General features: G+C 70.0%; 58 protein-coding genes (2 of these 58 running past the window's edge). 18 read left to right on the top strand and 40 right to left on the bottom strand.

Features of this window, described 5'->3' with window-relative positions:
* From mshC to OHA77_RS37510, 5 genes are all read right to left on the bottom strand, one after another.
* On the bottom strand, positions 1 to 557 hold the 5' portion of the coding sequence (gene mshC / locus OHA77_RS37530; RefSeq protein ID WP_326823461.1) for a cysteine--1-D-myo-inosityl 2-amino-2-deoxy-alpha-D-glucopyranoside ligase. 670 nt of this gene lie to the left of the window's left edge; the window shows 557 of its 1227 coding nt (coding positions 1-557); it begins with the start codon at positions 555 to 557; its stop codon lies beyond the left edge, outside the window.
* Between the two features lie 91 nt (positions 558 to 648).
* Positions 649 to 1365, bottom strand: coding sequence for an NRDE family protein (locus OHA77_RS37525; RefSeq protein WP_406313917.1), 717 nt, complete (start codon positions 1363 to 1365; stop codon positions 649 to 651).
* A gap of 33 nt (positions 1366 to 1398) precedes the next feature.
* Positions 1399 to 2160, bottom strand: a complete 762-nt coding sequence (locus OHA77_RS37520) for an SCO1664 family protein (RefSeq protein WP_326823463.1) — start codon at positions 2158 to 2160, stop codon at positions 1399 to 1401.
* Positions 2157 to 2732, bottom strand: a complete 576-nt coding sequence (locus OHA77_RS37515) for a DUF3090 domain-containing protein (RefSeq protein ID WP_326823464.1) — start codon at positions 2730 to 2732, stop codon at positions 2157 to 2159. Before OHA77_RS37515 ends, OHA77_RS37520 begins: the two co-directional genes overlap by 4 nt.
* 9 nt (positions 2733 to 2741) lie before the next feature.
* Positions 2742 to 3440 carry a histidine phosphatase family protein gene (locus OHA77_RS37510; protein ID WP_406313916.1) on the bottom strand — a complete coding sequence of 233 codons (699 nt, stop codon included), beginning with the start codon at positions 3438 to 3440 and terminating at the stop codon, positions 2742 to 2744.
* A 65-nt stretch (positions 3441 to 3505) separates the two neighbouring features.
* On the opposite strand from OHA77_RS37510, the gene OHA77_RS37505 reads away from it, so the two are divergent.
* The gene (locus OHA77_RS37505; RefSeq protein ID WP_326823466.1) at positions 3506 to 4450 is read left to right on the top strand and encodes an aldo/keto reductase; all 945 of its coding nucleotides are present in this window, start codon (positions 3506 to 3508) and stop codon (positions 4448 to 4450) included.
* Positions 4451 to 4643: 193 nt separating this feature from the next.
* The gene (locus OHA77_RS37500; RefSeq protein ID WP_406313915.1) at positions 4644 to 5546 is read left to right on the top strand and encodes a hypothetical protein; all 903 of its coding nucleotides are present in this window, start codon (positions 4644 to 4646) and stop codon (positions 5544 to 5546) included.
* A gap of 17 nt (positions 5547 to 5563) precedes the next feature.
* On the opposite strand, the gene fabI is transcribed toward OHA77_RS37500, so the two are convergent.
* Together fabI and OHA77_RS37490 are read right to left on the bottom strand one after the other, a co-directional pair.
* Entirely contained in the window at positions 5564 to 6328 is a 765-nt protein-coding gene (gene fabI, locus OHA77_RS37495; RefSeq protein ID WP_406313914.1) for an enoyl-ACP reductase FabI, read from the bottom strand.
* Between the two features lies 1 nt (position 6329).
* Positions 6330 to 7034, bottom strand: a complete 705-nt coding sequence (locus tag OHA77_RS37490) for a beta-ketoacyl-ACP reductase (RefSeq protein ID WP_406313913.1) — start codon at positions 7032 to 7034, stop codon at positions 6330 to 6332.
* Positions 7035 to 7111: 77 nt separating this feature from the next.
* Between OHA77_RS37490 and OHA77_RS37485 the strand changes: the two genes are divergently transcribed.
* Complete coding sequence (locus OHA77_RS37485) at positions 7112 to 8611, top strand: TldD/PmbA family protein (protein WP_406313912.1); 1500 nt, start codon at positions 7112 to 7114, stop codon at positions 8609 to 8611.
* A 53-nt stretch (positions 8612 to 8664) separates the two neighbouring features.
* A complete protein-coding gene (locus OHA77_RS37480) occupies positions 8665 to 10032 on the top strand; it encodes a metallopeptidase TldD-related protein (RefSeq protein ID WP_406313911.1) in 1368 nt (455 codons plus the stop codon).
* Here OHA77_RS37480 and OHA77_RS37475 read toward each other — a convergent pair.
* Complete coding sequence (locus tag OHA77_RS37475; protein ID WP_406313910.1) at positions 10029 to 11060, bottom strand: carcinine hydrolase/isopenicillin-N N-acyltransferase family protein; 1032 nt, start codon at positions 11058 to 11060, stop codon at positions 10029 to 10031. The two genes, OHA77_RS37480 and OHA77_RS37475, sit on opposite strands and share 4 nt — an antisense overlap.
* Positions 11061 to 11111: 51 nt before the next feature.
* The gene (locus OHA77_RS37470; protein WP_406313909.1) at positions 11112 to 11324 is read right to left on the bottom strand and encodes a dodecin; all 213 of its coding nucleotides are present in this window, start codon (positions 11322 to 11324) and stop codon (positions 11112 to 11114) included.
* Positions 11325 to 11418: 94 nt separating this feature from the next.
* Here OHA77_RS37470 and OHA77_RS37465 point away from each other — a divergent pair, with 94 nt between their 5' ends.
* Positions 11419 to 11730, top strand: a complete 312-nt coding sequence (locus OHA77_RS37465) for a DUF3099 domain-containing protein (RefSeq protein WP_326823474.1) — start codon at positions 11419 to 11421, stop codon at positions 11728 to 11730.
* A 171-nt stretch (positions 11731 to 11901) separates the two neighbouring features.
* Here OHA77_RS37465 and OHA77_RS37460 read toward each other — a convergent pair whose 3' ends face one another.
* The 5 genes from OHA77_RS37460 to OHA77_RS37440 form a co-directional block, all read right to left on the bottom strand.
* On the bottom strand, positions 11902 to 12153 hold the full coding sequence (locus tag OHA77_RS37460; protein ID WP_406319940.1) for a DUF6457 domain-containing protein: 252 nt from the start codon (positions 12151 to 12153) through the stop codon (positions 11902 to 11904).
* 85 nt (positions 12154 to 12238) lie between these two features.
* Entirely contained in the window at positions 12239 to 12829 is a 591-nt protein-coding gene (locus OHA77_RS37455) for a molybdenum cofactor guanylyltransferase (RefSeq protein ID WP_406313908.1), read from the bottom strand.
* Positions 12826 to 13815: a GTP 3',8-cyclase MoaA gene (moaA, locus tag OHA77_RS37450; RefSeq protein WP_406313907.1), complete on the bottom strand. Its 990-nt coding sequence runs from the start codon at positions 13813 to 13815 to the stop codon at positions 12826 to 12828. Before moaA ends, OHA77_RS37455 begins: the two co-directional genes overlap by 4 nt.
* A 132-nt stretch (positions 13816 to 13947) precedes the next feature.
* Positions 13948 to 15135 (bottom strand): RtcB family protein, encoded by a 1188-nt coding sequence (locus tag OHA77_RS37445; RefSeq protein ID WP_406313906.1) that lies wholly within the window; start codon positions 15133 to 15135, stop codon positions 13948 to 13950.
* A 279-nt stretch (positions 15136 to 15414) separates the two neighbouring features.
* On the bottom strand, positions 15415 to 16302 hold the full coding sequence (locus OHA77_RS37440) for a UbiA family prenyltransferase (protein WP_406313905.1): 888 nt from the start codon (positions 16300 to 16302) through the stop codon (positions 15415 to 15417).
* 181 nt (positions 16303 to 16483) lie between these two features.
* Here OHA77_RS37440 and OHA77_RS37435 point away from each other — a divergent pair, with 181 nt between their 5' ends.
* From OHA77_RS37435 to OHA77_RS37425, 3 genes are read left to right on the top strand one after another with little or no spacing between them, the layout of a single operon-like run.
* Positions 16484 to 17542, top strand: a complete 1059-nt coding sequence (locus tag OHA77_RS37435; RefSeq protein WP_406313904.1) for a type III polyketide synthase — start codon at positions 16484 to 16486, stop codon at positions 17540 to 17542.
* 8 nt (positions 17543 to 17550) lie between these two features.
* A complete protein-coding gene (locus OHA77_RS37430) occupies positions 17551 to 18093 on the top strand; it encodes an isoprenylcysteine carboxyl methyltransferase family protein (RefSeq protein WP_406313903.1) in 543 nt (180 codons plus the stop codon).
* Positions 18090 to 19103, top strand: coding sequence for an NAD(P)/FAD-dependent oxidoreductase (locus tag OHA77_RS37425; RefSeq protein ID WP_406313902.1), 1014 nt, complete (start codon positions 18090 to 18092; stop codon positions 19101 to 19103). The genes OHA77_RS37430 and OHA77_RS37425 overlap by 4 nt, the downstream gene beginning before the upstream one ends.
* Before the next feature lie 113 nt (positions 19104 to 19216).
* Here the strand turns inward: OHA77_RS37425 and OHA77_RS37420 are convergent, their stop codons facing one another.
* The 3 genes from OHA77_RS37420 to OHA77_RS37410 all read right to left on the bottom strand — a co-directional run bounded on the left by OHA77_RS37420 (position 19217) and on the right by OHA77_RS37410 (position 22749).
* A complete protein-coding gene (locus OHA77_RS37420; protein ID WP_406313901.1) occupies positions 19217 to 19849 on the bottom strand; it encodes a LysE family translocator in 633 nt (210 codons plus the stop codon).
* A gap of 52 nt (positions 19850 to 19901) precedes the next feature.
* Positions 19902 to 20777, bottom strand: coding sequence for a hypothetical protein (locus OHA77_RS37415; RefSeq protein WP_406313900.1), 876 nt, complete (start codon positions 20775 to 20777; stop codon positions 19902 to 19904).
* Positions 20778 to 20913: 136 nt separating this feature from the next.
* Entirely contained in the window at positions 20914 to 22749 is a 1836-nt protein-coding gene (locus OHA77_RS37410; RefSeq protein ID WP_406313899.1) for an AMP-dependent synthetase/ligase, read from the bottom strand.
* Positions 22750 to 22928: 179 nt separating this feature from the next.
* Between OHA77_RS37410 and OHA77_RS37405 the strand changes: the two genes are divergently transcribed.
* Positions 22929 to 24437 (top strand): peptide MFS transporter, encoded by a 1509-nt coding sequence (locus tag OHA77_RS37405; RefSeq protein ID WP_406313898.1) that lies wholly within the window; start codon positions 22929 to 22931, stop codon positions 24435 to 24437.
* Positions 24438 to 24475: 38 nt separating this feature from the next.
* Entirely contained in the window at positions 24476 to 25087 is a 612-nt protein-coding gene (locus tag OHA77_RS37400; protein ID WP_326823486.1) for a trimeric intracellular cation channel family protein, read from the top strand.
* 42 nt (positions 25088 to 25129) lie between these two features.
* Here OHA77_RS37400 and OHA77_RS37395 read toward each other — a convergent pair whose 3' ends face one another.
* The 5 genes from OHA77_RS37395 to OHA77_RS37375 all read right to left on the bottom strand — a co-directional run bounded on the left by OHA77_RS37395 (position 25130) and on the right by OHA77_RS37375 (position 30004).
* Positions 25130 to 26563 (bottom strand): PLP-dependent aminotransferase family protein, encoded by a 1434-nt coding sequence (locus tag OHA77_RS37395; RefSeq protein ID WP_326823487.1) that lies wholly within the window; start codon positions 26561 to 26563, stop codon positions 25130 to 25132.
* 75 nt (positions 26564 to 26638) lie between these two features.
* Positions 26639 to 27424, bottom strand: coding sequence for an ABC transporter permease (locus OHA77_RS37390; protein WP_406313897.1), 786 nt, complete (start codon positions 27422 to 27424; stop codon positions 26639 to 26641).
* Positions 27421 to 28185, bottom strand: a complete 765-nt coding sequence (locus OHA77_RS37385; protein ID WP_406313896.1) for an ABC transporter permease — start codon at positions 28183 to 28185, stop codon at positions 27421 to 27423. The genes OHA77_RS37390 and OHA77_RS37385 overlap by 4 nt, the downstream gene beginning before the upstream one ends.
* Positions 28182 to 28952 carry an ABC transporter ATP-binding protein gene (locus tag OHA77_RS37380; protein ID WP_326823490.1) on the bottom strand — a complete coding sequence of 257 codons (771 nt, stop codon included), beginning with the start codon at positions 28950 to 28952 and terminating at the stop codon, positions 28182 to 28184. Before OHA77_RS37380 ends, OHA77_RS37385 begins: the two co-directional genes overlap by 4 nt.
* Positions 28949 to 30004, bottom strand: coding sequence for an ABC transporter substrate-binding protein (locus OHA77_RS37375; protein WP_326823491.1), 1056 nt, complete (start codon positions 30002 to 30004; stop codon positions 28949 to 28951). The genes OHA77_RS37380 and OHA77_RS37375 overlap by 4 nt, the downstream gene beginning before the upstream one ends.
* Positions 30005 to 30373: 369 nt before the next feature.
* Here OHA77_RS37375 and OHA77_RS37370 point away from each other — a divergent pair, with 369 nt between their 5' ends.
* Positions 30374 to 31501: an amidohydrolase family protein gene (locus OHA77_RS37370; RefSeq protein ID WP_406313895.1), complete on the top strand. Its 1128-nt coding sequence runs from the start codon at positions 30374 to 30376 to the stop codon at positions 31499 to 31501.
* On the opposite strand, the gene OHA77_RS37365 is transcribed toward OHA77_RS37370, so the two are convergent.
* On the bottom strand, positions 31466 to 32617 hold the full coding sequence (locus tag OHA77_RS37365; RefSeq protein WP_406313894.1) for a PucR family transcriptional regulator: 1152 nt from the start codon (positions 32615 to 32617) through the stop codon (positions 31466 to 31468). The two genes, OHA77_RS37370 and OHA77_RS37365, sit on opposite strands and share 36 nt — an antisense overlap.
* 109 nt (positions 32618 to 32726) lie before the next feature.
* On the opposite strand from OHA77_RS37365, the gene OHA77_RS37360 reads away from it, so the two are divergent.
* The 3 genes from OHA77_RS37360 to OHA77_RS37350 all read left to right on the top strand — a co-directional run bounded on the left by OHA77_RS37360 (position 32727) and on the right by OHA77_RS37350 (position 36138).
* On the top strand, positions 32727 to 33650 hold the full coding sequence (locus tag OHA77_RS37360) for an adenosine deaminase (protein WP_406313893.1): 924 nt from the start codon (positions 32727 to 32729) through the stop codon (positions 33648 to 33650).
* An 89-nt stretch (positions 33651 to 33739) separates the two neighbouring features.
* Positions 33740 to 34345, top strand: a complete 606-nt coding sequence (locus OHA77_RS37355) for a hypothetical protein (protein WP_326823495.1) — start codon at positions 33740 to 33742, stop codon at positions 34343 to 34345.
* A gap of 32 nt (positions 34346 to 34377) precedes the next feature.
* Positions 34378 to 36138, top strand: coding sequence for a glycoside hydrolase family 15 protein (locus OHA77_RS37350; protein ID WP_406313892.1), 1761 nt, complete (start codon positions 34378 to 34380; stop codon positions 36136 to 36138).
* A 25-nt stretch (positions 36139 to 36163) separates the two neighbouring features.
* Here OHA77_RS37350 and OHA77_RS37345 read toward each other — a convergent pair whose 3' ends face one another.
* The gene (locus tag OHA77_RS37345; RefSeq protein ID WP_406313891.1) at positions 36164 to 37120 is read right to left on the bottom strand and encodes a hypothetical protein; all 957 of its coding nucleotides are present in this window, start codon (positions 37118 to 37120) and stop codon (positions 36164 to 36166) included.
* A gap of 39 nt (positions 37121 to 37159) precedes the next feature.
* On the bottom strand, positions 37160 to 38107 hold the full coding sequence (locus tag OHA77_RS37340; protein ID WP_406313890.1) for an LD-carboxypeptidase: 948 nt from the start codon (positions 38105 to 38107) through the stop codon (positions 37160 to 37162).
* Positions 38108 to 38137: 30 nt separating this feature from the next.
* Here OHA77_RS37340 and OHA77_RS37335 point away from each other — a divergent pair, with 30 nt between their 5' ends.
* Positions 38138 to 39019, top strand: coding sequence for a sulfotransferase family protein (locus OHA77_RS37335; RefSeq protein ID WP_406313889.1), 882 nt, complete (start codon positions 38138 to 38140; stop codon positions 39017 to 39019).
* Between the two features lie 9 nt (positions 39020 to 39028).
* On the opposite strand, the gene OHA77_RS37330 is transcribed toward OHA77_RS37335, so the two are convergent.
* The 5 genes from OHA77_RS37330 to OHA77_RS37310 all read right to left on the bottom strand — a co-directional run bounded on the left by OHA77_RS37330 (position 39029) and on the right by OHA77_RS37310 (position 44652).
* Positions 39029 to 40900 carry an ABC transporter ATP-binding protein gene (locus OHA77_RS37330; protein WP_406313888.1) on the bottom strand — a complete coding sequence of 624 codons (1872 nt, stop codon included), beginning with the start codon at positions 40898 to 40900 and terminating at the stop codon, positions 39029 to 39031.
* A gap of 51 nt (positions 40901 to 40951) precedes the next feature.
* Positions 40952 to 41761, bottom strand: coding sequence for an enoyl-CoA hydratase/isomerase family protein (locus OHA77_RS37325; RefSeq protein WP_406313887.1), 810 nt, complete (start codon positions 41759 to 41761; stop codon positions 40952 to 40954).
* Between the two features lie 131 nt (positions 41762 to 41892).
* Positions 41893 to 42108 carry a helix-turn-helix domain-containing protein gene (locus tag OHA77_RS37320; RefSeq protein WP_012892441.1) on the bottom strand — a complete coding sequence of 72 codons (216 nt, stop codon included), beginning with the start codon at positions 42106 to 42108 and terminating at the stop codon, positions 41893 to 41895.
* 114 nt (positions 42109 to 42222) lie between these two features.
* Positions 42223 to 43821, bottom strand: a complete 1599-nt coding sequence (locus OHA77_RS37315) for an ABC-F family ATP-binding cassette domain-containing protein (RefSeq protein ID WP_326823502.1) — start codon at positions 43819 to 43821, stop codon at positions 42223 to 42225.
* A 174-nt stretch (positions 43822 to 43995) separates the two neighbouring features.
* Complete coding sequence (locus tag OHA77_RS37310; RefSeq protein WP_326823503.1) at positions 43996 to 44652, bottom strand: acVLRF1 family peptidyl-tRNA hydrolase; 657 nt, start codon at positions 44650 to 44652, stop codon at positions 43996 to 43998.
* A 270-nt stretch (positions 44653 to 44922) separates the two neighbouring features.
* Between OHA77_RS37310 and OHA77_RS37305 the strand changes: the two genes are divergently transcribed.
* The gene (locus OHA77_RS37305; protein ID WP_406313886.1) at positions 44923 to 45765 is read left to right on the top strand and encodes a siderophore-interacting protein; all 843 of its coding nucleotides are present in this window, start codon (positions 44923 to 44925) and stop codon (positions 45763 to 45765) included.
* Between the two features lie 37 nt (positions 45766 to 45802).
* Here OHA77_RS37305 and OHA77_RS37300 read toward each other — a convergent pair whose 3' ends face one another.
* The 3 genes from OHA77_RS37300 to OHA77_RS37290 all read right to left on the bottom strand — a co-directional run bounded on the left by OHA77_RS37300 (position 45803) and on the right by OHA77_RS37290 (position 46594).
* Positions 45803 to 45991, bottom strand: coding sequence for a hypothetical protein (locus OHA77_RS37300; protein ID WP_326823505.1), 189 nt, complete (start codon positions 45989 to 45991; stop codon positions 45803 to 45805).
* A gap of 62 nt (positions 45992 to 46053) precedes the next feature.
* A complete protein-coding gene (locus OHA77_RS37295; protein WP_326823506.1) occupies positions 46054 to 46389 on the bottom strand; it encodes a metalloregulator ArsR/SmtB family transcription factor in 336 nt (111 codons plus the stop codon).
* 1 nt (position 46390) lies between these two features.
* Complete coding sequence (locus tag OHA77_RS37290) at positions 46391 to 46594, bottom strand: hypothetical protein (RefSeq protein WP_326823507.1); 204 nt, start codon at positions 46592 to 46594, stop codon at positions 46391 to 46393.
* Between the two features lie 418 nt (positions 46595 to 47012).
* Here OHA77_RS37290 and OHA77_RS37285 point away from each other — a divergent pair, with 418 nt between their 5' ends.
* Positions 47013 to 47180 (top strand): DUF3073 family protein, encoded by a 168-nt coding sequence (locus tag OHA77_RS37285; RefSeq protein ID WP_326823508.1) that lies wholly within the window; start codon positions 47013 to 47015, stop codon positions 47178 to 47180.
* A gap of 40 nt (positions 47181 to 47220) precedes the next feature.
* Here OHA77_RS37285 and hisG read toward each other — a convergent pair whose 3' ends face one another.
* The 7 genes from hisG to OHA77_RS37250 form a co-directional block, all read right to left on the bottom strand.
* Positions 47221 to 48066: an ATP phosphoribosyltransferase gene (gene hisG, locus OHA77_RS37280; protein WP_326823509.1), complete on the bottom strand. Its 846-nt coding sequence runs from the start codon at positions 48064 to 48066 to the stop codon at positions 47221 to 47223.
* Positions 48067 to 48126: 60 nt separating this feature from the next.
* Positions 48127 to 48390 carry a phosphoribosyl-ATP diphosphatase gene (locus OHA77_RS37275; protein WP_184758206.1) on the bottom strand — a complete coding sequence of 88 codons (264 nt, stop codon included), beginning with the start codon at positions 48388 to 48390 and terminating at the stop codon, positions 48127 to 48129.
* 127 nt (positions 48391 to 48517) lie between these two features.
* Positions 48518 to 49396, bottom strand: a complete 879-nt coding sequence (locus OHA77_RS37270; protein WP_406313885.1) for an ATP-binding cassette domain-containing protein — start codon at positions 49394 to 49396, stop codon at positions 48518 to 48520.
* Positions 49396 to 50337, bottom strand: coding sequence for an ABC transporter ATP-binding protein (locus OHA77_RS37265; RefSeq protein WP_326823511.1), 942 nt, complete (start codon positions 50335 to 50337; stop codon positions 49396 to 49398). The genes OHA77_RS37270 and OHA77_RS37265 overlap by 1 nt, the downstream gene beginning before the upstream one ends.
* Before the next feature lie 41 nt (positions 50338 to 50378).
* A complete protein-coding gene (locus tag OHA77_RS37260) occupies positions 50379 to 51284 on the bottom strand; it encodes an ABC transporter permease (protein WP_326823512.1) in 906 nt (301 codons plus the stop codon).
* Positions 51281 to 52276 carry an ABC transporter permease gene (locus tag OHA77_RS37255; RefSeq protein WP_326823513.1) on the bottom strand — a complete coding sequence of 332 codons (996 nt, stop codon included), beginning with the start codon at positions 52274 to 52276 and terminating at the stop codon, positions 51281 to 51283. The genes OHA77_RS37260 and OHA77_RS37255 overlap by 4 nt, the downstream gene beginning before the upstream one ends.
* A 99-nt stretch (positions 52277 to 52375) precedes the next feature.
* On the bottom strand, positions 52376 to 54145 hold the full coding sequence (locus tag OHA77_RS37250) for an ABC transporter substrate-binding protein (RefSeq protein WP_406313884.1): 1770 nt from the start codon (positions 54143 to 54145) through the stop codon (positions 52376 to 52378).
* A gap of 165 nt (positions 54146 to 54310) precedes the next feature.
* Here OHA77_RS37250 and OHA77_RS37245 point away from each other — a divergent pair, with 165 nt between their 5' ends.
* Positions 54311 to 55193 carry the 5' portion of a LacI family DNA-binding transcriptional regulator gene (locus tag OHA77_RS37245; protein WP_406313883.1) on the top strand. 140 nt of this gene lie beyond the right edge of the window, so the window shows 883 of its 1023 coding nt (coding positions 1-883); its start codon is at positions 54311 to 54313; the stop codon falls past the right edge of the window.

The raw sequence follows: 55193 nt of genomic DNA, 5'->3' as shown, positions 1-55193 counted from the left end.
CCGCCGCGCTGGGCGGACAGATCGAGCATCTGCTCTTCGGAGTAACCGGAGACCGCGCCGAACTTGGGCGCCGCGGCGACGTCGAAGTAGACGTCCCCGTCGAGGACGTAGGTGGCACCCTTGTCGCGCAGGAGCTCGATCAGCTCCACGACCTGGCCGATCACCTCGGTCACCCCGACGTACTCACGCGGCGGGAGGATCCTCAGCGCCTCCATGTCCGTCCGGAACAGCTCGATCTCCCGCTCGGCCAGCTCCCGCCAGTCCTGCCCGGTCTGCTCGGCGCGCTCCAGGAGAGGGTCGTCCACGTCAGTGGCGTTCTGGGTGAAGTGAACCTCATGACCGGCGTCCCGCCAGACGCGGTTGACCAGGTCGAAGGCGAGGTAGGTGTTGGCATGGCCCATGTGGGTGGCGTCGTAGGGCGTGATGCCGCAGACGTACATCCGCGCGACGGAGCCCGGCTGGGTTGGGCCGACCTCTCCTGCGGCGGTGTCGAACAGCCGTAGCGGAGCACCAACACCGGGAAGCCGAGGGACCTTCGGCGCAGACCACGATCTCATGTATTGAGCCTATCCAGCAGACGGACCGCCCCGATCGGCTCGGGGCGATGGGACAAAGGGACACTCGTCTCAACCGCCGGAACTCGGCTCGTCATTCCGGCAGGACGCGACGGAAGGCCGCCGGATCGCGTGGATCTTCGGTGAAGTCGTAGCGGACGCCGCTCGCACTCAGGCCCAGCAGGGTGACCGACAGGGAGCCGAAGATCCGTCCGTCGGGCAGCTCGTGACGGATGATCATAGAGCGGGGATCCCCGGTGGGCAGGCCCGCTCCGGTGGCGAGCTCCCGCCAGCCCTCCCACGGGGCGCCGACGTCCGCGGGGCGACCGGCCCCGGCGAAGCGAGGGCGGAAGAACGCGACGCGCTCGTTGTCCTCGCCCTGCTCCCAGCCGCTGTTGACGATCATGTGGGTTCCCGGGGGGAGGTCGTCCTCGGTCAGCGCGGTCCCGTCCCAGTGCCACAGCCGGGCTCCCGCAGGATCGGCCAGGATCAGGTGGAAGGGGTCGTAACGGGCCGGCTCCAGGTCGGGCAGGCCTCCCTGAGCCGCCGCCTGGAGCGGCAGGTCGCCCCGGGACCGGCGAGTCTCCTCCGGAGCGAGCACGCCATGTCCGTTGACGATGGCCGCGGCCCGCCGGGCCACCGGATCGACGGCCAGCCAGGTGCCACCCGCCTGGAGATCGCGCCCTCCGAGCAGACCCGGCCAGTGTTCGGCCGGAGGAACCCACGGCCGATCGGTGAATTCATCGCGCACTCCGACGAGGATCAGGGGGATCTCGGCATCCGGATCGATGCTGACGACAACCGTGCACATGCCCGGCAGGGTACGCCCCGGCCGGGAGCGGCCTCAGATGGGGGGCCAGGGAATGGCCGGCCAGTCCTGCGAGGGGAGCGGGTGCAGGCCGGTGTCGAGCAGCCTCCTGACCCGGAGCCAGGTGGCCTCGACCTCGGCGAGGGTGAGCAGCTCGCGGAGACGGCGGCCCAGGCGCCCCTCCTCCAGCTCGCGCTCCAGGCGGGCGAGGATGTTCGTGGCCTCACGGGACAGGGGCTTGCCGCGCCACTGCCAGAGCACGGTGCGGAGTTTGTCCTCGGCGGAGAAGGAGACGCCGTGGTCCACTCCGTGGATGTGACCGTCGACCATGGGAAGCAGGTGGCCTCCCTTGCGGTCGGCGTTGTTGACGACGGCGTCGAACACGGCCATCCGCCGCAGGGCGGGCTGACGGCTGCGGATCAGCGCCATCAGGTCGACCTCCGGATCGGTGTCGATCCAGAGCTGGCACATGCCCGGTCCGAAAGGGCCGTCGCGGTAGACGGTCGGTGGGACGATCCGCCAGCCGGTCGCCGCCGAGACCTCGAAGGCGGCCACCTCGCGAGCGGCCAGGGTGCCGTCGGGGAAGTCCCAGAGCGGGCGTTCCCCGCGTACGGGCTTGTAGACGCAGGCCCCCTCGAGCCCGCCAAGCCGGACCGAGCAGTAGAGCGTCATGTTGGTCGCCTCGACCAGCCGGCCGGCGACCTCCAACCGGCCGTCACGGAGCAGGCGCAGAGCAGTCTCGTCGTCCAGCCCGCCTGCGGGCGCCGTGCTCAGCGTGGGCTCGCTTTCGGCACTCATTCGCCTCCTTCGCCCGATGAAGCGCTATTACCCCGGTAACCATTGAGACGCACGCAAATATGCCCGTCGGCATCGAGCGGCTGACCGCACAACGGGCAGGGCGGACGCCCGGCGGCGACGAGGGCCACGGCACGTTTGATGAAGGCCCTGGCCGCCCCCGCGCTGATGTGCACACGCAGCAGAGCGGGCTCGATCAGCGGGGACGGCTCGAACTCCTCGTCCTCACCGACGACCTCCTGGGCCTCGATCACCACCTGCGCGGCGTCGGCGTCCCAGGCCAGCGTCATGGTGCCGACCTTGAAGTCCTCGCTGATCGGCACGTCGAGCGGGTCGTTGTCGGTCAGGCCGACCGGGGCGACCGCGGGCACCTCCGGGGCCCCGCCGCTGCGCCGCAACACCTCGTCGAGGAGGTCGTCCAGGCGGTCGGCCAGCGCGGCGACCTGGAACTTCTCCAGTCCCACGGTGGTCAACCGGCCCGGTCCCCGGGCCTGCAGGAAAAAGGCTCGTGAGCCCGGCTGCCCCACGGCACCGGCCACAAACCTCTCGGGTGGGTCATAGTCGAAGACCGGCATAGCCCGACCTTACGTGGTCCCGGCTCCGCCGCCGACTGCGGCATCGCTCCCGGTGAAGTTTTCTCCCCCGTCTTTGTGTTCCGAATCCTCCGGTGGCCGGAGGCCGGCCACATTTCCCCCGAGGTCGTTGAGCCTGAGCACGAAGGGACGCAGGGGGGTGTAGCGGATCGCGGTGAACGACGCGGGGTCGACGGCTATCCGCTGGAACTGGTCCAGGTGGAGACCCATGGCGTCCGCCACGATCGCCTTGATCACATCCCCGTGGCTGCAGACGAGATAGACCGCGTCCGGCCCCAGGCGCTCGTTCCACTCCCTGACTGCGGCGACCGCCCGGTGCTGGACGGCGGACAGGGCCTCCCCACCGGGGAACGTCACCGCGCTCGGGTGGGTCTGCACGACCTGCCAGAGCGGATCCTTGGCCAGCTCGCCGAGCGGGCGGCCCGTCCAGTCGCCGTAGTCGCACTCCCCGAACCGTTCGTCGGTCAGCACCTCCGTCGGGCGTTCACCGGCGATCGCCTGGGCGGTCTCCTGACAGCGCTCCAGCGGACTGGAGACGATCGCGTCCAGTTCCAGCGGCGCCAGCCGTACGGCCAGCGCGTCCGCCTGCGCCCGGCCGGCCTCGCTGAGATGGACGTCGGGGGTCCAGCCGGCCAGCACCGGACCGGTGAGATGCGTAAGGCCGTGTCTGGCCAGCAACAAGGTCGTCACGTGCCCAAGTCTTGCAGGCCTCACTCCACTACTTTTAACTGCCTGACCGGTAATCTGGCCGGATCATGGAGCAGCGCTATGTGGGCCGCAGCGGCTTGTCGGTATCCCGCCTTGGACTGGGGACGATGACATGGGGGCGTGACACCGGAGCCGAGGAGGCCGCGGCGCAGCTCCGTGCGTTCGCCGAGGCGGGCGGCACCCTCATCGACACCGCGGACGTCTACACCGGCGGCGAGGCCGAGAGGCTGCTCGGCCGCCTGATCCGCGACGCGGTACCGCGCTCGGAGCTGGTGCTGTCCACCAAGTCGGTGCTCACCCCCACCGGCCGCCGCCCGCGCGACGCCTCCAGGAAGCATCTGATCGCCGCCATCGACGCCTCGCTGGCCCGTCTCGGGGTCGACGAGGTGGAACTGTGGCAACTCCATGCCTTCGACCCGGATGTTCCGCTGGAGGAGACCCTGGCCGCGGTGGACGCCATCGTGTCCTCCGGCCGGGCGGCCTACGCCGGGGTGTGCGACTACACCGGCTGGCAGCTGGCGGTGGCCGCCGCCGGTCAGCGGGCGGTCCCCGGCCGGGTGCCGATCGTCGCGGCCCAGGTCGAATACTCCCTGCTGGCCAGGGAGGCCGAACGCGAGCTGATCCCGGCCGCCGAGCATGTCGGCGCCGGGGTGCTCGCCTGGTCGCCGCTCGGCCGGGGCGTCCTCACCGGGAAATACCGTACGGGCATTCCCGCCGACTCGCGGGCGGCGACCCCCCACTTCGCCGACTTCGTCACACCGTATCTGGACGAGAGATGCCGGCGGGTCGTGGAGTCGGTGACGACCGCGGCGGAGGGGCTCGGTGTCTCGCCGTTGTCGGTCGCCCTGTCCTGGGTCCGCGACCAGCCGGGGGTGACGTCCGCCATCGTCGGCGCCCGCACCCAGACCCAGCTGGCCGGCGTGCTCCTGGCAGAGGATCTCACGCTGCCCGTGGAGATCAGGGAAGCGCTCGACGACGTCTCGGCCGACTGAAATCAGAAAAGACCGGATGAGATGGGATGTGCGATGGAAACAGAATGAGAATCCATTTCACGTATCACTACTCGGTACCGAATCGCAACTTCGCCTGGAAAATCCCGGCCTCCCCATAAAACTGTCGATGGAGTGACGGGCGGGGGCGCCCAGGTGACAGTGAGGCTCCGTCGTTTTCCACGAGGGGGGACAATTGCGGACCGCGATCTCTGCCGGGGTGCTGGTTCTGATATTGAGCGGCGGGATCACCATGGGCACGGCCACTGCCGCAGCCGCCGTCACGCAGGCCGACTGTGACAGCGGCGGGCTGATCGGTGGCCTCTGCAGGGCGGTGGGCACCGTCGGCGACGTCGTGAACGGGCTCACCGGCGCCGTCGTGCCCCCTGCTCCAGACAGGGACGCCCCCGATGTCACCCAGGAAACGACCGTCGACGGCGCGGGCGACGCTCCGTCTTCGCCCGCGCCGGACCCCGGAGCCGCCACGACCGACGGAGCCGGGGCCGCCACGACTGCCGGAACCGGGGACGACGGACTGCTGCCCAAGGCCCTCGACGACGTCTGTCTCCCCCTGGTGGCCTCTCCCGAATGCACGGGTCCGGCGGCGATCTCCGCACCGGAGGAGCCGGAGAAGGCCGAGAAGACGGAGGGAACGGAGGGAACGGAGGAGCCGGCCAGGCGGTCGCGCCCCCGGCCCTCGCGGACCGGCGAGCCGGAGACGGCCAGGGAGGAGGCGGCGCCGTTGCCGGCCGAACCGCTGCGCCCGCCGGACTCCCGGACGCGCATAAACGACATGGACGAGCCGGTGATCCCCCAGCCGCCCCCCACGATCGACGCCGAGGCGCCCCAGATCGATCCGCTGTGGCCCGGCACGATCACCCAGGAGCTCCACGAACGGATGCGGGAACTCCTGGCGGGAAAGCCCCCAGGCGAGCAGACCGTCACACCCACCCGATCATCCGACACGCTGGGCACCGTGCTCACCACCGCCCTGCTGATCGCGGCGATCCTCGCCGTCCGCCTGCTGTACACCAGGCGGACCGGCGAGGAGTCGATGCCGCTGGAACCGCTCAGGACGGGGCGGCACCGGACGGCCTGAGCGGTCGCGGTGCCGGCCTAGGCTCCGATCGCGTGCACGCCGCCGTCAACGTGCACGATCTCGCCTGTCGTGGCCGGAAACCAGTCCGACATCAGCGCCAGGCAGGCCTTGGCCGCGGGCACGGTGTCACCCAGGTCCCAGCCGAGGGGCGCCTTCTGCGGCCAGCTCTCCTCGAACTCCTTGAAACCGGGGATGCTCTTGGCCGCCATGGTGCGCAGCGGCCCGGCCGCCACCAGGTTGACGCGGATCCCGTGCTTGGCGAGATCACGGGCCAGGTAGCGGGAGCACGACTCCAGACCCGCCTTGGCCACACCCATCCAGTCGTACACGGGCCAGGCCTTGCTGGCGTCGAAGTCGAGTCCGACGACCGCGCCGCCCTCCTTCATCAGGGGCAGGCAGGCGACCGCCAGCGACTTGAACGAGTAGGTCGAGACGTGCAGGGCGGTCGCCACGTCCTCCCACGGGGTGTTCAGGAAGTTGCCGCCGAGGCAGCTCTGGGGGGCGAAGCCGATGGAGTGGACCACACCGTCGAGCCCGTCCAGGTGCTCGCCGACGCGGTCGGCCAGCGAGTCGAGATGCTCGGCGTTCTGCACGTCCAGCTCGATCACCGGCGGCGGCTCGGGGAGCCGCTTGGCGATGCGCTCGACCAGGCTGAGCCGGCCGAAACCGGTCAGCACGACCTGGGCGCCCTCCTCCTGGGCCAGCTTGGCGACGGAGAAGGCGATGGAGGCGTCGGTGAGGACGCCGGTGACCAGAATTCGCTTGCCTTCGAGGATTCCCATGTCAGTGCCCCATTCCCAGGCCGCCGTCGACGGGGATGACAGCCCCGGTGATGTAGGCGGCGTCCTCGCCGGCCAGGAACCTGACCACGCGTGCGATCTCGTCGGCGCTCGCATAGCGGCCCAGCGGGATGTTCTTGCGGATCTGCTCTTGATGGGCCTCGTCCAGCGCGGCCGTCATGTCGGTCTCCACGAACCCCGGGGAGACCACGTTGACCGTGATGCCGCGGGAGCCGAGCTCCCGTGCCACCGACCGGGCGAAGCCGATCAGCCCGGCCTTGGAGGCGGCGTAGTTGCTCTGCCCCGCCGAGCCGAGCATGGCCACCACGGAGGAGACCAGCACGATCCGGCCGCGTTTGAGCCGCAGCATGCCGCGCGTGGCGCGTTTGGCCACCCGGTAGGCGCCGGTCAGGTTGGCGTCGATGACGTCGGTGAAGGTCTCCTCCTTCATCATCGGCAGCAGGGTGTCCTTGGTGATGCCAGCGTTGGCGACGAGCACCTCGACCGGGCCGTGCTCGGCCTCGACCTTCTCGAACGCCGCATCGACATCGGCCATGCTGGTCACATCGCATCGCACGCCGAACAGCCCCTCTGGGGGCTCTCCGGAGCGGTAGGTCACGGCGACGGCGTCACCGGCCTGGGCGAGCTGACGGGCGATCGCGAGGCCGATGCCGCGATTGCCGCCGGTTACGAGAACAGATCGAGCCATGGACCTGACGTTATCGGCTACCCGGGGGTAAACCAGTTGTCCGTGAGGGACAAGATCACAGGGTTAGGATCGTCGACATGCGCCAGATCGATCCTGATTTCCTCGCTCTGCCCATGAGGCGACTGGCGGACGCGGCCCTGCAGCGCGCCCGCGACCTCGGCGCCGAGCACGCCGACTTCCGACTCGAACGCGTCCGCGCGGAGACCCTGCGCCTGTCCGACGCGTCACTCGAAGGCTCCATCGACGCCGACGACCTCGGCTACGCCGTACGGGTCGTCAAGAACGGCACCTGGGGTTTCGCGTCCGGAATCGATCTCACCCCCGAGGCCGCCGTGCGGGTCGCCGAGCAGGCGGTGGAGGTGGCCGTCGTCTCCGCGGCCGTCAACCGCGAGCCCATCGAGCTCGCTCCCGAACCGGTCCACTCCGACGCCACCTGGGTCTCGGCCTACGACGTCGACCCGTTCGAGGTGCCGCTGCGCGACAAGGTCGCCCTGCTCGCCGAATGGTCCGACCGCCTGTTGCGGGATCCGCGCGTGGACCACGTGCAGGCCTCCCTGCAGCAGGTCAAGGAGCAGAAGTTCTACGCCGACACCGCAGGCACCTCCACCACCCAGCAACGGGTGCGCCTGCACCCCGAACTGGAGGTGATGAAGTCCGCGGACGGGCGTTTCGAGACGATGCGCACGCTGGCCCCGCCGGTCGGCCGGGGGTACGAATACCTCACCGGCACCGCCTGGGACTTCCCCGGCGAGCTCGCCCGGCTCCCCGAACTCCTGGAGGAGAAGCTCCGGGCGCCGTCCGTCGAGGCGGGCCGCTACGACCTGGTCGTCGACCCGTCCAACCTGTGGCTGACGATCCACGAGTCCGTCGGGCACGCCACCGAGCTCGACCGTGCCCTCGGCTACGAGGCGGCCTACGCCGGCACCAGCTTCGCCACCTTCGACCAGCTCGGCAAGCTCGCGTACGGCTCGCAGGTCATGAACGTGGTCGGCGACCGCACGACGGAGCACGGCCTGTCCACGATCGGCTACGACGACGAGGGAGTGGCGACCCGGCGCTTCGACATCGTCTCCGGCGGAGTCCTGACCGGCTATCAGCTCGACCGGCGGATGGCGCGGCTGAAGGACCTCGGCTCCTCCAACGGCTGCGCCTTCGCCGACTCCCCCGGCAACATGCCGATCCAGCGCATGGCCAACGTCTCCCTGCTGCCCGCCCCCGACGGCCCCGCCACCGAGGGGTTGATCTCCGGGGTGGAGCGCGGCATCTACGTCGTGGGCGACAAGAGCTGGTCCATCGACATGCAGCGGTACAACTTCCAGTTCACCGGCCAGCGGTTCTACCGGATCGAGAACGGCAGGCTCGCCGGCCAGGTCCGCGACGTCGCCTACCAGGCCACGACCACCGACTTCTGGCAGTCCATGGCAGCCGTCGGCGGACCGCAGACCTATGTGCTGGGCGGCGCGTTCAACTGCGGCAAGGGCCAGCCGGGGCAGGTCGCCCCGGTCAGCCACGGCTGCCCCTCGGCGCTCTTCCGCAACGTGCGCATCCTCAACACGCTGCAGGAGAGTGGGAAGTGAACGGACACGGTACAGCGACGGACGCCTCGGCCGGCCGTCACGAAGGGAGCCGGATGAGCCCTCAGGAGATGATCGAGAAGGCTCTGGACCTCTCCACGGCCGACGACGTCGTCGTGATCGTGGACGAGCGCTCCAGCGCGAACCTGCGGTTCGCGGGCAACACCCTCACCACCAACGGTGTGAGCCGCTCCGCGCAGCTCACGGTGATCTCCATCGCGGGCCGGGGAGTGGGCGTGGTGTCGCGGGCGGCGGTCCGCCCCGAGCAGCTCGCCGACATCGTCGCTGCGGCCGACCACGCCGCCGAGGACGCGCCCCCGTCGGAGGACGCCCGGCCGCTGGTCGAGGGATCCCGTTGCGACGACTGGGACCTGCCCGCCGAACCCACCTCCATCGGGGTGTTCGGCGCCTTCGCCCCCGCCCTGGGCGCGGCCTTCGCCAGGGCCGAGACGGGCGGGCGCAAGCTGTACGGCTTCGCCGAGCACATCGTCACCACCACCTTCGTGGGCACCTCGACCGGAGCCCGGCTCCGGCACACCCAGCCCACCGGCCGTCTGGAGCTCAACGCCAAGTCTCCGGACATGAAGCGCTCGGCGTGGACGGGCGCGGCGACCCGCGACTTCACGGACGTGGACGTGGCGGCGCTGGACGCCTCGCTCGCCCAGCGGCTGGAATGGGCGAAGAACCGGATCGACCTGCCCGCGGGCCGGTACGAGACGCTTCTGCCGCCGGCGGCCGTGGCCGACCTGATGATCTACATGTACTGGACGGCCGGCGCCCGGGACGCCCTTGAGGGCCGCACGGTCTTCGCCAAGCCCGGAGGCGGGACCCGTGTCGGGGAGACCCTCTCCCCGCTGCCGATCCGCCTGTACAGCGACCCGGCCGCGCCGGGCATCGCATGCGCGCCGGCCGTGGTGGCGCACACCTCCGGCCGGCAGAGTTCGGTGTTCGACAACGCCCTGCCGCTGACGCCCACCGACTGGATCACCGACGGCACCCTGGCGAGTCTGATCCAGACCCGGCACTCGGCCGAGCTGACCGGGCTGCCGGTGACCCCGGCGATCGACAACCTGATCCTGGAGGGGGCCGGGGACGGCCGGTCGCTGGAGGAGATGATCGCCTCCACCGAACGCGGCCTGCTGCTCACCTGCCTGTGGTACATCCGCGAGGTCGACCCGCAGAGCCTGCTGCTCACCGGGCTGACCCGCGACGGCGTCTACCTGGTGGAGAACGGGAAGGTCGTCGGCGAGGTGAACAACTTCCGCTTCAACGAGAGCCCCGTGGACCTGCTCGGCCGCCTCACCGAGGTCGGCGCGGCGGAGCAGACCCTGCCGCGCGAGTGGAACGACTATTTCACCCGCACGGTGATGCCCGCGCTCCGGGTGCCCGACTTCAACATGTCGACGGTCAGCCAGGCCAGCTAGCGCTGGGAGAGCGCGATGGTGTGCACCCGCTCCCAGCGTCTGGCCGTCACCACCCGGGCGGTGGCGTCGGTGAGGTCGTAGACGACCGACCAGCGGGTGTGCCCCTGGGCCACCCGCTGGAGCAGGTCCATACCGTCCCGCCAGTTCTTCGCCGAGGGAAGACCGGTGGCGAGCGTGCCGTACCGGGTGTCGGACCTCCGCTGCTCGTCGGAGGTGCCGGTCATGGTGAAGTTGGTCAGGATCCGGTCCTCGATGACGTTGAGCCTGCCGTCGGCGAACTCCACGACGGCGGACTTCCCCGCGGCGTCGGCGAGCAGGTAGTGGACCTGCGGGCCGGAGGTGAAGTCGACGTTGTGGCGGCGCACGATCGCCACCGCCTCGTCCACGGTGGCGGCCTTGTCCAGCATCATCCGGATGATCCGCACGCTGCTGACCGTCGGGCGGCCCTCCGTCTTGGGGGGCAGTCCACCGCCGGGCACCGCGGCCATGCCGACCGCCAGCCCCTTCTCGTTCACCCCGTCGAAGGGCGTGAGCACGGCGTGGGCCAGCCGGCGGCGGATCCCGGGGTCGGACAGGTCCGGTGTGCCGGTGCCCCCGAGCAGGTAGGCCAGATCGGCCATGGACACCGAGGCGTAGCCGTCGGGCGGGTCGGCGTGCACGACCATCGCCGGGTTGGGATCCCAGTCGAAGTTCCGGCCGAACAGCGGCCGGTCGCCCCGTAGGTGGAACAGCGAGCAGGCCCAGCCGTCCGCCTGTCCGGCGAGGTCCTCCTCGCCGATGGAGACCTCCCGGTCGTAGGAGCCGTGGAAGGTCATCTCGTACAGCGGCAGGTCGTCCACCTGGCTCAGGCTCCGGACCGTCCGCTGGATGTCGGCGGCGCTCTGGTCGAGCGCAGCGTCACGCACGGCCGGGGAGGCGGGGGGCGAGGCGGCCGGAGAGGCCGCCTGTCCGTATCGCGGGCCGGAGCATCCGGTGAGCAGCAGCCCGGCGGCCAGCGCGGCGCCCACGACCCGATGTCGATCTCTCATCCCCGTAGTCTGCGGCCGCGGAGGCTCCGCCGTACAGATCAGCCGTACAGATCAGTCGTCCTCCAGGCGGAAACCGACCTTCATGCCGACCTGGAAGTGGCCGACCTCTCCGTCGACGATGTGCCCTCTGACCTCGGTCACCTCGAACCAGTCGAGGTGACGCAGGGTCTGGGAGGCACGGCGGACGCCGTTGCGAATGGCCGCCTCGAGGCTCTCCTCCGAGGTGCCGACGATCTCGGTCACCCGGTATGTGCGATCCGTCATGCGTCGTCTCTACCCGGAGATCATGAGCGCACGCCCACCGCGCCACTGCAAGGGCGGAGTTGGGCCCGCCCCTCCCGGCGACTAAGTTGGAATTGTGAAGGTATGGCACAAGCGCCAGATGGTTCACCAGGTAACCGATGCCCAGCCGTCGCTGAGCGATGACATCGGAAAGCGGGAGAAAAGCTACTTCATCAAAATGGGGATCCGGCTGGCCTGCCTGATTCTGGCTTTCGCGGTGCCCGCTCCGCTGCCCGTCCGGCTGCTGCTCTTCGCCGGAGCGATCTTTTTACCATACGTTGCGGTGATCGGGGCGAACGCCCCTCCCCGAGGGGCACCGATCACCCCTGACGTGGCAGAACCCGGACAGAACGAGATCCCGCTCCATCGACGCGAGATCGGGTCGTGACTAAGTCTTGACGCATCCCAGGGGGAGGAGGTGTACGCTTTAGCCAAGTGCCCTGGTCCCCCGTCGGGGCACTGGTGCCGGCGTTCCGGGCCCCCGTCGGAACGCCGATGAAGCGGCGCCGGGTGGTTTGCCCCCGTAACCACCCGGCGTCGCCCCCCCTTTTCCGGGCCTTTACTTTTCGCCTGTCGTCTCGGCGGTTGTCCTCTCCCATTCCTGGGCCAGCGCGGTCAGCCGTTCCACCGCGCCCTCCGGCGCCGAGCCCGACCCCTGGGCCAGCCCCAGAAGATACGCCGTCAGAGGCGCCGCCGGCCGGGTCACTCCGTGGGCGACCTCCTTGGTCAGGTCCAGCACCGCGTCACGGTCGACCTTCGCCGGATCGACGCCCAGCTCCCGGCAGACCAGCGCGGTCCATTCCGCCAGCACGTTCAACGAACACCTCCATCGTGGAGTCCCCGGGCTCGTCCGCGGGGCCATGACCTTCTCGCTCCTGCCCGGGGCGTCGCCGCCCTCACGGCTCTCCCCGGGCGCTCACATCCGCGGTCCCGGGCCCCGGCTCGTCGCTCCGGGCCCGGCGCAGATCCTCGGCCGTGTCGCAATCGAACCACGGTCGTCCGGCGAGATGAAGCGTGGCGGGGGCCAGCGGGGCGAGCAGTCCGTGCAGTGACCGCCCCTCGTAGCGGGCGAGTGCCCCGGCGAGCTCCGCCGTACGCCAGACTCCGGCGAGCCACTGCTCCCGTCCACCGTCGTCGACGAGCACCGCCCCGGTCTCCGCGGCGTCCAGCAGTGCCGACACATGGCCGGCGGTCAGGAACGGCAGATCGGCCGCGAGCAGCGCCACCCACGGGGCGGTCACCTCGGCCAGTCCGGCCCGCAGCGCCGGAACCGGGCCGCCGCCCGGCGGATCCTCCCGCACGAAGATCGCTTCCGGCAGTCCGGGACGGCGTGTCCCGACGACGATCAACCTCCCGGCGTCCGGTACGGCGGCGGCCACCGACTCGATCAGCGGACGGCCGGCGACGTACAGGCCCGGTTTGTCACGCCCGCCGAGCCGCCGGGCCAGGCCGCCCGCCAGGATGCACGCGTCGTGGCGGGCGGTCATCCGCCGATGGCGGACATCGGGCGGGACGGCTGCAGGAAGGACGGGTCGTCGATGCCGTGACCGGCCTTCTTGCCGCGGACCGCGGCCAGCCAGCGCTCGGCGAGCTCGTCGTCATCGGCGCCCGAGCGCATGGCGGCTCGCAGGTCGGACTCGTCGGTGGCGAACAGGCAGTTGCGGATCTGGCCGTCGGCGGTGAGCCGTACGCGGTCGCAGGCGCCGCAGAACGGCCGGGTGACCGAACCGATCACTCCGACCCGGGCAGGGCCGCCTGCGACGAGGAACAGCTCAGCCGGGGCGCTGCCTCGCTCCAGCGGGTCGTCGTCGGTCAGCTCGAAGGCGTCCTGAAGCCGTACGAGGATCTCATCGGCCGTGATCATGTTCTCCCGGCGCCAGCCATGCTGGGCGTCCAGCGGCATCTGCTCGATGAAGCGGAGTTCGTAGCCCCGCTCAAGGCAGTAGTCGAGCAGCGCGACGGCCTCGCGGTCGTTGACGTCGCGCATCAGCACCGTGTTGACCTTGACGGGACGCAGCCCCGCGGCGTCGGCCGCGGCGAGCCCGTCGAGCACGTCGGCCAGCCGGTCGCGGTGGGCGAGCTTTTTGAACGTCTCCCGGTCGAGGGTGTCGAGGGAGACGTTGACCCGGTGCAGACCGGCCTCGGCGAGCGGGGCGGCCAGCCGGGCCAGCCCGATGCCGTTGGTGGTGAGTGAGACGTGCGGCAGCGGACGGAGCGCGGTGGTGCGGGCCACGATCTCCACCAGCTCCCGGCGGAGCAGGGGTTCGCCACCGGTGTAGCGGACCTCGGTGATGCCCAGGCGCTCCACCCCGATGGTGACCAGCCGGACGATCTCGTCGGCGGTCAGCAACTCGGGCTTGGGCAGCCATTCGAGGCCCTCGGGCGGCATGCAGTAGGAGCACCGCAGGTTGCAGCGGTCGGTGAGGGACACCCGCAGGTCAGTCGCCACCCGGCCGAACGAGTCCTGCAGCATGGGGCGTCACCTCCTCGTCTCATCTTTGTCCGGACAGGGGGCCAGCCTAAGGCCGGCCCCCTCCCCTCCCCAAAGTACGGCCGTATCCGGCAACAACCTCATCAGGCCATTGATTCCTGGCCGTCTCGCCGATCAGCCCTTGATGCAGATGAGCTGCCGGAGGCGGGCGACCACCTCCACCAGGTCGGTCTGCGCCGCCATGACCGACTCGATGTCCTTGTAGGCGCCGGGAATCTCGTCGATCACCCCGGAGTCCTTACGGCATTCGACGCCGTCGGTCTGCGCCTTGAAGTCCGTCAGGGTGAAGGTCTTCTTGGCCTTGGTCCGGCTCATCCGGCGACCGGCACCGTGTGAGGCGGAGTTGAACGCGTCGGCGTTCCCCCGGCCCTTCACGATGTAGGTGCCGGTCGCCATCGAGCCGGGGATGATACCGAACTCGCCGGAACCCGCGCGGATCGCGCCCTTGCGGGTGACGAGCACATCCACGTCGTCGTACCGCTCCTCGGCCACGTAGTTGTGGTGGCAGGAGATCGGCTGCTCGAAGGTGATGCCCGAAAGGTGACGCCGGAGCACGTCGCAGACCAGGGCCATCATGACCGCCCGGTTGCGCCGGGCGTAGTCCTGCGCCCAGAACAGGTCACGCCGGTAGGCGTCCATCTGCGGTGTGCCCCCGACGAACACCGCGAGGTTGCGGTCGGGGAGATCCTGGTTGTGCGGAAGCCTCTGGGCCTGCCCGATGTGGAACTCGGCCAGCTCCTTGCCGATGTTGCGCGACCCGGAGTGCAGCACGACCCAGACCGCGCCTTCGTCGTCGGCGCAGAGCTCCAGGAAGTGGTTGCCACCGCCCAGGGTGCCCATCTGCACCTCGGCGCGCTCCCTCTTCGGGTGCACGGCCGTGGCCAGGCTGTCGAAGTCCTTCCAGAAACCCGCCCAGTCGGCGGTCTTCAACCCGTGCAGCCGGGTCGGGTCGACCGGCCTCTTGTGGTGCCCGAAGCCGACCGGGACCGCCTGCTCCAGCTTCGAACGCAGGTAGGCCAGGTCATCGGGCAGGTTGTCGGCCCTGAAGGAGGTCTTCACCGCGGTCATCCCGCACCCGATGTCCACCCCCACGGCCGCCGGGGAGACCGCGTCCCGCATCGCGATGACCGACCCCACCGTCGCGCCCATCCCGTGATGCACATCCGGCATCACCGCGACCCCCTGCACCCACGGCAGGTCGGCCACGTTGCGCAGCTGCTGCATCACGTTGGACTCGACCTCGGCCGGGTCGGCCCACATGCGGATTGGCGCGCGGCCACCCATCACCTCGTTGTACGTCATCCCCACATCGCCTCCCTCCGGCCGATCGATCACCTGACGACGACAATGACGCCAGAGAGCCCCCCTTCCCCGCAACTGATTTACGATCTCCTGCCCGTTTCGCACCCCCGTTGAACGGCCGGCCCCCTCCCCAACGACCGCAGCACCGGAGAAACGGACCGCGGCACCGGAGAAGGCGCACCGGTGGCGTCGTGGAACCGAAGGGACCGGCGGCCGGCCTTCCGTGATCCCACCCGCCGGGTGCCCATGGCCGTCCACGGGACGGCCGGGCCGCGCGGGTCAGAGCGCGGTGATCTCGGTGCCCCGGGCGAGCAGCAGCACCACCGCGACCGCCGCCACGGCGACTGCCGCCACGAAGGGGGCCTTCGGCGACCGCCCGCCCAGCAGCAGCCCGGCCCCGGCCAGCGCGGCGGCACCGGTGAGCGCGGCCCAGCCCCCCGGGCCGGCCGGCCCCGGCGGCCCGAAGACCAGCAGGCCCGTCGCCAGGAGCAGCGGCAGCGGGATCAGCGCGCGGACGCGGGCGGTGCCGAGCCGTTGCGGCCAGCCGCGGACCCCGGTGGCGAGGTCCGCCGGGATGTCGGGGAGCACGTTGGCCAGGTGCGCGCCGCAGCCGAGCAGCACCGCCGCCAGGACCGCCCACCACGCGGGCCACGGATGGCCCGGCAGCCCGAGTGTCACGAACGGCGGCAGCACGCCGAACCCCACAGCGTAGGGCAGCCATGACAGCGCCGTGGCCTTCAGTCCCAGGTCATAGCCCCAGGCCGCGGCGACGCCCACGAGATGGACGGTCCCGGCCGCAGGACCGGAGGCGAAGGACAGGGGCACGCAGAGCACCAGGGCCGTCGCCGCGGCGGACCACACCGTCCGGACGCGCACCGTGCCGTCGGCGATCGGTTTGCCGGTGCGGCCCGCTTCGATGTCCCGGCCGGCGTCGACCGCGTCGTTGCACCAGCCGATGGACAGCTGTCCGGCCAGTACGGCGGCGGCCACCAGGACGCATCCCGCCACCGCACGCCCGCTCGCCACGGCCAGCGCGGTCACCATGACGGTGACCGCCGCGGTGGGCCCGGGATGGCAGGCCCGCGCCAGCCCCACGACGGTGGAGAGCCCGAACGGCCGCCCCCCAATCCGGCCCCGCTCCCGGGGTGCGTGCCCGCTCGTCGTCACAGACCGATCCTGACATGTTCCTTGGGGTAAATCCCAGCGAGACCCCTGCCGCTCACCCGGCGTCGCACGGGTCCGTGACCGGGCGGACGGCGCATCACCGTCCATGCCTGTGAGGCATGCTGCTCGCGCAGATGGGCAAAAGGCAGGTATCCGCTGTCCTTTGCCGGAGGGTAATCATCCGATGACGCGAATCGCCGCCGTACGCGGCGCGCTTCCGCCCAACCGCCACTCCCAGGCCGAGATCACCGACGCGTTCGCACGGGTGTGCCTGCCCGAGGGCGCCGGCCGCAGCCTGCTGGACCGGCTGCACGCCGGAGCCCGGGTCGAGCACCGCCATCTGGCACTCCCCCTCGACCAGTACGCCAAACTCGACGGTTTCGGGGCGGCCAACGACGCCTTCATCGGCTCGGCGGTCGAACTGGGGGCCGAGGCGGTGGGCGGCGCGCTGGAGGAGGCCGGGTTCGCACCGCAGGACGTGGACATGATCTTCTTCACCTCGGTGACCGGCATCGCCGCACCTTCGGTGGACGCCAGGCTGGTCGGGCGCCTCGGCATGCGCCCCGACGTCAAACGGATCCCGGTGTTCGGACTCGGCTGCGTGGCGGGAGCCGCGGGGATCGCTCGTCTGCACGACTACCTGCACGGCTGGCCCGACCACGTGGCCGTGCTGCTCTCGGTCGAGCTGTGCTCGCTGACCCTGCAGCGCGGTGACGCCTCCGTGGCCAACCTGGTCGCCGGGGCGCTGTTCGGCGACGGGGCGACGGCCGTGGTGGCCTGCGGAGACGGGCGGCGATCCGAGGCGGCGGGCCCGTCCGTGCTCGCCACCCGCAGCCACCTGTATCCCGACTCCGAGGGTGTGATGGGCTGGGACGTCCGCGACACCGGCTTCCAGGTGGTGCTGGACGCGAGCGTCCCCGACGTGGTGCGCACCTACCTGGCCGACGACGTGCACCGCTTCCTCGCCGACCACGGCCTGACGACGCGGGACGTGACGGCGTGGGTGTGCCATCCCGGCGGCCCGAAGGTCCTGGAGGCCGTCGCCGAGACGCTCGACCTGCCCGACGACGCGCTGGACCTCACCTGGCGCTCGCTGGCGGAGGTCGGCAACATGTCGTCCTCTTCCGTGCTGCACGTCCTGCGCGACACCCTCGACCTGCGACCACCGCCGCCGGGCACGCCGGGCCTGCTCATCGCGATGGGACCCGGTTTCTGTTCCGAGCTCGTCCTCCTGCGCTGGTAGGTGAAGCCATGTCGTGGTATGTGCTACTGGTGCTGCTGGTGGGCGTGGAGCGCCTCGCCGAGCTGGTCGTCGCGCGCCGCAACGAGCGGTGGAGTCTGGCCCGCGGCGGGGTGGTGTCCGGACGCGGCCACTACCCGTGGATGGTGGCCCTGCACACCGGGCTGCTGGCCGGATGCCTGCTGGAGGCGGGCCTGGCCGACCGGCCCTTCGTCCCGGTGCTCGGCTGGCCGATGCTCGCCCTGGTGGTCGCCGCGCAGGGGCTGCGCTGGTGGTGCATCACCGCGCTGGGCCACCACTGGAACACCAAGGTGATCGTGGTGCCCGGCCTGCCGCCGGTGACGCGCGGCCCCTACCGGCTGCGCCGGCTGCGCCACCCCAACTATGTCGCGGTGGCCGTGGAGGGCATGGCGCTGCCGCTGGTGCACGGTGCCTGGATCACCGCGCTGACCTTCACCGTGCTCAACGCCGCGTTGATGGTCGTGCGGATCCGGTGCGAGGAGGAGGCCCTCTCCTCGCTCACCCCGGCACCCCCCGGACAGGTGGCGGCGTGATCGACGTCCTGATCGCCGGCGGAGGACCGGCGGGCCTGGCCACCGCCATCCACGCGGCGCTGGCCGGGATGGAGGCGGTCGTCGTCGAGCCCCGGTCCATCCCGGTGGACAAGGCCTGCGGCGAGGGGCTGATGCCCAGCGGAGCCGCCGCGCTGCGGTCGCTGGACGTTCCGGTGGAGGGCCACCCGCTTCGGGGTATCCGCTACCTCGACGGGCGCCGCCAGGCGCAGGCCGCGTTCCGCGACGGCCCGGGGCTGGGCGTGCGGCGCACCGCGCTGCACGCCGCGCTGTACCAGCGGGCGGCCGAGCTGGGCGTGAAGATCGTCGAAGGCAGGGTGGCCGGAGTGCGCCAGGACCGCGACGGCGTCCAGGCGGCGGGGCTGCGGGCCCGCTGGCTGGTGGCCGCGGACGGCCTGCACTCCCCGCTGCGCGCCCTGCTGGGGCTGGGACTGCCCGACAACCGCCCACGCCGGTACGGCCTGCGGCGGCACTACCGGGTCGCACCCTGGACGGATTTCGTCGAGGTCCACTGGGCCGCGGCCGGCGAGGCGTACGTGACGCCGGTGGGCGACGAGCTGGTCGGCGTCGCCGTACTGAGTTCCCGGCGGCGCGGCTACCTGGAGCACCTGGCGGACTTCCCCTCCCTCGTGGCCCGGCTGGAGGGGCCAGTCGCGACCCCGGTGCGCGGCGCCGGGCCGCTGCGCCAGCGGGTGCGCGCCCGGGTCGCCGGCCGGGTGCTGCTGGTCGGCGACGCGGCCGGATACACCGACGCGCTCACCGGCGAGGGGGTCTCGCTCGCGCTGCTGTCCGCGCAGGCCCTGGTGCGCTGCCTGCTCGCCGGCGCCCCGCAGTCCTACGAGAGCGCCTGGCTGAGGCTGTCGCGGCGGCACCGGCTGCTCACCGGGGCGCTGCTGGAGACCCGCCGGCACCGGACGGCCGCACGGCTGATCGTCCCGGCGGCCCACCGGATGCCCGCCCTGTTCGGTGCGGCGGTGCACGCGCTGGCCTGACGACGGCCCTGCGGCGGCCCACGGCCGAGAACACGCCGGCCTGACGACGGCTGTGCGGTCACCTGACCAGGGGACGACACCGGCCAGGCGCCCGGGGGCGCCCCGCCGCAATGTCACCGCTCGACGGCCAGTCGTACTCCCAGCCCGATGAACACGCCTCCCGTGGCGACGTCGATTCGACGGCGAGCGGTATGCCGGCGACGAAGCCATCCTCCGATCCGTCCTGCGAGCACGCCGACCGTACCGTCGACGAGGAACTCCAACGCGATCAGGATCGCGCCGAGGATCGCGAACTGCATCCAGACCTGACCCAGTTGCGGGTTGATGAACTGGGGAAGGAAGGCGATCGTGAAGGTGACCATCTTCGGGTTCAGCAGATTGGTCAACAAGCCGTTGAGATACGCCCGGCGACCTGACATCCCACCGCCGCCCGCCGCCACCTCGTCCTGAACGCCCTTACGGTGACGGATCATCTGCACGCCGAGATAGATCAGATAAGCGGCTCCGGCGATGCGCAGCACGGTGAAGGCGAGCGGCACCGCGGCGAAGAGGGCGGCCAATCCCGCGGCCGCCACGGCGATGTGGATGGCTTCGCTCGTTGCCACCCCGGCCGTGGCGAGCAAGCCGGCGCGTGGCCCACCCCGCATCCCGCACCCCAGGACGAACAACATGTCCGGTCCAGGAGCGATCATGGCGATGATCGCGGTCACGGTGAACAACGCAAGCAGGTGTGGATCGATCGGCATGACAGGATCTTCCCAGAAATCCCGGTCGTTGTGATCCGGCGGGCCACGTGGGCTACCGCTGCTCCGCGCGGTGGACGCGGCTGCGACCGGCCGCGTAGTGCCCGGTCTCCACGAACCGGGCCCGCCACTCCTCGTCACGGTGCCCCGCCACGGCCTGCAGGAAGTGTCCCTGGAGATCGGTCGTGGCCTCGGCCGACCTGGTCCATCTCTCCTGTCCCGGCTCCCGGTGCAGGATCTCGACGGTCTGGCCGGAGAACGGGGCGTAGTCCAGGTATCCCTGCGGATCGACCCGGTTCAGCACACCCCGGACCTCCACTCCCGCCCCTTTGCGGACCGCCTGGACCGAACTGAACTTGGTCTCGCGCCTCAGCTGGAATCCGGCGTACCGGGTGACCGTGCCGCCGTCCGTCCCCCGGGCGGTCACCGCGACGGTCCAGGGCCCGGCCGGATACCAGCGGCTCAGCTTCTTGTCCGGCTCGAACCTCCAGATCTCCCACTCCCCCAGGGCGCGCCGGGCCGTCTGCGACGGGACGGTGGAGACCGTGACGGGCGGCACAGGGACCAGTCCGCTCTGCGGCGCCGGGCCAGGACCGGAGAGCGGGCCGTGCCCGGAGAGCGGCCCGGAGACCGGGCCGGGGCCGCCGCCGGGACCGCCGCCGGGACCGGCGAGCTTCGCGGAGCCGGGCGGCGGACCCGGATCGACCTGGACCGTCATCCCCGCCGGGCTCGCGACCCCACGGGCGACCACCTCGATCACCAGGTGCACCGAGCCGGTCGGCCCGGCGACGGGGGCGGCGGGGTTCAGGGTTATGGAACGGATCGCCGGGCCGGTGGAGGACGGCCGGACCTGCTCCGCACCGGCGGGCACCCCCGCCGGTACGGCGGCGGCCCCGGCCATCAGAACGGGAAGAACGACTCTCAAGGTCATGGTCAGGACGCTAGGAACCGGCCGGTAATGATCCAGGAGGCGACACACGTCTGATTGGGCAAAGCGCCGCCCGCACCCGGCCGCGGGCCGCCGCCCCCACCCGGTCCCCACGGGGAGGCCGGCGGCCACGACGGGATCAGCTCGCGTACATGTCGTCGATGATCCCGGCGTACTTGGTGTGGATGACGCGACGCTTCAGCTTCAGACTCGGCGTGAGCTCCTCGGTCTCGGCGGTCCACTCCACCGGCAGCAGGCGCCAGCGCTTGACCTGCTGGACGCGGGCGAGCTTCTCGTTGGCCGCGGCGACCGCCGCCTCGACGGTCTTGAGGACGTCGGGGTGCTCGGCGAACTCGGCGAGGGTGGTGAACTCGATGCCCCGCCCCCTGGCCCAGCCGGGGGCGACCTCGCCGTCGAGGGTGAGGACCGCCACCGGGTACGGCCTGCCGTCGCCGTAGGCGAGGGCCTGTCCGATGAGGGGATGCTCCTTGAGGTGGTTCTCGATGTTGGCCGGGGAGATGTTCTCCCCGCCGGAGGTGATGATGAGCTCCTTCTTACGGTCGACGATGCGGACGAAGCCGTCCTCGTCGATGGAGCCCACGTCGCCGGTGTGCAGCCAGCCCTCCCCGTCCAGCAGGTCGGCGGTCGCCTCGGGCCGGTTCAGGTAGCCGCGGGCGTTGGCGGGGCTGCGGGTGACGATCTCCCCGTCCTCGGCGATGCGGACCTCGACGCCCGGTCCGGCCTGACCGACCGTGCCGAGCTTGTAGCGGTCGGGGGCGTTGGCGGTGAAGGCGCCCGTCGTCTCGGTCATGCCGTACACGTCGAGCACGCGCACGCCCAGACCGGCGAAGAAGCGCTGGACCTCCAGCGGCATCGGCGCGGCGGCGCTGGCCAGCCAGGCGGCGTTGGCGAAACCGATCATGGAACGGATGACCGACAGCAGCGCGGCGTCGGCCTGCTCGTAGGCGGTCCGCACCTGCGCGGAGGGCGTCCGCCCGTACTGGCCGGCCTCGACGTAGGCGAGACCGGCGGCCATGGCGTTGCGCACGTTCTCCTGCTGCTCGTCGGGCTGGGTGGACAGCAGCGCCTGCAGCCGGGCCATCATCTTCTCCCAGACGCGCGGCACGCCGAAGAACAGAACCGGCTTGACCTGGCCGAGGACGGTGCCGAGCTGGGCCAGATCGGTGCAGAAGTGGGTGTGGGAGAACTTGAACAGCGGCAGGTAGAGGCTGAGCACCCGTTCGGCGATGTGGGCGTAGGTGAGGTAGGAGATCTGCGTGCCCTCGTCGGGCAGCACGACCATCCGGCTGGTGGACACGACCTCGAAGAACACGTTGGAGTGGGTCAGCGGCACGCCCTTGGGGTTGCCGGTGGTGCCGGAGGTGTACAGGACGGTCAGGGGGTCGTCGGCGGTCACGGCCTGCCAGCGTGCGTCGATCGACGCCGGGTCGGAGGCCAGCCGCTCGCGGCCCAGGGCCAGGAGACCCTCCCAGCTCAGGAAGCGGTCACCGGACGGGGCGCCCTCCAGCACGACGACCCTGCGGATCTCGGGCAGTCCCGCCAGCACCGGCTCCCATCTGGCCAGCTCGGCCGGGCCGCCCAGCACCACGATCTTCGCGCCGACGTCACCGGCGACGAAGGCCACCTGCTCGGGGGTGAAGGTGGAGTAGACCGAGCACGACACGCCGCCCGCGTGCACCGCTCCCAGGTCGGCCAGGACATGCTCGCTGCGGTTGACCATCATCAGCGCCACCGCCTCCCCCGGCTCCAGGCCGAGGGCGACGAAACCGGCGGCGATCTCCAGGACCCGCTGCCGGGCCTGGCCGTAGGTGAGGGTGGCCCAGCCCCCGTCGACCGGGTCGGAATAGGCGGGTGCGTCGGGGTTTCGCTCCGCCGCCTCCTTCAACTGCGCGCAGACGGTGCGGCCCTCGATCTCCCTCTCGATCGCCGCACGCTCTTCAAGGACACCAGCCATGACGTGCCTCCTGAAAGTGCTCACTTGCATGAGTGGCATGCATCGCACCACACGGCGTTCCCTTCGAACAAGACCCGGCGGGTGAGAAGAAGCAGCGCGACGCACAACCTCCCTCGCCGCCGTCGCGGAATATGTACGTAGAGTTGTGAGGCGATCACACGGTGACGGCGGGGGGCCACATGACGACGGGGACGGACGCTCAGGGGAAGAGCTTCTTCGGACACCCACGCGGCCTCGCCACGCTGTTCGGCACCGAGATGTGGGAACGCTTCAGCTGGTACGGCCTCCGCGCCATCCTGGCCACCTTCATGGCCGCCTCCCCCGCCATGGGCGGCCTGGGCCTGACGCAGCAGACCGCCACGGCGGTCGTCGGCATCTACGGCGCCCTGATCTATCTGGTCGCCCTGCCCGGCGGCTGGATCGCCGACCGCGTCCTCGGCGCCCGCAGAGCGGTGCTGTGGGGCGGCTTCGTCATCATGTGCGGCCACATCAGCATGGCCATCCCGGTCAGCACGGGCGCCTTCGTCGCGCTGGGACTGCTCCTCATCATCACCGGGACCGGGCTGCTGAAGCCGAACATCTCCGCAATGGTCGGCAAGCTCTACCCCGAGGACGAGGACGCGCGCAGGGACGCGGGTTTTTCCATCTTCTACCTCGGCATCAACATCGGCGCCTTCGCCGCCCCCCTGATCGTCGGCTGGCTGGCCACCGGCAACCGCTGGCATCTGGGCTTCGGCGCGGCCGCGGTCGGGATGGCCCTGGGACTGACCCAGTACGTGCTGGGCCGGCGCCACCTCAGGGGCGTGGGCGAGGAGCCCGGTCACCGGCTGTCTGCCCGCGAGCGCCGGCACTTCACCGTCGCCCTCGCCGTCGCCGTCGTCGTGATCGGCGCCGTCCTCGCCACCTGGGTGGCCTCCGGCGCCTTCGACCTCGACACCTTCGCGCTCGCGGTGACGATCGTCATCGTCATCGTCCCGGTGGCCTACTTCGGCTACATCCTGTTCGGCAGCCACAACCTCACCCCGGGTGAGCGCTCGGGGATGAAGGCCTACATCTGGCTGTTCGTCGCGGCCGCCATCTTCTGGATGCTCTACGACCTGGCCCCGACCGTGCTGCTGTTCTTCGCGCAGGACAGGACCGACCTGACGCTGTTCGGCATCCGGATCACCGCCGCGACGACGCAGGCGTTCAACCCGCTGTTCATCGCACTCCTGGTGCCCCCCTTCGCGGTGCTCTGGGTCAAGCTGGGCAACCGGGTGACCGCCCCCCACAAGTTCGCCCTCGCGCTGTTCATGAACGGGCTGAGCTTCGTGGTCATGGCCCTGGCCGCCCAGCTGGCCGCGCACGGCAGGATCTCCGTGTGGTGGCTGGTGCTGGTCTATCTCGTCCAGGTCTTCGGCGAGCTGGCGCTGAGCCCCGTCGGGCTGTCGATCACCAGCAAGCTCGCCCCGCAGGCGTTCAAGGGGCAGATGCTCGGCGTGTGGTTCATCGCCATCTCGGTGGGCGACGCCGTGGGCGGCCAGACCGCCCGGCTGAAGAACTACATGTCGGAGCCCGCGTACTTCCTCACCCTCGCGGGGATGGCCATCGCGGCGAGCGTGGTGCTGTTCGCGTTCGTCGGCAGACTCGACGCGATGATCGGCGAGCACCACGAGGGCGCGGCGCAGGCCGGGCCCGCACCCTCCTGACGGGAAACACATAGAACCGGTCATGGGATGATTCATCGGTGAACCAGCTGCTGGACCTTGTCGGCATCTTCGTCTTCGCGCTCTCGGGCGCCCTCGTCGGCGTCCGCAAACGGCTGGACGTGGTGGGCATGGCCGTACTGGCGGAGATGACGGCCCTGGGCGGCGGGATCGTGCGCGACCTGGTCCTCAACGTACGGCCCGCCGCCTTCTCCAGCACCGGCTACGTGCTCGTGCCGATCGCCGCCACGGCGATCGTGTTCTTCTGGCATCCGCACGTCCAGCGGGTGATGCCCGCGGTGGACGTGCTCGACGCGGCGGGGCTCGGCCTGTTCTGCGCGGTCGGCACCGAGAAGGCGATGAACTTCGGCCTCAGCCCGCTGCACGGCGCCCTGCTCGGGGTCACCACCGCGGTCGGCGGCGGCATCCTGCGCGACATCCTCGCCGGGCAGATCCCGAACCTGCTCTACGACCGCCAGCTCTACGCGGTGCCCGCCATGCTCGGCTCGGCGGTCATGGCCGCGCTCTACACCCTCGACCTGCACGGCTGGCCGGCCACCCTGGCCGCCGCCGTGCTCGCCTTCGGGCTGCGTATCGCGGCCATGCGGCTGGGGCTGCGCGCCCCGCTGGCCCGCGGCGTCACCTCGGAGTAGGCGTCACCTCGGAGTAGACGTCCCTCACAGCGCGGGCGTCCCTCACAGCGCGGGGGTGAGCGGCCGGGCGGGCGGGATCCCGTGGGCGCCCCTGATCCTGGCCTCGGCGATGCGCTCCACCGCCTCGGTGAGCACCTGCGGCGGCTGGGTGAAAGGCAGCCGCAGCCGCCCCTCCAGCGTGCCGTCCACGCCGAACCAGGGGCCGGGCGCGAGCCGTACCCCGTGACAGCCCGCCGCGTCGGCCAGCGCGGTGGCCGAGGGATCCGTCAGCCGCACCCAGAGCGACCCTCCCCCCTTGGGCACCGTGAAGCCCCAGTCGGGCATCCGCGCCCGCACCGCCGCCACCAGGACGTCCCTGGAGAGACGGAGCGTGTGGCGGCGCTCGGCCCTGGTCTCCTCGACGTCTTCGAACAATCTCGCCACGACCAGTTGCTCGAAGAGCGGGCTGGCGACGTCCACGGCCGCACGGAGCACGGCCAGCCGGCGGACCATGGCGGCGGTGGTGCGGATCCAGCCGATGCGCAGACCGCCCCACCACAGCTTGGAGGCCGACCCGATGCTGATCACCCGCCCGTCGGTGTCGAACGCGGCCAGCGGCGCGGTCTGCGGCACCTCCTCGATCGCCAGCTCGGCCCAGGTCTCGTCGGCGATCAGCGTGGTGCCGTGCTGCCTGGCCGCCCCGACCAGGGCCGCCCGCGTGGCGTCGTCCATCAGATGCCCGGTCGGATTCTGGAAGTCGGGGATCACATAGGCGAGGCGGGCCACCGACTGACGCAACGCGCCGGTGAGCAGGTCCAGGTGCCAGCCGTCGTCGGGGACGCCGACCGGGACGAGCCGGGCGCCGCGTGTCCTGGCCACGTCCAGCGCGTGCGGATAGGTCGGCGACTCCAGCACCATCGCGTCACCGGCCGACAGCAGCATCGTGGTCAGCAGGTGCAGCGCGTGCTGGGCACCCGCGGTCACCAAGATCTGCTCGGGGCGGGTGGCCAGCCCCCGGGCGGTGTAACGGGCCGCGATCGCCTGGCGCAGCGGCGCGATCCCGACGGGGTCGTAGCCGTTGCCGAGCGCGTGGCGCCGGTAGTTCTCGGTGGCGAAGGCGATCGCCGCGGGAAGCATCGGGGTCGCCAGCGGCGCGGCGGCGTGCAGCGGCAGCAGCCCGTCGTCGCCCGTGGCGATCCACGGGTTCTCGGTGCCCAGCGAGCCCGGTTCGGGCAGCGCGGTCCAGCTTCCCGCGCCCTGCCTGCTCTCCAGGTAGCCCTGCTCGCGGAGCCGGTCGTAGGCGGCGGTCACGGTGGTGCGGCTGACCCCCAGGGCCTCGGCCAGGTGGCGCTCGGCCGGCACCCGCATCCGCACCGGCAGCCGCCCGTCAAGGATCAGCGACCGCACCGCCTGGGCCAGGGCCCCGTAGTACGGCCTGGCGCCGGGGTCGATCGCCACCAGCCGGGCGAGCTGAGGCCCGCTCAGATATCGGTCCATTGACAACCGGGGGAGCGGCACCCGGAGGCCCGATACCCCGTTCCCCCTCCCGTTTCATGCGTCCGCACGACAAATCTACCCGCGGTTGTCGGAGAATCGGGCGAGGACCAGTGCTTCGACGACCCCCACGACCGCGTACGCGAGGATCGACACGGTGGTGACGGCCACGATGTCGGCCCAGACCTCGTCGTAGCGGAAGCCGCCGATCGCACGGAGGATCTCGGCGCCGACCCCCTCACCGGTGGCCAGCCACTCGGCGATGAGCGCGCCGATGATCGAGGAGGGCACGGATATCCGGGCGGAGGCGAACACCGAGGGCATCGCCGTCGGCACGGCGACCTTGCGCAGGACGGTCAGGCGCCCGCCGCCGTAGGCCATGATCAGGTCGGTCGCCTGCGGGGAGGCCGACCGCAGGCCGAAGGCGATGTTGACCAGGGCGGGGAAGAAGACCACGATCCCGCCGATGACGGCGACGCCGAGAAGCTCCCGGCCGAACACCAGGGTGATCAACGGCGTCATCACCACGAGCGGCACCGAGCGCAGCAGCATCGCGACCGGCATGAAGGTCTGCTCGACGGCCCGGAAGAGCACGAACATCACGGCGACGGCCAGCGCCGCGACCATGCCCGCGGTGAACCCCACGGCCGCGTCCCTGATCGTGACACCGAGGGTGGCGAAGACGGTCTCGCGATGGGCTCCCGAGTCCGCCGCCGTGAACAGGTAGGCCCAGACCTGAGGGGGGCGCTTGCCGACCAGCGGGCTGATCGCGAACGCCTCCAGGAACAGCCACCACCCGGCCACGACGATGAGCACGGAGGGCAGCAGCGGGCCGACGACCCGCAGAACGGTACGGCCGATCACAGAGAGGTCCTCGTTTCCGCGCCGCCGTACGACCAGGGGGTGACCACTCGAGCGACGAGCGTGACGACACCGTAGCCAAGGCCGGCGATCAGTCCCGCCACGAGTGCCAGCCCCCAGGTGCGGGGGACCTGGAACTGCTGCTGGGAGATCATCAAGGAGACGCCGAGGCCCTGGTCGTTGCTGCCGAGGTACTCCCCGATGATCGCGCCGAGCAGCGCGGAGGGGGCCGAGATCTTCAGCCCGGCGAACGTGCTCGGCAGGGCGGCGACGACCTGGACGTGGCGGAGCTTGGCCAGGCGGCCCCCGCCGTACACGGCGATGAGGTCGAGGCTGGTCCGCTCGGCCGAGCGCAGGCCGAGCAGGGCGCCGATGAGCGTGGTGAAGAAGACCGAGATGGCGGCCAGGAACACCACGGTGGCCGGGCCGCCGAAGACGACCAGGATGATCGGGCCGACGGCCAGCAGCGGAATGCAGTAGCTGATCACCGCGAGCTGGGTGGCCACGGCCTCCAGCTGCGGGACGAGCAGCACGATCAGGGCGACCCCGATCGCCAGCCCGTTGCCCCAGGTGAAGCCCTGCAGGGCGGCGGTCACGGTGGCGGACACGTTGGGCCCGTAGAAGGCCCAGCCGTCCTGCCCCATCGCGGCCAGCACCGCCCACGGGGTCGGCACCGCCCCGTCGCCCGCGAAGACGGTCACCGCCAGCACCCACCACAGGCCGATCAGCACGACGACGCCGAGGAGGCCGTATGCCCGCTTCACGAGCCGCCCTGCCCGTGACCGAAGAGCAGGTCGCTGAGGTGGTCGTGGAGCGCGTGGAACTCCGGGGTGCGCATCATCTCGGGGGTGCGCGGGCGCGGCAGGCCGATCTCGACCAGTTCGACGACGCGACCCGGCCGCGCGCTCATGACGGCGACGACGTCGGAAAGGAAGATCGCCTCGCTTATGCCGTGGGTGACCATCAGCGTCGTCGCGGGCTTCTCGGTCCAGATCCGCAGCAGTTCCAGGTTGAGCCGCTGGCGGGTCATGTCGTCCAGCGCCCCGAACGGCTCGTCGAGCAGGAGCACGCTGGGCCGGACCACCAGGGCCCGGGCGATGGACACCCGCTGGCGCATGCCCCCGGACAGCTCCGCCGGCCTGGCCTTCTCGAAACCCTCCAGGCCCACCAGCTTGATCAGGTCCTCGATCACACCGGGTTCGGGCTTGAGACCGGCGACCTCCAGGGGCAGCCGGATGTTGGCCGCGACGCTCCGCCAGGCCAGCAGCGCCGAGTCCTGAAAGGCGATGCCGAGGTGGTGGCTTCTGCGCAGTTCCTCGGGGGACTCGCCGTTCACCAGAATCTCGCCCGCGGTGGGCTTTTCGAGCCCGGCCAGGATGCGCAGCACGGTCGACTTGCCGCAGCCCGAGGGACCGAGCAGGGACAGGAAGGACCCCTGGGGGGTCTGCAGGTCCACGTTCTCGATCGCGGTCACCGAGCGCCGGCCGGTGGTGAACCGCTTGCCGAGCCCGCTGATGCTGATGCCGGTCATGAGAGCTTCAGGCTCGGGTCGGCCTTGTGGACCTCGTCGAGGATCGACAGGTCGAACAGGTCCTCGGCCTTGACGGTCAGCCCGGCCTTGGCCAGCGAGGCGATGTTCTGCTCGATCAGTTCGGGGGTCATGGCGAACAGGCCGTTGGCCTTGGCCTCAGGGGTGACGATGAGCTCGTTCTGCATCTTGGCCTCCTCGGTCTGCTCGGCGACGTCGAGGTTGAGGTCCTTGCCGTAGGTCTTCGCGGCCAGCTCCGCGGACTTCGCGGGGTCGGCGACGGCGTCCCTCCAGCCTTTGATCTCGGCGGTCAGGAACGCCTTGAGCTTGTCGCGCTCGCTGTCGATGGTCTGCTGGGCCACCGTGAAGGTCTCGGCGACCAGCGGCAGCCCGTGGTCGGCGAACAGGAAGTGCGCCGCGTCGACGCCCTGCATCTTCAGCCGCACCGGGCCGCTGGTGACGAAGCCGACGTAGCCATCGAGCTGGCCGGAGGTCAGCATCGAGGGGTCGGACTGGAAGGGGACGCGCGTCACACTCGCCGGGTCGATCTCGTTCGCCTTGAGCAGCGCGTTCCAGACCAGCTCGTTGGCGTCCTGCACCCCGATCTTCTTGCCGACCAGGGCCTTGGGGTCCTCGATGGGAGCCTTGCCCAGGGAGACGACGGCGAAGGGGTTCTTCTGGAAGGTCGCACCGACGATCTTCAGCTGCGCGCCCTGCAGGACCGCGGGCGCGGTGATGGTCGGCGTCGACAGCCCGATCCAGCAGCGGCCGGTGGCCAGGCCCGACTCGACGGAGGTGCCGGATCCGCCGCCGGACAGCAACTCCACCTGGCTGAACCCCGCGGCCTTGTAGTAGCCCTTGCTGTCGGCGAAGTACTCCCCGGCGAACTCGATGTTCTTCTTCCAGGAGAGCTGGAGCTTGACCGCGCCGAACTTCCCCTCGCCGCCTCCTCCGGCTCCGGCGGATGTGCCGCTGTCACCGCAGGCGGTCAGACCGAGCGCCAACCCGGCCAGGCCTGTCGTCCGCAGGAACGCGCGACGGTCGAGGGTAGCCATACTTCTCCTTGGGCCGGATGAACGTGCAGGTCAGGAAGGTATACGCCGATTATTACCATCTTGTGACGAAATTTCGGACATTACCAAGTGGGTGGGAGGACGCCCCCGGGCAGAAAGACCGCGCACGGCCGCGCATCCGGGCCGCGACCGCGGCGACACACGGAGAAACCCCTGCTCCCGGCGCCCGCAGCCGCATCCGGCGGCCGGCCGCGGGAGGGGATCAGCCCGCCGCGCCCCCTGTAGGTCCCTACGAGAGCGGCCGGCCAGGTCCGTAGGTCCCTCTAACCACCGGATCGATCGGGTAGCGTCGGCGGCGAAATGAGACTTGACGGAATTCCCCTTTGGGACGGTACCGAATCTCGCGGACCGGTGGACATCAGCTGGGAGCCCGATCGGATCGGGGAGGTACGGCCCGCCGCGCAACGCCACGACGAGCTGTGCGTGATCCCCGGCCTGGTCGACACGCACGTGCACCTGATCGGGTACGCGGGCGACAACCAACCGGACTTCATGACCTGGCCGCTGGTCACCACGCGAGACGAGCAGGTGCTGCACGGCGCCGCCCACGCCCAGCGCGCCATGCGCCACGGCGTGACGACCCTGCGCGACCTGGCCGGGGACGAGGCGCAGATCGCACTGCGCCGGGCCTTCGACGCCGGGGTGCTGCCGGGGCCGCGCATCCAGGTCCACGGCGTGGTGGGGATGACCGCCGGTCACAACGACCTGTTCGTGCCGCCCGCCTTCCCCCTGCGCAAACCCACCGCGGACGGACCCGACGAGTGCCGCAAGCTGGTGCGCACCTGGGCCCGCGCCGGCATGGACGGCATCAAGATCACCACCAGTGGCGGCGTCCTGTCCATCGGCGACAAGAACGGCTGGCGCAACTACACGCCCGAGGAGATCCGCGCCGTCGTCGACGAGGCGCACGCGCTCGGCATGCTGGTCGCCTCACACGCCCACTCCGAGGACGGCATCCGCATCGCCGTGCAGGAGGGCGTCGACTCGATCGAGCACGGCACCCTGCTGAGCGCCGAACTGGCCGAGACGCTCGCGGCCCGCCGTACGCCCGTCGCCCCGACCCTGCTGATCAACGAGGCCATCGCCGAAGGGCGCGTCCCGGTGACCGCCGAGGCCATGGCCAAGGCCGCGGAGCTGGTCGCCCGGCGTAACGTGCTGCTCGCCGAGGCGGCGGCCAAGGGGGTGCGGTTCGTGCTGGGCACCGACGCCAACGGGCATCACGTCCAGTTCGGCGACCAACTGGCCGAGGTCGTGCACATGGCCGCGATCCTGGGCATGGACGCCGAGGCGGCGCTGCGGGCGGCCACCTCCGACGCCGCCGACGCGATCGGCATGCCGGTGGGACGGATCGCCCCCGGCCTCGGAGCCGACCTCATCGTGCTGCGCGGCCGCCCCTGGGAGCGCATCGAAGACCTGGCCACCGAGAACATCGTCGCCGTCGTGTCACGGGGCCACCTCGTCGCGGGGACCCTTCCCTGACCTGAGGGCCAGATAGAGGTCGGTGCGGTCCCGCATCGAGGTCATCCGCCGCCCGGTCAGCTCCTCGATCCGCTGCAGACGGTAGCGGAGCGTGTTGACGTGCACATACAGCTCATCCGCCGCACGCTGCCACGATCCGCACGTCTCCAGGAAGGTGTCGAGGGTCTTCACCAGCTCCGAGCCGTGCCGCGTGTCGTACTCCTCCACCGGGCCGAGCAGGTGCTCCCTGAACGACCTCCGCACGCCCGGCGGGAGCGAGGTCAGCAACTGCTCGAAGGTGTCGATGTCGGCGGCCGACATGACGGACACCGGTCCCGCACCGGTCCTGGCCGACTCCATCCCCCGCTGGGCGCTTTCGAGGGCCTCGCCGAGCTGGGACACACTCGACGCCGGCTCGCTGACCCCCGCCACGAGCCCGATCCCCGGGTTGCCGGCCGCCAGATCGCGAAGCTCGTCGGCCAGGTTCCTGCGCGAGGCCTTCCCGTTGACCAGGACGACCGCCTCACCCGGCGTGCCGCCGACGATCAGCTGCCGGTCCTTTCTGGCCAGCGCCTCGTGCAGTACGGCGGGCAGGTCGTGCTCGCCCGATCCGCCGGTCAGGCCCACCACCATGACGGTCGTCGGCAGAGCGGGATCGGCGCCGAGGAGCCGCAGATGCGCCGAGACCTCGCCGGGTGCGATCTGCTGGGCGCCGAGAAGATCGATCAGCGTCTGCGCCCTGAGCCGTTCGGCCCTGCGCTGCCGGGCGGCGAACTCCTCCGCGGCCACGGCCTCGGTGACCGCGCCGAAGGACTGGTCCACAGCGGCCAGGATCAGCGGCACCCTGCGCCGTTCACACGCCTCGACGAGCGCCTGGGGGAGCTCGCCGAGCACGATCAGACCCACGACCAGTCCCGCCACGTCGCTGGCCCACAGCGCGTCGGCGAAGACCTCGCAGTCGGACGGCTTGCCGTACCAGACACCGCTGGTCAGCACGAGGTCTCCGGAACGGAGGTACCGCTGCGGATCGGGCAGATCCGTCGGATACGCCCGCCGCACCTCCCGGTCCAGCGCGTCCTGACCGGTCACCGGCGTCAGCCGCAGATCATCGCGCGCCAGCAGGTCCGCCAGCCTCATGAGCCTCCTCATTCTTTACCGGATATTTCATGTTATGCCAGGTCAAACGGCAATATTTTAGAGGTTCGCACGATACGTCCCAGGCCGCGGGTCGGGTTTACTCGATCACATGCGGGCCAAAGCTGAACTCCACGTCCATATCGAGGGCACTCTCGAACCCGAACTCGTCGTCGAACTCGCCCGGCGCAACCGGATCGAACTGCCGACCTTCAACGTGGCGGCCATCCGGGCCCGCTATGACTTCACCGACCTGCAGTCCTTTCTCACCATCTACTACGAGAACATGGCCGTACTCCGGACCGAGCAGGACTTCTACGACCTCGCCGCCGCCTACCTCAGACGCGCCGGCACACAGGGCGTACGACACGCCGAGATCTTCTTCGACCCGCAGGCGCATCTCAGCCGGGGAGTCCCCCTGGAGACGGTGTTCGGCGGCCTGAGCGCGGCCATCAAGGACAGCGACGTCTCCGCCGCCCTGATCCTGTGCTTTCTGCGCGACCGCGGCGCCGAGGAGGCCGAGCAGGTGCTGCGAGCCGCGCTGCCCTACCGGGAGCGCTTCATCGGGGTCGGCCTGGACTCGGCGGAGGTGGGCCACCCCCCGTCGCTGTTTCGCCGCGTGTTCGACATCGCCGCCGCGGAGGGGCTGCGCCGGGTCGCGCACGCGGGTGAGGAGGGCGGACCCGACTACGTCTGGGAGGCCCTGGACATCCTCCGGGTGGAGCGCATCGACCACGGCATCCGGGCGATGGAGGACCCCCGGCTCGTGGCCCGGCTGCGTGACGAGCGCATCCCCCTGACCGTGTGCCCGCTGTCCAACGTACGGCTTCGCGCGTTCCCCTCGCTGCGCGACCACATCCTGCCCGCGATGCTCGACGAGGGCCTGATCGTGACCGTGAACTCCGACGATCCCGCCTACTTCGGCGGCTACGTCGAAGACAACTACCGAGCGCTCCGCGAGGAACTGGGCATGACCGACACCCAACTGGACCAGATCGCACGCAACTCCTTCGACGCCTCCTTCGTCCAGGCCTGAGCCTTGCCTGGCACGCCCTCCGCTATAAGGCCACTTTCCGTGATTGGACCTTTGAAAAGGGACCAATGGCCTCAATGATTGAGGCCATTATGAGTGAGATTTCCCTCCCAACCCTGGGCTCCCTGCCCAACCGGATCACCCGCCTGTACACGGGCCTCGCGCTCTACGGGGCCGGGGTCGGCCTGCAGATCGAGTCGCACCTGGGCGGCAGCCCCTGGGACGTGTTCCACCAGGGACTCTCCATCCACCTGGGCCTGTCGATCGGCACCTGGATCATCCTGGTGGGCGCCCTGGTCATGCTGCTGTGGATCCCGCTGCGGCAGCGCCCGGGGATCGGCACGATCAGCAACGTCGTCTTCCTCGGCCTGTTCGCCGACGCCGCCATGTGGCTGCTCCCGGCCCCCGACCCGCTGGCCGCGCGCTGGGCCTACCTGCTGCTCGGCGTCGTCGCCACCGGCGCGGCGACCGGCCTCTACATCGGCGCGGGCCTGGGCCCCGGCCCGCGCGACGGGCTGATGACCGGCCTCAACCGCCTCGGCCTGTCCATCGGTACGGCCCGCACGGTCATCGAGGTCACGGTGCTGGCCGCCGGCTGGCTGCTCGGCGGCACCGTGGGCATCGGCACCGTGGTGTTCGCCCTCGCGATCGGACCGCTCACCCAGTTCTTCATGCCCCGGATGCGGCCCAAGGTCTGACCGGGGACCGGCAAAGGCATTAGCGTCAAGACATGCGGATCGAAGATTACGCCCTGGTTGGAGACATGCAGTCGGCGGCCCTGATCGGCCGGAACGGCTCCATCGACTGGCTCTGCCTGCCGCGGTTCGACTCTCCGGCGTGTTTCGCGGCGCTGCTCGGCGACAAGCACAACGGGCAGTGGTGGCTCGGCCCCGCGGACGCCGGACGGCCCGCCGCCACCCGGCGGCACTACAAGGGCGAGTCCCTGGTGCTGGAGAGCGAATGGGACACCCCGGGCGGCACGGTCCGCGTGACCGACTTCATGCCCGCCCGGCAGGCCAACCCCGACCTGGTCAGAATCGTGGAGGGCGTGTCGGGAACGGTGGAGATGGCCACCGAGATCCGCGTCCGCTTCGACTACGGCCGGATCGTGCCCTGGGTGCGCCGCACCGACGGCCTGCTGCAGGCCGTCGGCGGCCCCGACTCGGTGTGGCTGCACTCCCCCGTGCCCCTGCAGGGCGGCGACTACGCGCACAAGGCGAGATTCCGGGTCTCCGCCGGGGAACGTCTGGCCTTCGTGTTCACCTGGCACCCCTCACACGAGCCCAGGCCGATCGAGATCGACCCGATCTACCAGTTGGACGAGACCGAGGCGCTGTGGGCCGAGTGGGCGCAGCAGTGCACCTACCAGGGGCCCTGGCGCGAGGCCGTGATCCGCTCCCTCATCACGCTCAAGGCGCTCACCTACGAGCCCACCGGGGGCATCGTCGCCGCCCCCACCACCTCGCTGCCCGAAGACCTCGGCGGAGTCCGCAACTGGGACTACCGCTTCTGCTGGCTGCGCGACGCCACCATGACGCTGGAGGCCCTCATCGGCGGCGGATACCTCCAAGAGGCCCGGGCCTGGCGGGAGTGGCTGCTGCGGGCGATCGCAGGCCGCGCCCAGGACCTGCAGATCATGTACAGCGTGTCCGGCGAACGCCGGCTGACGGAGCTGGAGCTCGACTGGCTGCCCGGCTATGAGGAGTCCCGGCCCGTGCGGATCGGCAACGGCGCGGTCAACCAGCTCCAGCTGGACGTCTACGGGGAGGTGATGAACGCCCTGTACCTGTCCCGCCTGTCGGGCATGGAGCCGGACGACCGCGCCTGGACCATCCAGCACGAGCTCATCAAATACGTGGAGGAGCACTGGGCCGAACCCGACGAGGGCCTGTGGGAGGTACGCGGCCCCCGCCGCCACTTCACCCACTCCAAAATGATGTGCTGGGTCGCCCTGGACCGGGCGATCAAGCAGTTGGAGGGCTTCGACCGGACCGGGCCGATGGAACGCTGGAGAGAACTGCGCGACCGGATCCACGCCGAGATCTGCGACAAGGGCTTCGACGAGACGCGTCAGACCTTCACCCAGTCCTACGGCTCACCCGAACTGGACGCCGCCCTGCTGCTGATCCCGATCGTCGGCTTCCTGCCACCCGACGATCCGCGCGTGATCGGCACGGTGGAGGCGATCCAGCGCGAGCTGATGGTCGACGGCTTCGTGCTGCGCTACCCGGTGGCCGCCGACAACGACGTGGACGGCCTACCCGGCGGCGAGGGCGCGTTCCTGGCCTGCAGCTTCTGGCTGGCCGAGGCCCTGGCGATGATCGGCCGCAAGGACGAGGCCGTCGAACTGTTCGAACACCTGCTGACCCTGCGCAACGACGTCGGCCTGCTCGCCGAGGAGTACGACCCCCGCTACGGACGCATGGTGGGCAATTTCCCGCAGGCCTTCAGCCATGTGCCGCTGATCCACACCGCCCGCGCGCTGAGCTGAGGCGACCCCACCGCACCCGTCACCCTCAGGCCGGGGCGGCACCGTCGTCGGGGCGGACGGCCAGGGCGGCCAGGACACGGGCGAACTCCGGCGGCGGGGCCACCACCAGCCGGGTCTGCCCGTCCTGACTGGCCAGATCGGCCCGCATCAAAGTGAGCCGGCCGTCGTGCCACCAGTAGACCTGCGGGCTGAGCGCGCCGGCACCCCGGTCGAACTCCCGCTGGGCGAACAGCCGCATCCGCTCGATCGCCCGGACCACGCTGATGCCCTCGACCGGATGGACGACCAGCGTGAAAGGATCGGGCAGCACGACGAGCACACCGTCGGCCGGGACCGTCAGGTAGTCCTCCAGCCGGCGCAGATGCGCGGCGGCACTCACGGTGGCACCGCTCAGCCGCCGGATCGCCACCCCGCCCAGCTCCTCCTCGGCGACCGACAGCGGCTCCTCGCCGCCGACGTTGCCCGCGGCCAGGTCCAGCGCCTGGGCGGCGGTGATCGGCCAGCAGCCGACCTCCTCCGGACGGACCGGCCGCCCGGCGGCGCCCTCGCCGACGACGAGCATCTCGACCAGGTCGGTGCTGAGATGGCGGCCGACCACCCGGGCCGCCCCCGCCTCCTCGTCGAGCCGGACCCGGGTCCGCAACAGCGGCCGGACCTGGGCCAGGTCACAGGCGTCGAACGGCTCGTCCACGGTGGCCAGGGCATGGGCCAGGTGTTCGGAGACGAGCATCGGCCAGTCCTCGCGCGAGCGGCGGCGCGCCTGCGCATGCAGCCCGGCCAGCCGCACCACGATCCGATGCGGGCCCGACAGCGTCAGCGTGCCGCCGTCGGGGGCGAAGGAACAGGTGTACCCGAGGGTGTCGGCGACCAAGGAGAGCAGCGAGTCGAGATCTACTTCCTCGATCGGACGCGGTGGCCTCTCGGCCTTCCGGTCACGACGCCGGTTGGTCTGTCGGTCACGATGCCGCCGGAACAGCCTCACGCATGCGCCCCTTCTGCCGGTTTCCTCCTAGGTCCGCACCTAGACTGCCTCCATGGGGTCCATGGTTGAACCGGTCAGAGAACACGATTCTGCATCAATAGCACCAAGTGCCCCTAACAGCACACTGAACTGTGGAGACCCGTGCCCCACCGGAAGCCCGGCGATCACCGGCACCCCGAGCGGCGCAAGCCGCTCCTCCAGCACCGGATAGGGATCCCCGCAGCCCTCCCAGGAGCCCAGGGCGATCCCGGCGACACCCTCCAGCGCCCCCGACCGGAGCAACTGGGTGAGCATCCGGTCGATCCGGTAAGGCTCCTCGGCGACGTCCTCCAGCAGAAGAATCCGCCCACGCGCCCGCAGCGCGTACGGCGTGCCGCACAGCGCGGCCAGCAGACTGAGGTTACCGCCCACCACCGGGGCCACCACCCTGCCCGCGGTGATCACCCGATCACCGGTGATCGGTGACGGCCCACCGAACAGCGCCTCGGTGAAATGCCGGAAAGAACGCGGCTCGGGCCCCTCCGGGTCACTGATCGTGGCGCAGGCGAGCATGGGACCGAACCAGGACGCGACACCCAACTCCACCGAGAACGCCTGGTGCAACGCGGTGACGTCACTTGAGCCGACCAGCGCCTTGGGCCTGGCGGCCCGCAGCGCGTCCCAGTCGAGCAGATCCAGGATCCGGGTGGCACCGTAACCGCCCCGGGCACAGATCACCGCGGCCACGGCCGGATCACACCAGGCCTCCTGCAGGTCGGCGGCCCGGGCGGCGTCGGACCCGGCCAGATAGCGGTCACGGTCGAGCACATGGGCCCCGGTGACGACCTTCAGCCCCAGACCCTCGAGCACCCCGACACCACGCGCCAGCCGCACCGGATCACAGGGCCCGGACGGAGCGACCACGGCCACCACGTCACCGGGCCGCAACGAGCGCGGAATGATCATGTCCTCTGACCGGGCGGGCACGGACGTGGCCGGTTCGTTCACCCCTCAAACGGTGCCACACTGGGCTCACATATGCGACCTCCGCCTCACATCCTCGTGGTCAACGGAATCAAGGTCCGCCAGCCGGTGTTCGTGCTCGCCGCCCCCCACTCCGGCGCGGACCTGCTCGCCCGTGCCCTGAAGCGCTCGCCCGGCTTCCACCTCACCATGGGACGCCCGGCGGTGACCCATGTCGTCTACGCCTTCGCCAGGCGCCCGTCCATCGCCGGCCGGGGCATGGGCGCCACCCGCGTGCTCCGCGACGCCCTGGCAGAGGCCTGGCAGATCATCCCGGGCGCGTGCCGCGACTGCCCGGCCCCCTGCCGCGAAGCGGGAGGCGTGACCGGCGACGGCCCGTGCACCGAACCGGGCACGGTGGCCCGGTTCGGCGACGCCAGCCCCGACCTGCTCTACAGCGCCTCGGTGCTGCTCCAGGCCTTCCCCGACGCCAGATTCGTCCAGCTCATCAGAGACGGGCGCGACGTCGCCGCCGACATGCTGGCCGACCCGGCCAGCCTGGCCTGGTTCAAACCGGTCATGCTGAACGACGAGACGGAGTTCCCCAACCCCTTCTTCGGCGTCAACGCGGCCGAGCACAGCGACCGCTGGAAAGCCATGCCCACCGCCGGCAAATGCGCGCTGCGCTGGCGCAGCGCGGTCCGCCTCGCCGCCACCCTGCACCAGGAACTCCCCCGCGAGCAACTGCTGACCCTACGCTACGAAGACCTGGTCACCTCCCCCGACCAGGCACTGAACGGCCTCTCGGCCTTCCTGGAGACCCGGGTCCCCAAAGTCGCCCTGTACGGCAGAAGCATCCCGAAGGTGGGAACCTGGCGCACCCGCCTGCGGGGCCCGGACGCCGAACTCGTGGAGAAGGTCGCCCGCGACGAGCTCAGCCGCCTGGGCTACCGGTGACCGGCCCGATCACACCTGCGCGCTGAACTGGGTGCGATAGAGCTCGGCGTAGACCTCGCCCCTGGCCAGCAACTCCTCATGACGGCCCCGCTCCACGACCCGGCCGTCCTGCACCACCAGGATCTGGTCCGCCTCCCGGATGGTCGACAGCCGGTGCGCGATGACCAGCGAGGTCCGCCCCGCCAGCGCGCTCTTGAGCGCCTGCTGGACCGCCGCCTCAGACTCGGAGTCCAGGTGCGCGGTGGCCTCGTCGAGCACGACCACCCGGGGCGCCTTGAGCAGCAGCCTGGCCAGGGCCAGCCGCTGCTTCTCGCCACCCGACAGCCGGTAGCCCCGATCGCCCACCACGGTCTCCAGCCCCTCGGGCAGCTCCTCGACCAGATGGGCGATCTGCGCGGCACGCAGCGCGTCCCACATCTCCTCCTCACCGGCCCCGGGCCTGGCATAGGCCAGGTTGGCGCCGATGGTGTCGTGGAACAGATGGGCGTCCTGCATGACCACACCCACGGTCTCGCGCAGCGAGTTGAAGGTGGCATCGCGCACGTCCAGGCCGTTGATCCGGACCGCACCCTCGTCGACGTCGTAAAGCCGGGAGACCAGGCTCGTGATGGTCGTCTTACCCGCACCGGAGTGACCGACCAGCGCGATCATCTCACCCGGCCGGGCGGTGAAGGAGATGCCCCGCAGCACCTCCTGGCCGGGCCCGCTGTCGGGCCGCGCCACCGCCTCCAGCGAGGCGAGCGACACCTCCGCGGCACCCGGGTAGCGGAACCGGACGTCGTCGAACTCGACCGAGGCCGCCCCCGCGGGAACGGTCCGGGCATCCGGCCGCTCGGCCACCATCGGCGCCAGATCGAGCACCTCGAAGACCCGGTCGAAGCTGACCAGCGCGGTCATCACATCGACGTGCACATTGGACAGGCTGGTCAGCGGGCCGTACAACCGCATCAGCAGGGCCGCGAGGGCGACCAGGGTGCCGAGCTCGAAGACCCCGTCGACGGCCAGCAGACCGCCCGCGCCGTACACCAGCGCGGTGGCCAGCGCCGCGACCAGGCCGAGCGCGACCCGGAACACCGTCCCGTACATCCCGACGGTGACCCCGACATCACGCACCTGCCCGGCCCTGCCGGCGAAGCCCACGGCCTCCTCGTCGGGCCTGCCGTACAACTTGGCCACCATCGCGCCGGCGACGTTGAACCGCTCGGTCATCATGGAGCTCATCTCCGCGTCGAGCTCCATCTGCCGGCGGGTGAGCCCGGACATCTTCCTGCCGACCCACTTGGCCGGGAAGACGAAGATCGGCAACAGCACCAGGGCGACAAGGGTGATCTGCCAGGACAGCACCAGCATGGCGCAGAGCACCAGGACCAGCATGACCACGTTGGACACGACCGACGACAACGTGCTGGTCAGCGCCCGCTGCGCGCCGATCACATCGGTGTTCAGCCGGGAGACCAGGGCGCCGGTCTGGGTCCGCATGAAGAACGCCACGGGCATCCGCTGCACATGGTCGAAGACCTCGGTGCGCAGGTTGTAGATCAGACCCTCACCGACCCGCGCCGAAAACCAGCGCTGGCCCAGGGTCAGCGCCGCGTCCGCCACCGCCAGGACCGCGATGACCACCGCCAGGGCGACCACCACCCCGGGCCGCTTCGGAGTGATCCCGTTGTCGATGATCGCCTTCATCAGCAACGGATTGGCGATCACAATGCCGGAACCGACCACGACGAGCGTCAGAAAAGCCGTGATGTGCCGCGAGAACGGCCGCGCGTACCGCGCGATGCGACGGACCGTACCCGGCGCCAGACGTTCCTTGGTCACCGAGCTGTCGCGCCGCAACGAGCGCATCGCCTGCGGGCCGAACCCACCCGTCATCGCCATATGGCCTCCCTTCCCGGTGGCAGCGCCGGGAAGGGCACCTTCATTCCCCCGTCAGCTTCCGGCGAACAGCGACTTGACCCGCACCACCTGCTCACGCCGTTCGGCGGCACACTGCTCCTCCAGAGTGCGCCCGGCCGCGCCCTGAAGCAGCCGCTTGGTCGCCGTCGCGGCGTCCCTGTCGGTGGCCAGCAGCGCCGCGGTCAGATCGGCCACGGCTCCCGCGAGATCCTGCGGGGCGACGACCAACTCCGCCAGGCCGATCCTGGCCGCCTCCTCCGCCCCCACGATGCGGGCAGTGAGGCAGATCTCGACCGCACGGGACAGGCCCACGAGATCGACCAGCGGCTTGGTGCCGGTCAGGTCGGGGACCAGCCCCAGCGCGGGTTCCTTCATGCACAGCTTGGCGTCGTCGGCCAGCACCCGCACATCGCAGGCGAGCGCAAGCTGGAACCCCGCACCGATCGCATGCCCCTGTACGGCTGCGACCGAGACGATCTCGGGGCGTCGCAGCCACAGGAACCCCTGTTGAGCCTGCGCTATCCGCTGCTCGAAGGTCGAATCGTCGAGTGCGGCAGATGACGCGAACGAGCCCTGACCGGGAACCCCCTCGGGGGTGAACATCCGCAGGTCGATACCGGCTGAGAAGGACGGCCCCTCACCTCTGATCACGACGACCCTCACCTGCTGTGGCAGGGTGTCACCGATCTGAGCCAGCGCCGACCAGGTCGCGAACGTCTGTGCGTTCCTTCTCCCCGGCCGGTTCAGCGTGATCGTCGCGATCTCGCCGTCCACCTCGAAGCGCAGACCGACCTCCTCGAGGGAGATCCTCCCCGCCTTCCCCCCGAACGTCACTTCCGCCATCGCCCGCTCTCCCACCTGTCGCTCCGCGTGTCACCCGAGCCTATCGATTCTCTAGAATGAGGTTCTATAGGCTCGGGTGGCACGTCTCGGCGCTGGGACGAGCGGCTGCGGACGCGCGTTCCGAGGCGGGGTCAGCGCTTTGACTTACCTCGGGTGGCGCCACCGCGCCCGCGCAGAGTCACACCGGACTCGCTCAGGATGCGGTGGATGAAGCCGTATGACCTGCCGGTCGAAGCCGCCAGCGCCCGGATGCTCTCACCCGCGCTGTAGCGTTTCTTCAGATCGGCGGCCAGTTTGTCGCGATCGGCCCCGGTCACCCGGGTGCCTTTCTTAAGAGTCTCGGCCACGAGTACCTCCTGTAGTGCCAGACTTCCGCAGCGTTACTCACGCCATGATCAGTCATTTCAGCGAGATCGGCTACCTACTCCATGGGAAAAGATCCGTACCCGCTCAAATTAAGATCAGGCAAGTGCCACAAGATCGGAAAATTCATCGCTCCAAGCATCTTCAACTCCGTCAGGCAGCAAGATCACCCTATCTGGTTGCAGGGCCTCGACAGCACCCTCATCGTGCGTGACGAGCACAATCGCCCCAGAATAGGACCTTAGCGCCGAAAGCACCTGCTCCCTACTCGCCGGATCAAGGTTGTTGGTCGGCTCGTCGAGGAGCAGGACATTGGCCGCCGACAACACCAGAGTGGCCAGGGCCAGCCGGGTCTTCTCCCCCCCGGAGAGCACCCCGGCCGGCTTGTCCACGTCATCCCCGGTGAACAGGAACGAACCCAGAACCTTGCGAAGCTCGACGTCGGCGAGCGTCCCCCCGGCCGAGCGCATGTTCTCCAGAACCGTCCGACCCGGATCGATCGTCTCGTGCTCCTGGGCGTAATAGCCCAGCTTGAGCCCATGCCCCGGCTTGACGACACCGGTGTCAGGCTGCTCGATACCCCCCAGAATGCGGAGCAACGTGGTCTTACCCGCACCGTTCAGACCCAGGATGACGACCCTGGTCCCCTTGTCCACGGCCGCGTCCACATCGGTGAAGACCTCCAGCGAGCCATAGGACTTCGACAGGGCCTCCGCGGCGATCGGAGTGCGCCCACAGGGCGCGGGCTCGGGAAAACGCAGCTTGGCGACCTTGTCGCTGCGCCGCTCGACCTCCAGGCCGGACAGCAGGCGCTCAGCCCGACGCTGCATGTCCTGCGCCGCCTTGGCCTTGGTCGCCTTGGCCCGCATCTTGTCGGCCTGCGACATCAGCACCGACGCCTGCTTCTCGGCGTTGGCACGCTCGCGCTTCCTGCGCTTCTCGTCGGTCTCACGCTGGGCCAGGTAGGTCTTCCAGCCCACGTTGTAGGTGTCGATCGTCGCGCGGTTGGCGTCGAGGTGCAGAACCCGGTTTACCGTCGCTTCAAGAAGCCCGACGTCGTGGCTAATAATGATCAAGCCGCCCTGATGCGATCGTAAAAAATCACGAAGCCACCCGATTGAGTCTGCATCGAGGTGGTTTGTCGGCTCATCAAGAAGGAGAGTCTCCGCTCCGCTGAAAAGAATGCGCGCCAACTCGACCCGTCTGCGCTGCCCCCCCGACAGAGTCTCCAGCGGCTGACCCAGCACCCGATCGGGCAGACCGAGACTGGAAGCGATCGACGCCGCCTCCGACTCGGCCGAATACCCGCCCAGCACATGCAGCCGATCCTCCAGCCGCCCGTAGGCGCGCACCGCCCGATCCCTCGTACGCTCATCCGCCGACGCCATGCCGATCTCGGCATCACGCAGCTCCCTGAGCACCTCATCCAGCCCCCGCGCGGACAGGATGCGATCACGGGCGAGCACCTGAAGATCACCGGTCCGCGGATCCTGCGGAAGATAACCCACGGCCCCACTGGTGGAGACCGTGCCACTCGCGGGCATCCCCTCCCCCGCGAGCACCCTGGTCAAAGTGGTCTTACCGGCCCCGTTACGGCCGACGAGCCCGATCTTGTCACCGGGATTCACCCGGAACGACGCACCCTCGATGAGCAGCCGTGCCCCGGCGCGCAGTTCGATGTCAGAAGCTACGATCATAGTTGGAGAACACTCCCAGACTGGAAAGAAACAGGCTCACCTCGCTGTGGCCGAACCCACCGCGGCCTGTCTCCTGCGGCTCTCGGCTCGGCTGTCTCGCCTCATCAGGGCAGCGTCAATCGGAAGTGCGCATACCGATCAGTGTACGGCGCGCACACGGCCGCTTTCCCCTGATTAACCGGGGTCGATCACCTTGACGCGGACCGCACGGAACTGAGCGGGCGCACCGGAGAGCACAACCAGCCGGGGATCGGGCACCACCAGGAAAGGCGCGACCTCCAGCGCGAACACCCCGGCGAGCCTGCGATCAGACCGCAGAGCGTCCACCGCCCGCCGATCACCCCCCAGGACCACCGCCTCCAACTCGGCCACCTGCGGACCGAGAATCCGCAACGCCACCTCCGCCGCCGCGTCATACGCCTGACCGGCCTGATTCTCCCTGCGCCGGGCGAACCGCCGCTGAGACCAACCACCCGCCGCACTCCGGCCATGGACCAACCGCGACCCCACCTTGGAGGAGACGAGCACCTCACCCTGGAAGATCCCGGCCGCATGACCACCCAACCGCACCAGCAGCACCCCGACCCTGCGCTCCCTGCGCGCATGAGAGATGAGCCGAGCCAGCGGCCCACCCCCCGAGGAGGTCAACGGCGGAAACGGCACCTGGAACTCGGCGACGGCACCATCGGCCCCCCGAAGCCGCACGACCTCACCGTCGGCCGTCACGCTCGGCGGACCATGCCGCTCGACGAAACCGTCCACCCAGCGGCCGAGGCGCTCCGGCCCCACCAGGACCCAGCGCCCCCCACCCTTGGCCGGCCGAGAACTCATGGAATGGGACACTACCGGTCCCCCAGCCCGGCGGCCCGCCGTAGGCGGCTCCAACGGCCTACGGGCGGCACTGTTCGCTCCCGCGGCGAGTCTGCCGTCGCGCTGCATGCGCTGGAATCGGTGGGTTTCCCGCTCCGCTGCCTTTACATTGTAGATTTAAAGCGGCGCCTTGTCCCAGCCGTCGGGGACGGCCTCAGCTTCCTTGCATGTTTCACATAGCCATATGCTACGACTTAGGCTTACCTAATTTGAGATGATCGGACGTGGTGTATGGCAGAGGACAGGCCCGCACGCAGGGTGACCCGCAGCGAGGTGCGGCGGGTGGAGCGACTCACCCCGCACATGATCCGGGTGATTCTCGGCGGTGACGGGCTCGCCGGGTTCGAGGCGGACGAGTTCACCGACCACTATGTGAAGCTCCTGTTCCCCCCGGCCGGGGTGAGCTATCCGGCACCGTTCGACCTGGAGGCGATCAAGCGCGATCTGCCCCCCGAGCAGTGGCCCACCACCCGCACCTACACCGTCCGCGCCTGGGACCCGGAGGTGGCCGAGCTGACGCTCGACTTCGTCTACCACGGCGACAACGGCCTCGCCGGACCCTGGGCCGCGCGGGTACGACCCGGTGAAGAGATCCACTTCTTCGGCCCCGGCGGTGGCTACGCGCCCGACCCGCAGGCCGGCTGGCACCTGCTCGTGGGTGACGAGAGCGCCTTGCCGGCCATCGCCGCCTCCCTGGAACGCCTGCCGGCCGGCGCCCTGGCCCATGTGTTCCTGGAAGTGGCCGGCCCGCAGGAGGAGCAGCCCCTCGACTCCCCCGGTGACGCCAAAATCGTCTGGCTGCACCGGGGCGCGGCGCCGGTCGGCGAGGCACTGGTGACAGCCGTGCGCGAGCTCGACTTCCCCGACGGCACCCTGCACGCCTTCGTCCACGGGGAGGCGGGTTTCGTCAAGGAGCTCCGCCGCCACCTGCGGACCGAGCGGGGCGTCCCGCTGTCGCAGCTGTCCATCTCCGGTTACTGGCGCCTGGGCCGCGACGACGAGGCCTGGCGCTCCTCCAAAAAGGAGTGGAACCGGCAGATCGAGGAGGAGGAGGCCGCGGCGCTTCCGTCCTGACCCGTGGTGGCCCGGCTCGCGGACCGCGCCGGAGCCGCTAGCCGAGGTCCAGTGCCATGACGATGCCGAGACCGACGACGTGGAGCAGCACCACGAGCGTGATGAGGAAGACGAACACGAACTTCGCCGGTCCGTGCTCGAAGTGCTTGCCGTCCCGGAGCGCGGGTCGCTCCGCCTGACGGTCCGCGATCCGCTCTTCGAGGGACTTTCTCTTCTGGTGGGCCATGAGATGTTCCCGAGGTGAGATGGGTGGGAGTCGAAGCGGGTGAACGCCCGCGCCGGGCGGGCTCACCCGCGGGCCTCGGCCCGTAATTCGGCCAGTAGCTCTCCCTGACCGGCCAGCAACTCGGCCAGAATCCATCGCGCGGTCACCATGAGCTCGGTCACATCAGGGGTGGACAGAGTGTATACGACGGTGGCCCCCTCACGGGTGGCGGCCACGATCCCCGCCCGGCGCAGCACGGCCAGTTGCTGCGAGAGGCTGGAGGCCTCGATGTCGATCGCGCTCAGGAGATCCCGTACCGGAAGGGGGCCCTCCTGCAGCAGTTCGAGCACCCGGATGCGGACCGGATGCCCCAGCGTGCGGAAGAACTCGGCCTTGGCCTGGTACAGCGAGACCGGCATGTCACGCCGCTCCGCCGACGGGCGTGTCGGCCGTACCGGATGCGTGTCGTACGTCGACGCCATGCTGCTCGGCGATGCGCAGCAGGTTCTCCAGACGCCCGGACAGCACCTCGACCGAATGGTCGTCAAAAGCCTGTCGCATGAGTTGCAGCTCGGCGTCGACCTCGTCGACGCGCGCCCGCAGCTCCGCGGCGAACTCGCTCATCGACCACCTCCGGCATGGAGTCCCTGAACCCTGACCATGGGAAGCGGGCGCGGCGCGGCGGCGCGGAGCGCCGGCAGGTCCGGAGAGAAGGAGAGACCGCAGATCCCCGGCGTGGGCCGTGGGGAGGAGGTCGAACTCCCGCCGCCCATACTTTTCAGCACCTGGATGGCGAACACAGTTACTTATGATGTGGCAAATTGCATAATTGTTCAAATCGTCAGCATCATAGGTAGAATGCCAGCGGCAGTCCGGCTCCGGATGTCGCCCGCGGCCCTGGCCGGACCAGGCCGAGGGCGAGCAGGCGTCTCCGTGCACGGCTGCCGCCCGGCAGGACATGGCATATCGTGTAAAGCCTTGCCAATGCGATGAGGCACAGTGACCAGAGGCCGGAGACGGCCTGCGCGAGGGAGTACAGCCAATGGGGCGGGGTCGAGCCAAGGCTAAGCAGACGAAGGTGGCCCGTGAGCTGAAGTACGGCAGCCACGACATCGACCTCGCGCGGTTGCGCGAGGAGCTCAGCGCCGGTGACCGTCTCGCGCGAAACGACGAGGCCGACGCCCCCGCTGAGGAGTCGGCCGACCGGTAGCCCGAGGCCGCCCCGGCCCGGCCGGGGCGGCGCCGGGATCTCAGAGGCGGCAGGCGAAGATGGCGGTGACCAGGATGGCCTTCGCCCCCATCTCCCAGAGCTGGTCCATCACCTGCTGGTGCCCCTTGCGCGGCACCATGGCGCGGACCGCGACCCAGCCCTCCCGGTGCAGCGGGGAGACCGTGGGCCCCTCCATGCCCGGGGTCAGGGCGATGGCCTCCTCGATCCGCTCGGCCCGGATGTCATAGTCCATCATCACGTAGTCACGGGCCACCAGCACGCCCTGCAGGCGGCGGAGGAGCTGTTGCAGCCCCTGACTCTCCACGCCGCCGATCCCCTTGATCAGCACGGCCTCGGAGCGGGTGATCGGCTCGCCGAACACCTCCAGCCCGATGTTGCGCAGCGTGGTGCCGGTCTCCACGACATCGGCCACGGCGTCGGCCACGCCCAGCCGGACGGCGGTCTCGACGGCACCGTCCAGCTTGATCACCCGGGCCTCGACCCCCTGCTCGGCGAGGTAGGCCTCCAGCAGGCCGGCGTAGGAGGTGGCGATGCGCTTGCCCTTGAGGTCGGCGACCGAGGAGAACGCGCCCGGGTCGGCGGCGAAGCGGAAGGTGGACCTTCCGAAGCCGAGGGGCAGGATCTCCTCGACCCGCGCACCGGAGTCGTGGAGCATGTCGCGGCCGGTGATCCCGGCGTCGAGTGTGCCCTCGCCGACGTAGACGGCGATGTCCTTCGGGCGCAGGAAGAACAGCTCACAGGAGTTTTCCGGGTCGATGACCACGAGCTCCTTGCTGTCCGTGCGCGCGCGGTATCCGGCTTCCTTGAGCATCGTCTGGGCGGCCTCGGTGAGGGCGCCCTTGTTGGGAACGGCGAGACGGAGCATGACGCGGAGATTCCTTACCTGGATGGTGGTCGCTACGAGGCTGGAGCCGGGCGCACCGGCTCACAGATGCTTGTAGACCTCGTCCAGCCCGATCCCTTTGGAGATCATGAGAACCTGCACGTGGTAGAGGAGCTGGGAGATCTCCTCGGCGGCTCGCTCGTTGGACTCGTGCTCGGCCGCCATCCAGCTCTCGGCGGCCTCCTCCACGACCTTCTTACCGATGGCATGGACCCCGGCATCCAGCGCGGCCACGGTCCCCGAGCCCTCGGGCCGGGTGCGCGCCTTGTCGGACAGCTCGGCGTACAGCTCTTCGAAGGTCTTCATGATCTCTCTCGACGTCGTCGGATGTGCCCTCCCAGCCTAATGGCCCCACCGCTCCGGAATCGAACACGTCCATCGTCTGAACGCCGGCGGCGGCCCCGGTGAGGGCCGGGCCTCCGGGCGAGTCATCTCAGACCGCGCCTTCCCGCGGCGACACCGGGCTCCGCCGGACGAAGTGGCCGGGTTCGGCCTCCACCAGGGCGGAGGGCTCCTGCGGCCCGTCGGCGGCCACCACGGGCACGCCGTCCCATCTGGTGGTGAGCTGGGGCACCGAGGCGAGGAGCCTGGCCGTGTAGGGATGCAGGGGGTTGCCGAACACCCGGTCCGTCGTGCCCGCCTCGACCACCCGCCCCCGGTACAGCACCACGGCCTGCTCGCTGATGTAGTTGCCCAGCGAGAGGTCGTGTGTGACGAACAGCACGCCGAGACCGCGCGCCTTCAGGTCTGCGAGCAGGTTGAGCACGTCGATCCGGGTGGAGGCGTCGAGCATGCTGGTGATCTCGTCGGCCACCAGGAAGCGCAGGTCGAGCAGGAGCGCCCTGGCGATCAGCAGGCGCTGCAACTGGCCGCCGCTGAGCTGGTGCGGATATTTGCCCAGAACTTGGCCGGGGTTGAGCCGGACCGCCTTGAGCGACTCCTCCATCCTGCCGTCCCACTCCGTGGAGGCGACCTCGGGGAAATACTCCTGTTTGATCATTCTGAGCACGCGGTCGGCCTTGAAGACCGGGTTGTAGCAGCTGAACGGGTCCTGGAACACGCCCTGGACCTGCCGGTAGTAGGCCTTGCCGGGGGCCGCCCGGGCCCCGTCGAGGGTGATCGAGCCCCCGGTGGGCCGCAGCAGGCCCAGGACCATCCTGCCGATGGTGCTCTTGCCGCTGCCGCTCTCGCCGATGAGGGAGACCACCTCACCGGGGCGCAGGTCGAAGCTCACGTCGTCGACGGCGGTCAGGGTCTTCCCGCCGAAGGCGCCCACCTTGTAGATCTTCGTGACTCCGTCGAGTTTCAGCATCAGGCCTTCCAGCAGGCGACGTGGTGGCCGGGGACGACCTCGACCACCGGGGGTTCCTCGGCGCACCTGTCGAACGCCAGGGGGCAGCGGTCCCTGAACCTGCACCCGGCGGGCGGGTCCAGCAGGGAGGGCGGCTCACCGGGGATACCGGAGAGCCTGCGGTCGGCGTAGCGGACGCCGACCTCGGGCAGCGAGGAGATCAGCAGCCGGGTGTACGGGTGGCGCGGCGCGGTGACGATCACACCGGCCGGGGCCCGCTCCGCGAGTTTTCCGGCGTACATGACCATGATCGTGTCGGCGATCTGGTAGGTCAGCGAGATGTCGTGGGTGATGAAGATCATGCTTTTGACGAAGCCGCGGTCCCGGAACTCCACGAGCGTCCTGGCCACGGCCTGCTGGGTCGACACGTCGAGTGCGGAGGTGATCTCGTCGGCGATGAGCAGGGAGGGGTCGAGCAGGGTGGAGATGACTATCACCATGCGCTGCTTCATGCCTCCCGACAGTTCGATCGGGTAGCGCTCCAGGACCTCACGCGGCAGCTCGACCAGGGCCAGCCGGCGTTCCAGCTCGGCGGTGTCCAGGCGCTCCCCCCTGGCGTGGAGCAGCTCGGCGACCATCTTGCCGATCTTGCGGGTCGGGTTCATGGCGCTCATGGAGTACTGGGGGACGATGGAGACCTCCCGGAAGCGGAAGCGGTCCATCCGCCGGTCGTCCCCGAGCGGCAGCTCCTGCCCGTCGAGCTCGGCGCCCCCTCCCTTGAGCCGCATCCGGCCGTCCATCCTGATCAGGCTCTTGCCGAGGGTGGTCTTGCCGCATCCGGACTCCCCCGCCAGCCCGAGGATCTCCCCGTCGCCGACCTCGAAGCTGACGCCGTCGAGCGCCTTCACCTCGCCGCGCAGGGTCCGGTAGTGCACCCGCAGGTCGCTCACACGCAGGGTCACGGCGCCTCCCCGGCGGTCGTGTCGTTTCGCTGCCCGTTCAACTACAGCTCCCGCAGTTTGGGGTTGAACACCTCGTCCAAGCCGACGTTCATGACGTAGAGGGCGCCGACGATCGCGGTGATGCCGGCCCCCGGCGGTACGAACCACCACCACAGGCCCAGATGGAGCGCGCTCCAGCGGGCCGCGTTGTTGAGCATCAGGCCGAGTGAGACCCCCTGGCTGGGGCCGAGCCCGATGAAGTCGAGCGAGGCGGCGATCAGGATCGACCCGCCGAACAGCAGGATGAAGGTCATCACCAGGTAGGAGCTCATGTTGGGCGCGATCTCCCTGGAGATGATCTTCCAGGTGGACACGCCGCTCAGCCTCGCCAGGTCCACGAAGTCGCGTGAGCGCAGCGAGAACGTCTGGGCTCTGATGGCCCTGGCCGCCCACGGCCAGGAGGTGAGCCCGATGAACAGCGCCTGCACGCCGACGCTGCGGATGCCCAGGTAGGCGTTGACGATCAGGAGCACGGCCAGCGCGGGCAGGACCAGGACGATGTTGGTGAGCATGTTCAGCACCTCGTCGACCAGGCCGCCCCGGTAGCCGGCGGTGAACCCGATCACCATGCCGATGACCGCGGCCAGCCCGCCGCCGAGCACCCCCACCACGAACGTGATCCGCAGGCCGTACACGAACTGGGCGAAGACGTCCTGACCGAACATCGTGGTGCCGAACCAGCGCTCGGACGAGGGCGGCGAGGCCGGAGCGGCGACGTAGGCGTTCGGGTCACCGCCGGTGAGCAGCGGGCCGGCCACGGCCAGGACGAGCAGCGGGAGCAGTACGGCGAGCCCCGCCAGGAGCTTGCCGTTGCGGACCGCGAAGTACAGGGCCTCGTTCCGCCGGGCGGGAACGGCCGGGGCGGCCTGGGGAGCCGTCTCGGGGGTGGTGCCGGGGTCGGCCGTCATGCCGCCTCGCCTCCCATTCCGGTCCTGGTGCGCGGGTCGACCAGGACGTAGACGACGTCGATGACGAAGTTGGCGGCCAGCACTCCGACGACGATGAACAGGAAGGCCCCCTGCAGCAGGAAGAAGTCCTGGTTCTGGATGGCCTGGAGGATCAGGTGACCGAGCCCCGGGTAGGAGAAGACGATCTCGGTGACCAGGGCGCCCGCCACGAGCACTCCGAGCTGCAGGGCCAGGCCGGTGATCTGCGGCAGGACGGCGTTCCTGAACGCGTAGCGCCGGATCAGCCGTGCGGGCGCGCCGAGCGAGGCGAGATAGGTGGAGTAGTCGGCCTCCAGCTCGTAGATGATCATGTTGCGCATGCCGATCGCCCATCCGCCGAAGGCGACGAGGAACAGCGAGGCGAACGGCAGGAACCAGTGCAACGCGAGATCGCCGGCGAACTCCCAGGACCAGTTCGGCCGCATGGCGAAGCTGTAGCCGCCGGAGACGGGGAAGACTCCCGCGACGACGCCCAGTCCCCAGGCCAGCAGGATGGCCAGCCACATGTAGGGGGTCGCGGTGAGCACGTAGCCGATGGGCAGTGCCGTGTTGTCGAGCCAGCTGCGCCTGGCCGCGAACGCGCCGAACCTGTTGCCCGCCCACCAGCTGAGCAGGATGGCCGGAACGAGCAGAGCCAGCGTGTACGGCACGGCCCGCATGATGACGTCGGTGACGGGCGTCGGGAACAGCCAGACGCTGATGCCGAGATCCCCGCGGAAGAGGGCGGCCCAGAAATTGCCGTACTGCTGCCAGAGCGGCAGGTCGAGCCCGAACAGGCCGGTGTAGTGGGCGCGCATGGCCTCCACCGCGGCGGGCTGCGAGACGTTGGCTCTGGCGAGCATGCTCTGTACGGGGTCACCCGGCATGAAGCGCGGGATCATCCAGTTGATCGTGACGGCCACCAGGAAGGTGAGCCCGTAGACGAGTAGCTTCCTGCCGAAATAGCGTCGCAAACGATCCTCCCGAATCGGCGAGATGGGCCCCTGCCCCTCGCCGGGAGCCCGCGGAATCCCCCGCGGGTCCCGGAGCGGGGCAGGGGGCTGCGTCGCCGGTCAGCCGCCGGCCGGCTTGAGCTCGGTGAGGGTCAGGACTCCGCCCAGCTCCAGCCAGTTGCGCCACATGGTCGGCGGGGTCTTGGGGGTGCCGGGCGCCGACGACGGCCAGTTCGTCCAGACCGCATTGCTGGTCTGGGCCCACAGGCCGTTGTACCAGAGCGGGATCACCGGCAGATCGTCCAGCTGGATCTTCTGGATCTCCGAGGCGACCTGCTTCATCCCCTCGACGTCGTCGACCTTCTTGCCGTCGAGCTCCTGAACCAGGTCCCAGGCCTCCTTGTTCTTGTAGCGGCCGAAGTTGACCGTGTTCTGCACCTTGTTGACCGGCTGCTGGAAGATGTAGTCGTAGTACATCCAGGGGGTGTTGGACAGCTGCCGCTCGTTGTTGAGCAGCAGGTCGAACTTGCCCGAACCGCGCTGGTCGACCAGGGCGTTGTAGTCGGGGAACTCGGCGGTGAGGTCGATGCCGGCGGCCTTGGCGCCCTCGGCGATGACCCGGGCGGCCTCCATCCAGTCGGTCCACCCGGCCGGAACGATGATCTTCAGCGAGGCCTTGGAGCCGTCCTTGTTCTCCACCAGCCCGTCACCGTCGGTGTCCTTGTAGCCGGCGTCGGCCAGGAGCTTCTTCGCCTTCCCGGTGTCGAAGGAGAAGCCCTTCTCGGCCACCACGGCCTGGTCGATGTATTTGTCCCACTGGGGAAGCAGGCCGGTGGGACTGGCCGCCTTGACGATGTTGCCGTAGACGCCTTCGACGATCTTCTTGGTGTCGATGGAGCCGGCGAGCGCCTTGCGGAAGGCGGGGTCGCTCGTCGGCTTCTTCTCCGTGTTGGGGACCAGGAAGGCGGTGTTGGCCGAGAGCATGTACGGCGGCTCGGGGTAGTAGGTCTGGATACCGAAGTTGCCCTTGACCAGGTTGGCCACCCCGGGCAGGAAGTTGTTGCTGAGATCCAGGCCTTTCTGCAGCAGCAGGCCCATCGCCACCTCGTTGCTGGAGTTGACGATGTCGACGACGTACTTGGGCTTGACGTCCTTGCCCAGCGCCGCCGTGGCCCACCAGCCGTCGCGCTTGACCCAGGCCACACGGTCCTGGTCGTGGCTGTGGTAGGCGTACGGCCCGGTGCCGACCGGCTTCTCGTTGGTCCCGTTCATCACCTCGTCCTCCGAGCGCCCCTCCCAGATGTGCTTGGGGACGATCGCGTTGTTGTAGACCCAGTTGGCCCACTGCTGGTGGTTGGCCTTGGAGAAGGTGAACGTCACCTTCTGGTCACCGGTCGCCTCGGCCTTCTCCAGCCAGGTCCACAGATTGGCGTAGGGGACCGTCTTCATCTTGCCGAGCTCGACGGTGAAGATCACGTCGGCGGCGGTGAAGGGCTTGCCGTCCGCCCAGGTGACGCCTTTGCGGAGGTTGAGCTCGTAGGTCTTCTCACCGGTCCAGGTGCCGCTCTCCGCCAGCCACGGCGTGAACTTGTCCGTCTGGGGGTCGTACAGGAACAGCGTCTCGTAGACGAGCCCCTTGGTCCCGGTGGCCGAGTCCCAGGTGCGCAGCGGATTCCAGTTGGCCGGCGGGCCCCACTGGGTGCCGCTGGTGTAGAGGGTCTCGTTGCGCGGGAAGGACCCGCCGGCCGCGGGTGCGGGTGCGGAGGCCGGTCCGCCCGAGGCCTGTGGTGGTGCGCTGGGAGCGGACGGCTGAGTCGAGCCTTCCGTGCAGGCCGCCGCGAGCAGGCAGGTCGCCGCGCCAAGGGCAAGGAACCGCCGTCGAGTCCGCATCGTTGTCTCCTCTTCAGCATGGGAGCGCTCCCAACCGACTACCCGCGCGACCGCATGCGACTGCTGAACCGGATAAGTAACGCGACCGTAAAGTCCGGGTGTCTAGCGTGTCAATAGCTTTCTGGACCGGTTCAGTTACAATCGGGGCGATCAGCAAGGGAGACCATGAGAAGACCGACGATCGCGGACGTCGCCAGGCAGGCCGGAGTCTCCAAGGGGGCGGTCTCCTACGCTCTCAACGGGCAGCCGGGGGTTTCGGAGAGCACCCGCGCCAGGATCCTGGCGATCGCCGAGGAGATCGGCTGGCGTCCCAGCAGCGCCGCCCGCACGCTGAACGACGCACGGGCGCACACCGTCGGGCTGGCCCTGTGCCGGCCGGCTCGCGTGCTGGGCGTGGAGCCGTTCTTCATGGAGCTCGTCAGCGGCATCGAGGCCGAGTTGTCGGCCCGCTCCTACGCGCTCATGCTGCAGGTGGTCGCCGACCACGGGCGGGAGATCGAGGTCTACCGCCGCTGGTGGGGCGAGGGCCGCATCGACGGGGCCATCCTGGTCGACCTGCACGTCGACGACCCCCGCGTGGCCGGTCTGGAGGCGCTCGGCCTGCCCACCGTGGTGCTCGGCCATCCGTCCGGAGCAGGGACGCTGCCCGCCGTCTGGTCGGACGACGGACGTGCCGTACACGAGACGGTGGAGTATCTGGTCGCGCTGGGACACCGCAGGATCGCCAGGGTCGGCGGCCTGCCGCGCCTGGTGCACACCGCGTTGCGGGACCGGGCCTTCACCGGTGCCTGCGCCGGCCTGGGGGCCGAGCAGGTGACGGCGCATACCGACTACACCGGCGAGGAGGGCGCACGGGCCACCCGGCGGCTGCTCAGCTCCCCCGTACGACCCACCGCGATCGTCTACGACAACGACATCATGGCCGTGGCCGGCCTGTCGGTGTCCCGGGAGATGGGACTCGACGTCCCCCGGGACCTGTCGATCGTCGCGTGGGACGACTCGCCGCTGTCGCAGGTGGTCCGTCCGCCGCTCACCGCGCTCAGCCGCG

This window comes from Streptosporangium sp. NBC_01639, from assembly GCF_045209755.1.
Lineage (GTDB): Bacteria > Actinomycetota > Actinomycetes > Streptosporangiales > Streptosporangiaceae > Streptosporangium.
This window is presented reverse-complemented; position numbering and strand designations above follow the sequence as displayed.

Excerpts from the sequence above, each read along its gene's own strand:
- OHA77_RS37285 (WP_326823508.1), top strand. The coding sequence starts at position 47,013 with ATGGGGCGGGGTCGAGCCAAGGCTAAGCAGACGAAGGTGGCCCGTGAG.
- OHA77_RS37380 (WP_326823490.1), bottom strand. The coding sequence starts at position 28,952 with ATGACCGGCATCAGCATCAGCGGGCTCGGCAAGCGGTTCACCACCGGC.
- OHA77_RS37525 (WP_406313917.1), bottom strand. The coding sequence starts at position 1,365 with ATGTGCACGGTTGTCGTCAGCATCGATCCGGATGCCGAGATCCCCCTG.
- OHA77_RS37480 (WP_406313911.1), top strand. The coding sequence starts at position 8,665 with ATGAGCCCTCAGGAGATGATCGAGAAGGCTCTGGACCTCTCCACGGCC.
- OHA77_RS37360 (WP_406313893.1), top strand. The coding sequence starts at position 32,727 with ATGCGGGCCAAAGCTGAACTCCACGTCCATATCGAGGGCACTCTCGAA.
- OHA77_RS37520 (WP_326823463.1), bottom strand. The coding sequence starts at position 2,160 with ATGAGTGCCGAAAGCGAGCCCACGCTGAGCACGGCGCCCGCAGGCGGG.
- OHA77_RS37350 (WP_406313892.1), top strand. The coding sequence starts at position 34,378 with ATGCGGATCGAAGATTACGCCCTGGTTGGAGACATGCAGTCGGCGGCC.
- OHA77_RS37420 (WP_406313901.1), bottom strand. The coding sequence starts at position 19,849 with ATGCCGATCGATCCACACCTGCTTGCGTTGTTCACCGTGACCGCGATC.
- OHA77_RS37490 (WP_406313913.1), bottom strand. The coding sequence starts at position 7,034 with ATGGCTCGATCTGTTCTCGTAACCGGCGGCAATCGCGGCATCGGCCTC.
- OHA77_RS37330 (WP_406313888.1), bottom strand. The coding sequence starts at position 40,900 with ATGGCGATGACGGGTGGGTTCGGCCCGCAGGCGATGCGCTCGTTGCGG.
- OHA77_RS37415 (WP_406313900.1), bottom strand. The coding sequence starts at position 20,777 with ATGACCTTGAGAGTCGTTCTTCCCGTTCTGATGGCCGGGGCCGCCGCC.
- OHA77_RS37430 (WP_406313903.1), top strand. The coding sequence starts at position 17,551 with ATGTCGTGGTATGTGCTACTGGTGCTGCTGGTGGGCGTGGAGCGCCTC.
- moaA (WP_406313907.1), bottom strand. The coding sequence starts at position 13,815 with ATGCTGCAGGACTCGTTCGGCCGGGTGGCGACTGACCTGCGGGTGTCC.
- OHA77_RS37410 (WP_406313899.1), bottom strand. The coding sequence starts at position 22,749 with ATGGCTGGTGTCCTTGAAGAGCGTGCGGCGATCGAGAGGGAGATCGAG.
- OHA77_RS37310 (WP_326823503.1), bottom strand. The coding sequence starts at position 44,652 with ATGAGTTCTCGGCCGGCCAAGGGTGGGGGGCGCTGGGTCCTGGTGGGG.
- OHA77_RS37455 (WP_406313908.1), bottom strand. The coding sequence starts at position 12,829 with ATGACCGCCCGCCACGACGCGTGCATCCTGGCGGGCGGCCTGGCCCGG.
- OHA77_RS37485 (WP_406313912.1), top strand. The coding sequence starts at position 7,112 with ATGCGCCAGATCGATCCTGATTTCCTCGCTCTGCCCATGAGGCGACTG.
- OHA77_RS37395 (WP_326823487.1), bottom strand. The coding sequence starts at position 26,563 with ATGGACCGATATCTGAGCGGGCCTCAGCTCGCCCGGCTGGTGGCGATC.
- OHA77_RS37470 (WP_406313909.1), bottom strand. The coding sequence starts at position 11,324 with ATGACGGATCGCACATACCGGGTGACCGAGATCGTCGGCACCTCGGAG.
- OHA77_RS37290 (WP_326823507.1), bottom strand. The coding sequence starts at position 46,594 with ATGAGCGAGTTCGCCGCGGAGCTGCGGGCGCGCGTCGACGAGGTCGAC.
- OHA77_RS37300 (WP_326823505.1), bottom strand. The coding sequence starts at position 45,991 with ATGGCCCACCAGAAGAGAAAGTCCCTCGAAGAGCGGATCGCGGACCGT.
- OHA77_RS37435 (WP_406313904.1), top strand. The coding sequence starts at position 16,484 with ATGACGCGAATCGCCGCCGTACGCGGCGCGCTTCCGCCCAACCGCCAC.
- OHA77_RS37505 (WP_326823466.1), top strand. The coding sequence starts at position 3,506 with ATGGAGCAGCGCTATGTGGGCCGCAGCGGCTTGTCGGTATCCCGCCTT.
- OHA77_RS37325 (WP_406313887.1), bottom strand. The coding sequence starts at position 41,761 with ATGGCGGAAGTGACGTTCGGGGGGAAGGCGGGGAGGATCTCCCTCGAG.
- OHA77_RS37515 (WP_326823464.1), bottom strand. The coding sequence starts at position 2,732 with ATGCCGGTCTTCGACTATGACCCACCCGAGAGGTTTGTGGCCGGTGCC.
- hisG (WP_326823509.1), bottom strand. The coding sequence starts at position 48,066 with ATGCTCCGTCTCGCCGTTCCCAACAAGGGCGCCCTCACCGAGGCCGCC.
- fabI (WP_406313914.1), bottom strand. The coding sequence starts at position 6,328 with ATGGGAATCCTCGAAGGCAAGCGAATTCTGGTCACCGGCGTCCTCACC.
- OHA77_RS37295 (WP_326823506.1), bottom strand. The coding sequence starts at position 46,389 with ATGCCGGTCTCGCTGTACCAGGCCAAGGCCGAGTTCTTCCGCACGCTG.
- OHA77_RS37405 (WP_406313898.1), top strand. The coding sequence starts at position 22,929 with ATGACGACGGGGACGGACGCTCAGGGGAAGAGCTTCTTCGGACACCCA.
- OHA77_RS37305 (WP_406313886.1), top strand. The coding sequence starts at position 44,923 with ATGGCAGAGGACAGGCCCGCACGCAGGGTGACCCGCAGCGAGGTGCGG.
- OHA77_RS37335 (WP_406313889.1), top strand. The coding sequence starts at position 38,138 with ATGCGACCTCCGCCTCACATCCTCGTGGTCAACGGAATCAAGGTCCGC.
- OHA77_RS37250 (WP_406313884.1), bottom strand. The coding sequence starts at position 54,145 with ATGCGGACTCGACGGCGGTTCCTTGCCCTTGGCGCGGCGACCTGCCTG.
- OHA77_RS37270 (WP_406313885.1), bottom strand. The coding sequence starts at position 49,396 with ATGCTGAAACTCGACGGAGTCACGAAGATCTACAAGGTGGGCGCCTTC.
- OHA77_RS37375 (WP_326823491.1), bottom strand. The coding sequence starts at position 30,004 with ATGGCTACCCTCGACCGTCGCGCGTTCCTGCGGACGACAGGCCTGGCC.
- OHA77_RS37365 (WP_406313894.1), bottom strand. The coding sequence starts at position 32,617 with ATGAGGCTGGCGGACCTGCTGGCGCGCGATGATCTGCGGCTGACGCCG.
- OHA77_RS37475 (WP_406313910.1), bottom strand. The coding sequence starts at position 11,060 with ATGAGAGATCGACATCGGGTCGTGGGCGCCGCGCTGGCCGCCGGGCTG.
- OHA77_RS37260 (WP_326823512.1), bottom strand. The coding sequence starts at position 51,284 with ATGACGGCCGACCCCGGCACCACCCCCGAGACGGCTCCCCAGGCCGCC.
- OHA77_RS37275 (WP_184758206.1), bottom strand. The coding sequence starts at position 48,390 with ATGAAGACCTTCGAAGAGCTGTACGCCGAGCTGTCCGACAAGGCGCGC.
- OHA77_RS37355 (WP_326823495.1), top strand. The coding sequence starts at position 33,740 with ATGAGTGAGATTTCCCTCCCAACCCTGGGCTCCCTGCCCAACCGGATC.
- OHA77_RS37315 (WP_326823502.1), bottom strand. The coding sequence starts at position 43,821 with ATGATCGTAGCTTCTGACATCGAACTGCGCGCCGGGGCACGGCTGCTC.
- OHA77_RS37445 (WP_406313906.1), bottom strand. The coding sequence starts at position 15,135 with ATGACGTACAACGAGGTGATGGGTGGCCGCGCGCCAATCCGCATGTGG.